The following is a 56,192-nucleotide window of genomic DNA, read 5'->3' as shown; positions in this document are numbered from 1 at the left end:
TGCGGGCCGAGGTGACGCGGATGCCCTGCCGGTCACGCTCGGACTGCAGCTTCTGGAGCACCGGTCCGGCGGCGCGGATCGAATCCAGGCTCTCCCAGTAGGTCACGGCGGCCATCTCGCCGGCGCTCGGGTTGTGGCCCCAGTAACCGAGTTTGAAGCCGGGCTGGCCCTCGAGCAGGCGCAGCGTGTCTCGGGTGCTGGTCCTCAGGTACTCGGCCCCGGCGCTTTCCTCGGTGCTGTGCGAGCGGTAGATGACGACTCGCATCCAGGTCTCGGCCATTGCGGTCTCCTCGGATGAAACGTTCGCGGGCTGGCTGTACATGTCGGGTCAGTTACGCCGGAGCCGTCCCTGGAGCCGGGACAGCGCGTGCCGGGGCCCGGGTGCCTCGGCGGGCTCGTCCGCCCACATGCTGATCGCGGGCACCGCGAACAGGCCGACCTGGTGGACCTCGAGGACGGCGACTGCCGCGCCGGAGGCGTCGCGCATGGCCCGGATCTTCGTCAACGCCGCGTCGGCCGCCTCGATCGCAGCCAGATCGGTCCAGTGGGACACGGCCGAAACCGTGTTGTCCTCGGGGGATTCGGCCCAGTACGCGCCGCCGAACCCGGGCTGCTGCTCCAGGATCGCCACCACCTCGGCCGTGTCCGCCTTGATCGAGTCGATCGCGGCGGCAGTGTCGTCGGTGGGCAACTGGTAGGTGACCACCCGCAGCCAGCTCATTTGGCCTCCACGCCTGGGGAATCTGTTTCGTCACCGTTGCGCAGGCGGCATGACGGTCGCCGTGATCGCGCTCTCAACCACCGGCCCGAAGAGCGGGACTTCCGTCACACGCGGCCCCCTGCCGGCCCGCGCACCCCGGGGGCCGGACGGGTGATTCCCCGTGGCTTTGTTGGGGTTTTGTCCGGGTTCGTCGGGAAATTTATGGCTCGAAGCGGATTGGCTGCCGGTCTTGGACGGGTAGTGATCGGCTTCGGTACCCGGTCGCACAGGTGACCGGTCGGGGGGTCTTCGACCGCGAGGAGGCTTGATGGACGAGACCTTCGTGGTCACCCGCGACAAGTTGGATCCCGGCACGGTGCGCATCGCCGGCCGCGCGCCGCGGGCCCGTCAGGCCGATTTGGCGGAGGCGTTGTCGCGCGAGGCCCGTCGTGGGATTCGTCGGTTGGACCTCACCGGTCTGGACATGCTGAACCCAGCCACTGCGGAGGTTCTGTTGGTCCTCGCCGCCGAGGTCGAGTTGGAACTGCTCGTGCGCGCCGGCGGCTCACTCGCGCGCAAGGTGCGCCAGTTCGGTCTGGACAGCCTCGCCGCGGTGCGAGACCTGCCCGCTGCCTCCGGGTGGGTTGCCGCCTCAGCCTGACCGGCCGCGCCTGCAGGCTGGGCTCCTCGCGAACGTGTGTATCGCGTCACACCACCGGCCGCGTCGGCCGCTGCCGAGCCTGAACTCGAGGCCGACCTCTCGGATCACGACATTCCGCACGGTACGGACCACTTGGCGCCGCGGACTCCCGATTGCGATCCTGGTGGCGAACGCCCGGCGTCGGTGCCGAGTCCCAACGGCCCGGGCAAGCAGGAGGTGCACAAATGCAACAAATCGGACAAACGTTGTGAACGGCAACGTTCTGACCTAACGTTGCGCAGGCTGGTCGTCCCGTCCCGGAACCCGGCTCGTCGCTCCCACCGCGAAACGGATCTTCGATGACCGAGACGACCACCGACCTGATGGTGGACGGTTTCTGCGCCGAGGGCTTCGGCGCAGTACGCGACGAGTTCGAGCGCAACTTCCGCCTGCGGGCAGAGCTCGGTGCCTCGGTGTGTGTGCGGGTGGGTGGGGCGACGGTCGTCGACCTGTGGGGTGGCGTGGCCGACGCGGACGTCGGAAGGCCGTGGGACCGCGACACCGTCAGCGTGATCTTCTCGGCGACCAAGGGTGCCGCCAGCACGTGCATCCACCTGCTCGCCGGCCGTGGCGAGATCGACCTGGAACGCCCCGTGGCGGCGTACTGGCCGGAGTTCGCCCGCAAGGGCAAGGACCAGGTCACCGTCCACGACGTCCTGACGCACCGCTCCGGGGTGCTCGCGATCCGGGCCCCGCTGCCCGCGGGGGCGTTCTTCGACGCCGAGTTGATGGCCGACCTGATCGCGGCCGAGGCACCGTTCTTCCCGCCGGGGCAGCAGCAAGGCTACGCGGCGATGACCTACGGCTACATCCTCGACGCGTTGGTCCGACGCACCGACGGTCGTTCGCTCGGGCGCTACTTCGCCGACGAACTCGCCGGTCCGCTCGGGCTCGACTTCTGGATCGGGGCGCCACCACAGATCGAACCGCGCATCGCGCCGATCCTGCTGCCCGAGATCGACCCAACCACCGCCGCGGAGTTCTTCCTGCTGACCGCCGACCCGGAGTCGATCCCAGGGCTCCAGTTCGGCAACTCGGGCGGCTATCTGACGCCGGGTCAGCACAACTTCAACTCTCGCGAGGCCCATGGCGCTGAGATCCCCAGCGGGGGTGGGATTGCCAACGCGCGGGCTCTGGCCGGACTCTACGAGCCGTTGGCATTCCCCGGGGTCGACCACAACGGGGTCTGCTTCGACTCCGCCGCGGTCGCCTGGATGTCGACCGCGCACTCGGCCGGCTGGGACCACACGTTGCGGCACAACTTCCGCCTCGGCCTGGGATACATGCTTTCCGTGGACAACCGATGGCGACCGGAACGCCGGCAGGACTCGCTGCTGCTGGGCTCGGATGCCTTCGGCCACACGGGATTCGGTGGCTGTGTCGGTTTCGCCGACCCGGCCCACGGGATGTCGTTCGGCTACACCATGAACCGGATGTCCTCGGCCGTCACGATCGGCCGGCGCGGCCAAAGTCTCATCGACGCCGCCTACTACTGCCTCGGGCTCGGCTCTACGGACTCCGGCTCGTGGCGCTAGACGCGACCCGGCGCCGCCGGCACACCTCGCGCTCGGCGCCGGAGTTGCTGGACGGCCTGCTGCTGCCGTCCACCGAGCATGCCCGGACGCCGCAGGTCGCCAGCGTGCTGGCGCAGGCCCGCGACATGATCGCGGCCAACGAGCGGTTGGACATGGCCCGGTTGTCCGCCGAGCTCGGGGTGGACCGCACCACCTTGTTCCGCTGGGTCGGCAACCGCGACCAGTTGCTCCTCGAGGTGATCTGGTCGGTCGTCGAGCCGTTGCTGCTCGAGTGCGTGACTGCCGCCGAGGGGACCGGCTCGGCCTACCTCGCCCGGGTCCTCGGGCTCTGGGTCGAGAAGGCGCACCGGTCGCCGGAGCTGCAGGCGGTGGTCTCCCGCGACCCGGAGCGCGCGCTGCGGTTGCTCGCCACCCGCGACGGCGGCCTGCACGGTCGACTGGTGGAGTCGGTCGAGAAGTTGCTGCGCCAGGAACGCGCCGGCGGCTGTCTGCCGCACCCGGTGGCGCTGGACGAGTTGGCCGAGATCCTCGTGCGCACCGCGAGTTCCTGGGTATGGACCGACCTGATCACCGGCGACCCACCGGACCCGATCGGCCTGCAGGTCGCCGTCGGCCTGCTGCTGCGACCCCAACCGCCGAAGTCATGAGGAGCAAAGTGATCGGACGCACCGTCGCCGCCGTGGCCGCAGTCGCCGCGGCGGGGGCCGGCCTGACCGGCGTCCCGGCGAATGCCGCCGCGGCGAGCATCCAGGTCGGCTACCTGAACCGGTCCGGTGGGACCGAGGACATGCAGGCCTCGCTGATCGACCTGTCCAACGGGAAGACCTACTCGGCGAACTCCGGGGCGGCCACCGCGGTCCCGGCCGGGCGTTACGCGGTCGGTGGCTACATCACCGAGTACCCGACGCTGACGGTGGCCGTGCGCGTCGTCCAGATCTCCGGCCCGACCAAGCTCGTGTTCGACACCGGCAAGGCCGGCAAGGTATCCTTCGACGTCGGCGACTCGAACCTGACGACCAGCGGGCTCGCGGTGGTGCCGTCCGTGACGGTGGGTCACAAACAGCGGGCTTGGATCGCCGACAACGGAATCGTCTGGCCGGGTGAGAGCACCTATGTGCTGGCCGATCCCAGCGCCGCCAAGGCGATTCGGCTCGGCGTGCACGGCGTGCTCACCAAACGCGGCGCCGACCCGAGCCCGGTCCGCTACGACCTCGCGAAGTCGTTCACAGGCATGCCCGGCGACGTCACCGTCAAGGCCAACCCGAAGCAGTTGGCCCGGGTCGACCTCGATGTAGCGACGTTGGACGCCGCGCAGACCTCGAACTTCGGCCTCGAGGCGCTGAACCCCGACGGGAGCCCGATCACCGGCATCGGTGTCGCCGTGCCGGCGCTCGGCAAGCAGACCGATTACCGGACGCCGGGCCTGCAGTGGACCACCCGGCTGACCGAGAACAGCCGCGACGCCACGGAATTCCTTACCGAGAACGCGACTCCGCACGTGTATGCGGCAGGTAAGTCCTACCAGGAGAGCTGGGGCCACGGCGTCTGGTCGCCGCGGCCGAACAGCCCGGCGATCTACCTGTCCGGCAACAACTTGCGCGTCGGCGGGGGCCCGCCGATCTGTGCCTGGGCCGGCAACGGGGTCAAGCTCGACGAGTGCCAGGCCCAGCAGCAGGACTTCAGCTACACCCTCTACAAGGACGGCAAGCAGGTCGGCTCGGGCCAGTCGATCAGCCTGCCGGTCGACACCGTCGCGGCGCACTGGTACACGGTCGAACTGACTGCGAGCCGCCAAGGACACGAGATCGACCTGTCCACGACGGTCGGTGCGAAGTGGTACTTCCAGGCAGGCGGATCGACGAGGACCCACCCGAAACCCAACGTGATCGTGATCGTGCACGGCCAGCCGCAGCCGGGCTCGATCCGCATGCTCCCCGCAGGCCTCAACAACCGGAACCAGGCGGCGAGCAACGCGGCCACCACCGTCGCGCTGTCGGTCGCTGACTTCCCCGACGTCGCGTCGATGACGCTGGAGTGGTCCGGCGACGGCGGTAAGACCTGGCAGAACGTCGCGGTCACCGGCAGCGGCAACAACCGCAGCGCGAAGGTCCCGGCGCTCGGCAAGCCCGGAACGGTGTCGTTGCGGGTCTCCGCGAAGTCCGCGACCGGCGCGACCGTTGCGGAGACCGTGATCAACGCGTACGGAGTGCACTGAGCAACACCCCAATTTGATTAGTCGGCGGACGGTCCGGCCGGACCGACCGCCAGGTCGACGGAGGAAAACGTGACGACTTCGATCCACGACAGCCTCGATCCGGTGTCGGTGCGCGAGGTGGCCGAGACCGCAGGGCGGATCCAGCAGGCGATCGACGCGGTCGTCATCGGCAAGCCGGACTCGGTCCGGCTGGCGCTGACCGTGCTGCTCGCCGAGGGCCACCTGCTGATCGAAGACATCCCCGGCGTCGGCAAGACCCTGCTGTCGAAGGCGTTGGCGAAATCCATCGACTGTTCGTCCAAGCGCATCCAGTTCACCCCGGACCTGCTGCCCTCGGACATAACCGGGGTGTCGATCTGGAACATGCACCTGCGCGAGTTCGAGTTCCAACCGGGCGCGGTGTTCGCCAACGTGGTGATCGGCGACGAGATCAACCGGGCCTCGCCGAAGACGCAGTCGGCCTTGCTGGAGGCCATGGAGGAGTCCCAGGTCACCGTCGACGGCACGACCTACGAACTCGGCGCGCCGTTCATCGTCGTCGCCACGCAGAACCCGGTGGAGATGGAGGGCACGTACTCGCTGCCCGAGGCCCAGCGCGACCGGTTCACCGTCCGGCTGTCGATGGGCTATCCGTCGCAGGCCGCGGAGGTCGCGATGGTGCGCGGGCACGGGCAGGTCTCGCCGTTGGACTCGATGCAACCGGTCGCCGACGCCCGCACGGTGGTGCGGATGATCGAGGCCGTCCGGGAGATCCACGTCTCCGACGACATCGTGCAGTACGTCGTCGACATCACCACCGCCACGCGGACCCATGACGACCTGCAACTCGGCGCCTCGCCGCGAGCGACCCTGCAACTGGTCCGCATGGGCCGTGCCGCCGCCGCGATCGCCGGCCGCGAGTACGTGCTGCCCGACGACATCCAGCGCCTGGCCGACTCCGTGCTGGCTCACCGCCTCATGGTCACCTCGGAGGCGCAGGTGGCGCGCAAGACCGCCTCCAGCGTGCTGGCCGACATTATCCGCAAGGTGCCGTTGCCGGAGATGTCGTGACGGCAGTTCGCGCCCGTCTGGTGCGCCTGACGCGGGAGCTGACCTGGCGCGGCCGGTTCTCGGTCGCGGCGGGATTGGTGGCGATGGTCGTCGGACTGCCGCTGCACCAGATGATCCTGGTCCGGGTCGCGGTCCTCCTGCTGTTCCTGCCGCCGGTCTGCCTGCTGCTGGTGCACCGCACCCGGCACCAGGTCCGTGCCTCGCGGCGGATCGAGCCGGGCCGGGTCTCTGCCGGTGAGCAGGCCACGGTGACGGTAGCGGTGGCGAACAACGGGCTGACCGGGTGCGGGTTGCTGCTGGCGGCCGACACCCTGCCGGTCGGGCTGGCGGGGCGGACCCGGTTCGCAGTGCGTGGCCTGGCGGCCGCGGCCACGGCCGAGGCCCGCTACCAGGTCGACTGCTTGGTGCGGGGCCGCCACCCGGTGGGTCCGTTGACGTTGCGGCTGACCGACCCGTTCGGAATGTCCGGCGTCGACCGCTCGATCTCCGGCACCGACGACCTGGTCGTGATCCCGAAGGTGCATCCCTTGCCGCACCTGCGGTTCGGGGCCGAGGTCGCCGGTACCAGCGACACCCGCAAGACCCATCCGCCGACCGCCGGCGACGACGACCTCGCGGTCCGCGAGTACCGCCGGGGCGACTCGATGCGGCGCATCAACTGGCGGGTCACCGCCCGTCGTGGCGAACTGATGGTGCGTCAGGAGGAGCACCCGCCGCAGACCCGGGCCACCCTGCTGCTCGACAGCCGGGCCGAGGCGCACCGCGGCGAGGGGCTGGACTCCTCGCTGGAGTGGGCGGTCTCGGCAGCCGCCTCGATCGGCGTGCAGCTACTCGCGCGGCGCTTCGCGTTGCGGGCGATCTGCGAGAGCGGCATCGGCCTCGGCGCGCTGGTGCCTGAGGTGTTGCCCCCGGGCCCCGGCGTCGAGCACACCTACCTGGACGGCCTGGCGGTGCTGGAGGCCTCGAAGACTCGGCGGCTGCTGGAACCTGGCCGATTCAGCGGCCTCGGTGGCGACGGTGTGCTGGTGGCGATCGTGGGTGACCTGTCGACCGCGGACGCCGAGGAATTGGCTGCCCGGCGACGGGCGGGCACGGTCGCCATCGCGCTGGTGCTCGATGTCGACACCTGGGGTCGCGGCGGTCGCCGGCGGTCCCGTGGAGGCGGATCGGCCGACCACGAGGCGGTTTTCCGCAACCGAGGTTGGGGAGTGGCCACCGTGCGGGCCGGCGACGACGTCGCCGAGGTCTGGCAGCGGGTCGGCGTCCGCTCGGAGCCGCGGCCGGGTGCGGCATGAGTACGGTCCTGAGCGCGCCGGCCCCGACCGGCACCCACCGGCCCGAACCGGCCCGCCGCCTGGGCGCTGAGCTCCGGCGCTCGCTGATCGGCTTCGTCGCCACCGCGCTCGGCCTGGTCGCGTTGCTCGCGGTCGTGCGTGACGGGCAGTGGTTGGCCCGCTCGCTGTTCCTCGCCGCCGGGCTGTTCGTGGTCGGCTCGGCCGGGCGGGCGCTGCGCCTGCCCCGGCCGGCGGTCGTCGTCGTGCAGGCGATCGCGGCGCTGTTCGCCGTCCTCGCGCTGCAGGTCTCGGACTGGGCACCGCGCGGTTTCCTGCCGGGCGCCTCGGCGCTGCGGCACCTGGGCCACCAGATCGACGACGGCACCGGCGACTTCACAAGCATGGCGACCCCGGACCACGCCACGTTCGGGATCGTCGCGATCGTCCTGATAGCGGCTTCCGTTGCCGCGATCGCCGTCGACACGCTCGCCGTCGGGTACCGCCGCCCCGACCTGGCCGCCTGGGTCATTCCCGTGCTCTACGCCGTCCCGGCCGCCGCGCTGGCGCAGAGTTGGCGCGAGCTGATGTTCCTCCTGCCGGCGCTGGGTTATCTGATGCTGCTGGTCGAGGGCACCGGCGACCGCGCCGCCCGCTGGGGCGATTCGACCATCGTCGAGTCGGGCGGCAACCGCCGGATGACCGCGGTCGCGGGCACCGGCGTGCTCGTTCTGTGCGTGCTGGTCCCGCTCGCGCTGCAGGGCGTCACCGGCAACCTGCTGCGGAACTACGGTGTCGGTCCGGCGCCCGCACCGCTGCAGATCCGCGACCCGCTGTCGGTGATGCGAACCCTGCTCGTGGCGCCGGCCGAGAAGCCGATGTTCCTCCACCACAGCGATTCCCCGTGGCCGGCCGAGGAGTACCTCGAGTCGGCGGTTCTGGACAGTTTCGACGGCTCGGAATGGCGCGGCGGCGTGCGTTCGGTCGGCGATCTGAAGGGCGTCCTGCCGGCTCCGTTCGGGCTGTCCGCGAGCATTCCGGTGACCCCGGTGAACGCCGCGGTGCAGGCCCGTCCCGACATCGACTCGGACTTCCTGCCGATTCCGCGCCCGGCCACCCACGTCGAGGTCAGAGGCGAGTGGAAGCTCGATGCGGCCACCGGCGACATCCTCAGCGGCGACGGGCGCAACCAGATCGCCGAGAAGTCCTGGTCGACCGTCGGACTGGTCGTCGACCCGGATCCGGCACAGCTGACCGGTGCGGAGCCGAAGGACCCGACACTGGCCCGCTTCCTGTTGCTTCCGGGGTTGCCGCCGCAGATCGCCGCGCAGGCCAAGCAGATCACCACCGGCGCGAAGGACGTGCTCGAGGCGGGCATGAGGTTGCAGGAGTTCTTCCGCGACCCGGCCCGGTTCACCTACGACCTGCACCCGCACGGCAGCGGCACCGCCGCGATCACCGCGTTCCTGAGCTCCCACCACGGGTACTCCGAGCAGGCCGCCGCGACCATGGCCGTGATGGCCCGCACTTTGGGGATCCCGGCCCGGTTGGCCGTCGGATTCACATCCGGTAAGCAGGACGGACCGGACGGCTGGACGGTCACCAACTACGACGCCCACACCTGGCCGGAACTTTTCCTGCCCGACGTCGGCTGGACCCGGTTCGAGCCCACCCCGGGCACGGCCGGCAGCCAGCCGCGTCCGTTGCACTGGCTGACGCCGGCGAAGAAGACCCCGCCGTCGAAGGACCACAAGCACAAGAACGACCAGCCGCCCCCGCCGCCGCAGGACCAGCCGCAATCGGCGCCGCCACCGCCCCCGGCACAGTCCGCCGGGGGGAACAACTCGTGCGCGCTGGACCCGACCAACTGCACCCACAAGCTGAATCCGCCGCCGAGCGGGCACCAGTTCCCCTGGTGGATCATGTGGCCGTTCCTCGGGCTGTTCGTGGTCTCGCTGCCGCGGCTGATCCGGTGGTTCATCAGCCGCCGACGCTGGGCGCAGGTGGCCTTCGGGCACTCGCTCGCCTGGCGCGGCAGCCCCGAGGGAGCGGCCGTGATCGCCCGGGTGGCGTGGCTGGAACTGCGCGACGACGCGGTCGATCTCGGGCACGTCTGGCCGACCAACCGCACCCCACGTCAGGCAGGCGACGCCCTGGCCGCCGAGGTGGCGCTGAGTGCCGGGACGCGGGCCGAGTTGGAGGAGCTCGTCGCGTCGGTGGAGCGGGCCCGGTATGCGCCGCGGGCCGGGCAGCGCTTGCAGCACGAGCGGTTGCGGACCGCGGTGCTGCGGGTGCGTCGGGACATCGCGACTGCGGCCTCGAAGCCCGACCGGGCCCGGTACTGGCTGGCGCCCCGGTCGCTGCGCTTCCAGATCCGGCCGATGCGCAGCCGCCTGGCTGCGATGGCCACGTTCCGCCCGCGGCTGCCGAAACCGAGGCTGCGGCGCCGTTCGGCCAACTGACGCCGGCTGAACAGGATCGAAACCGGTGAGGCGCGGGGCCAGGCGAATCCGGCCCCGCGCCTTCCGATTGTGTTCAGTGGTCGACGGCCTCCGTCGACGGCCTTGAGGGGCGCCTCAGCAGAGGACCGTCCCGAGCTGGCCGGTGCAGAACTTGGGGGAGCGTCCGGACGTGCCGCGCTGCCCGCGATCGCCCTTCTCACCGCGGGCGCCGGCGGCCCCGGCAGTCCCCGCAGCCCCCGTGGCGCCCGTGGACCCGGTGGCGCCCGTCGCACCGGTGGCGCCGGTGGCTCCCTTCGCACCCGTGGCCCCGTTCGCGCCGTTGGCGCCGTCGGTGCCGCGGGCTCCGGTGGCTCCGGTGGCACCCGGCAGGCCGGCCAGGTTGAACGACCCGATGCGGTTCCCGGCCTCCTCGGTGAAGCGCAGGCTCCCGTCCGGGCCGGTGACGATGTCCGAGGGGCCGCTGTTCGCGGACAGCCCGTTGTACTCGTTGACATGCCCGGTCATCGGGTCGATGCGCCCGATCTGGTCGGTGCTGGACTCGGTGAACCACAGCGCGTGGTCCGGGCCCAAGGTGATGCCGGTGGGCCGGCTGCCGGACGTCAGGCCCGAGTACTCGGTCACGGTGCCGTCGGACGGGTCGACGCGCCCGATCTGGTTGCCCAGCAGTTCGGTGAACCACAGGGCCCCGTCCGGCCCGGCGGCGATGCCCTGGGGGACGGAAGCGGTGGTGGGCACCGGCATCTCGGTCACCGCGCCGCTGGTCGGGTCGATTCGGCCGATCCGGTTGGCGGAGGCGGCGGGCTCGGTGAACCACAGCGCGCCGTCGGGGCCGGGCGCGATCGAACCGGGCCGGCTGTTGGCCGTGATGCCCGCGGTGTACTCGGTCACCCGTCCGGTGCCCGGATCGAGTCGGCCCACGGCCGGGCGGACGATCGGGTCGGCGTTGTTGTCACCTGCCTCGGTGAACCACAGCGCGTGGTCCGGGCCGAGGGTGATGTCGGTCGGGTGGGCGTGCGCGGTCGGCACCGCGAACGTACGTGCGGTGCCGTTCGGAGCCAGAGCCACCACCGCGTTGTTGTCCGGGTCGGTGATCCAGACGTCGTCGGTCGGCCCGGCGGTGACGTCGAATGGGGCGGTGCCCGCGGGGAGGTCGAACTGCCGGATCGAACCGTCGTCGGCCATCCGGCCGATGCGGGAGTCGCCGTACTCGGTGAACCACAGATTGTGGTCCGGGCCCACCGCGATCCCGATGGGATTGGCGTTGGCGGGCAGTTTGAACTCGGTCACCGTGCTCGCCGCGCCCGCCGCGGGGCTCGTGCCCAGCAGCGTGACCACCGAGCATGTGCCGGCCAGCCCGAACCGACCCAGACGCGCGGCACGTCGACGCAAGCTGCGATTCATCATTCCCCCCGGTTCTGCGGCAGCGGTCACGTTTCGGACATAGCCGGCAAACGTGACTTTCTGTCGCGCAATCCAAACCCGCCGCTCCCGTGTGTCTCGACCTCGTTGCGCCATTCGGGTGGCCGTGGACCGCCGACCGGCTCGTGCCGTCGGTGGTGTGCGGGCGGACCGGACGGGGAAGGGCTCCTGACGTCGAACCGGAACGGGTTCGGCGCGCGCGAGAGAGGGTTGGGAAAATGGGAGACGACGACAAGGTTTCGAACAAGGCGCAGGATCTCGGCGGTCGGGCCAAGGAAGCGGCCGGTTCGCTGACCGGCGACGACCAGATGCGCGAGGAAGGCCGCACCGACCAGGCCAAGGCCGCCATCAAGGACGCCGGTGAACACCTCAAGGACGCGGGGGAGCACCTGCGCGCGGCCGCCGGCAAGGCCGGGGAGCACCTGCGTGAGGCGGCGGAGAAGGCGAAGGACGCCACCAAGCACTGACCGACGCATCGCACGACCCGACGCCGGCGCAGCCATCACGGGAGCAGTACGTCTATCTGACGTAGTGTCAGATTCAGTGGTTGGTGCAGTGGCCGTGCGTCGGGTCGGGCCCGACCTCCGGACCGAACTGGGGGTTCCCGGTGCGGGCGTGGCGAAGAATTGATCTTCTTCGGGGCGACAGGGTTCGCCCAATGGCATTTGATCTTGCTCTGTGGAACTGCCTCGCGCCCTTCTTGTCATCGGCGCGTTGTCCACCGCCGCGATCCTCCCGTTGTCGGTCGGCGACCCGCCGTCCGACGGCCCCGCTGCCCGGGTGACCACCGCGGTCATGCTCGGCGAGGTCGCGAAGCCGGCCTCCCGATACCTGGTGAGCACCCCCACCGCGACGCCCGCGACGCCCGCGACGCCCGCGCCGAACTGCCTCGTGCTGCGCTGCGTCGCGCTGACCTTCGACGACGGCCCCGTCGCGGACACCCAGCGGTTGCTGTCGATGCTGGCGACGGAAGGGGTGCGGGCGACGTTCTTCACCGTCGGCGAGATGGTCACCGAGCATCCGGAGATGGTCCGCGCCGAGGTGGCGGCCGGCGACGAGGTCGGCAACCACAGCTGGTCGCACCCCCAGCTGACCCACCTGTCCGACAGCGCCGTGCGGTCGCAGGTCGAGCGCACCGCGCAGGCCATCGAGGACGCGGGCGCGCCGCGCCCGACCTTGTTCCGACCGCCCTACGGCGACATCGACGCCCGGGTCGGTGCTGATCTGGCCGCGGAGGGCCAACCGGCGATCCTCTGGTCGGTCGACACGCTGGACTGGTTGCACCGCGACCCGAACTCGGTGTACCGGCGGGCCGTGAACGGGGTGCGGCCCGGCTCGGTCGTGCTCATGCACGACATCCACCCGACGACCGTTACCGCGGTCCCGCGGATCATCGCGACGCTGAAGGCGCGGGGCTACACGTTCGTGACGGTCAGCGAGCTGTACGGCGAGGAGTTGAAGCCCGGCGTGGCCTACGAGGGACGCGAGGAGGAGTGGACGGCGGCGCAGCAGCGGCCTGCCGAGGTGGACGGGACGACGGCGGCCCCGACGCAGCCGCCCCAGCCGGACGGCACGCCTGCGCCCACGGACACTCCGGTCCCGGCCGAGACCGTCGAACCCACCGAGACCCCGGTGCCGGACGAGCCCGGGACTACGTCAACCTGACCGGTCGTGCCGGCGGCGCAGCGCCTCGACGTCGGTGACGAGCAGGTTGCGCCCGCTGCCGCGGATCCAGCCCCGGCGGGTGAAGTCGGCCAACGTCTGGTTCACCGTCGGGCGGGAGGCGCCGACCAGCGCCGCCAGGTCCGACTGGGTGAGCGCGGCCTCCAGGCGGATCCCCTCCGGCGTCCGCACCCCATGGGTCTCGGCCATGCGCTCCAGGCACTTCGCCAGCCGGGCAGGCAGGTCCAGCACGACCAGATCCGCCGCCTGCTCGGTCAGCCGGCGCACCAGCTTGCCCTGGTAGGTCAGCAGCGCCCGGGTCGCGGACGGGTCGGCGAGCACGACGTCCAGGGCCGTCGAGAGCACGACGATCAGCCGGCACTCCTCCAGGGTCTCCACGGCCGCGGAGCGGGGCCCGCCGTCCAGGAACGACAACTCCCCGAAGGTGTCGCCGGGCCCGAGCGTGCAGTGGATCACCTCGGCGCCGTCGGCGGAGGTGGTGAGCACCTTCACCGTGCCCGATGCGATGAGGTAGCACGAGTCGCCCGGATCGCCCTGCTGGAAGACGAACTGGCCCTTGCGGAAGGTGCGTTCGATCGCCGCGGCGGCCAGTCGGGTCAACGTCGCGGCTGGGACCCCGGCGAACAACGGCGCGCCGGCCAGCAGTTCGGCCGCGCCGGTGCGTGCCCGTCCGGGAGATTCACCCACGGCGCCAATCCTGTCCGTACCGACGCGCCGGTCAAGTACCCGGGTCCGGGGAAGCTTCAGAAACGTGACCGGCGGTTGATCCACCGCAGCGCCGGGCCGAGCGCGGGGAGGCGGTGCAGTCGCGCGGCCAGCACCGCGTCGCGGACCTGTCCGGCGGCCGCGGCGGGCAGTCGGGTCAACGCGGAACCCCCCTCGGCCTCCCGGGCGCGGCGGTGCAGGTGGGCCGCGCAGTCCAGACAGACTGCGGCCTCGGGCCGCGCGCCGAGGGTGAGCAGGCGGTCCTGCGGCGTGGGTCGCCCGCAGCACCAGCACCCGCCGGTGTGCTCCTCGGCGGTTGTCCGACTGTTCACGCGTTGCCTCCTGAGGGCGTCAGTGGTGATCAAGCATGCTCGGTGCGCCGGCAACGCAGCGTCTGGGCGGGGGTGTCGGCCTCGATGCGGGTTCCGATTTCTGCCGTCGGAGGAAATAGCGGGCGAGGGGTTGGGGCGATGCTCCGCCGGTTGTGGAACGTTTCGGGCCGGTTGTGGAACGTTTCGGCGAGTTCGGACGTTGAACCCTGTACCGGACGGTATTTCGGGTCCGGTCGCGGCGGGGAGAGCGCGAGGTTCGGCGCTGCTTGCTCGACCATAGGCGCCTGGCTCGGACCGCGACACAACCCGAACCCCTCCAGGGTAGGTCCGAGTCAGGCTCGCCGTACCGGGCGGTATACCGACAAGTTGCTCTACCGTCAGGCAACTGACGCACTGTCAGTTCCGCTCGAAGCACGGCGACCTGAGCTTCGTCGTGGCGTGGCGCCGGTTGCCGGCGCTGGACCAGGGCAACTCGATCCTTTCGGCGCCTGGATTTCTTCACTGTCCCGGAATCCGGTCCCATCCAGGTGCTGCCGCCGGTGCGCGGGCGGCCACGTCTTTCCAGCACTTCAAACCCGGAGGTTCCCTACGTGAGCACACCGATCGTCGAGCAGGCGGTGCGGACCGAACCCGAGCCGACGACCCGTCGGCCGCGGGACTTCTCCGCCTGGCGCCGGGTCGATCCGTTCCGGTGGATCTCGCACGGGCGGGAGCACGTCGGGCTGTCGGCGCCGGACGACAGCTGAGGAAATCCGCCGGGACCCTGGTCTGACGACGCGTCAGTAGCCTGGCGACTCAGCCCCGTCGCGCTCGACCAGTCAGCCGGTGCAACGCGGCGACGAGCGTGTCGATCTCCTCGCAGGTGTTGTAGAACGCCAGCGAGGGCCGGACCGTGGCCTCGAGGCCGAAGCGCCGCAGGATCGGCTGGGCGCAGTGGTGGCCGGCCCGGACCGCGATACCTTCGGCGTTCAGTGCCTGCCCGACCTCGTGCGGCTCGTGGCCGGCCAGCACGAACGACAGCACGCTGGCCTTCTGCGCCGCGGTGCCGATCAGCCGCAGCCCGGGAACCTCGGCCAGCCGGGGCGTCGCGTACTCCAGCAGGGCGTGTTCGTAGGCCGCGATGTTCGGCATGCCGATCCGGGAGACGTAGTCCAGCGCGGTGGCCAGCCCGACGGCGTCGGCGATGTTTCCCGTGCCGGCCTCGAAGCGACCGGGCGGGTCGTCGTACTGCGCCCGCTCCAGGGTGACGTCGGTGATCATGTTGCCGCCGCCCTGCCACGGCGGCGTCTCCTCGAGTACGTCGGCGCGTCCGTAGACCACCCCGATGCCCGTCGGCCCGAAGACCTTGTGGCCGGAGAACACGAAGAAGTCCGCGCCGATCTCCGCCATGTCCACCGGCGTGTGCGGGACCGACTGCGCGCCGTCGATCAGGACCCGGGCACCCGCCCGGTGCGCGAGCTCGACGATCCGCTCGACCGGGGTGATGGTCCCGAGCGCGTTGGACACCTGGGTGACGGCGACCATCTTCGTGCGGTCGGAGAGCAGGTCGCTGTAGGCGTCGAGCAGGATCTGCCCCGAGTCGTCGACCGGGATCACCTTGATGACCGCGCCGGTGCGCTGGGCGAGCATCTGCCAGGGGACGATGTTCGCGTGGTGCTCCAGATGGGAGATCACGATCTCGTCGCCGGACTTCACGTGGCGCCCGCCCCACGCCTTGGCGACCAGGTTGATCGCCTCGGTCGACCCTCGGACGAACACGATCTCCTCGGAGGAGGCGGCGCCGAGGAAGTCGGCGACCGTGTCGCGGGCCGACTCGTAGGCGTCGGTGGCGCGGGCGGCCAGTGTGTGCGCGGCCCGGTGGATGTTCGAGTTCTCGTGGGCGTAGAAGTACGCCAGCCGGTCGATGACCGACTGCGGCTTCTGCGTGGTGGCAGCGTTGTCCAACCAGATCAACGGCTTGCCGTTGACGACCTCGGACAGGATCGGGAAGTCGCGGCGCACGCCGTGCACGTCGAAGGCCGGGTGCGGGTCCAGTGGCAGGTCGGGGATGTGCCCGCCGGGCAACGCCTCGTCGAGGAAGTAGAAGCCGGAGGGGAACTCGACCGAACCGGGCAGGCCGGACGGGCTGTCGAGGACCGCCGGGATGCCTGCGACCGCCGGGGCGCGTACCGCCCCGAACCCCGAGGTGGCCGGGGACGCCGGGGTGGCGCCGGCGCCGTGCCCGTCGAGGAAGTAGAACGACGGCTCGACCGAGGGCATCGGCGCACCGGTGGGGAACGCCGGCGCGAGCCCCAGTGCCTCGGTGCCGGGGACAAGTGGCAGGCCGACGCCGCCGGCGGTGGTCGCGTAGGACTGGGGGGCGCTGGTCGGCGGGGGTCCGGCCGGGGTGCTGGTCGGCAGCCCCGGCGTGCCGGGCGACACGACCGAGCCGACCGGCGTGACCTGATTGGCCGTCAGATCGGTTGGTTCACCGGGCATCGCCGACCAGAACGCCGCGGCCCAGCGATTGATCGTGGCCTCGTCCGGCAGGTCGGACGGAACCGCGAAGGGCTCAGCGGTAGGTGGGGGCGTAGTCATGGAACTTGTCCACCTCGACGTCGTCCAGCACCGCTAGCGCGTCCGGTGTCAGGACGGCCAGCGAGCAGTACAGCGAGACCAGGTACGAGGCGATCGCGCTGCGGTCTATGCCCATGAACCGCACGGACAGGCCGGGGCCCTGCTCGCCGGCCAGGCCGGGCTGGAACAGGCCGATCACGCCCTGCCGCGCCTCACTGGTGCGCATCAGCAGCATCTTGGTCTTCCCGTTCTCCAACGGGACCTTGTTGGACGGGATGATCGGCAGCCCGCGCCAGGTGATGAACTGCGAGCCGAACATGCTGACCGTCGCCGGCGGGACCCCCCGACGCGTGCACTCGCGGCCGAACGCGGCCACGGCGTCGGGGTGGGTGAGGAAGAACGCTGGGTGCTTCCAGACCTTGCGGATCAGGTTGTCCAAGTCGTCCGGGGTGGGCGGGCCACCCAGGGTCGGGATCCGCTGCTCCGGGGCCGCGCTGGCCAGCAGTCCGTAGTCGGCGCTGTTGATCAGTTCGCCCTCCTGGTGCTCCTTGACCGTCTCGACGGTCAGGCGCAACTGCTGGGCGATCTGGTCGTGCGGGCTGGAGTAAAGGTCGGAGATCCGGGTGTGGACGTCGACGATGGTCTGCACGGCCCGCAGGCGGTACTCGCGCGGGTCGGTGGAGTACTCGACGTAGGTCTGGGGGAGCGGCGACTCGTCGAAGTTCGAGCAGCTGACCTCGACGTCCTCGGGCCGCAGGACCTGGTTCAGCCGGTAGATGCCTGCCTCGACCGGCACCCAGGACATCACGTGGGTCAACCACCTGGGGGTGATCGTCGACATCTGGGGGACGGACTTGGTGGCATTCGCCAGAGTCCGTGCGGCGGCATCCCCCAACGACACCGAACGCGATCCGACGGTCACAGCCCCTCCAACGTCGCTGGTGCGGGTTTCGTCGATCACTCAACCACAGCGACCACCTGGCCCGCCACGACCCTGGTAGGTGTTTGGACCCGGGACGGTTCAGCGCGATTCTGACTACGGATCAGATTTTGCGCCAGTCCGTCACCCGCGTGGTTACCGGGCCGGTTTCGTCAGCACGAACGAGTCGACCGCGGCCAGCTGGCCGCCGGCGCCGAGCAGGCCGTAGTAGGTGACGTCGATCGTAGTCGTGCCAGGGCGCGCCGACCCGTCGACGGTGAACGCGGCGAAGCCGTAGGGGTGGGCCGCGTCGCGCATCGACGACCAGTCGGCGTTCTCCCAGACGTAGGTGGCCTCGCGCTTCCCGGTGGAGCCCCGGGACGCGGCCACCTCGGTGATGACCCGGCATCGCCGATCGGGGGTCAGCAGCGCGTTCGAGGCGGCCGAGTTGCCGCCTCCGCCGAGCACCATGTGCACGGTGCCCTTGGTCGTATCCACCAGTCGACTGTCGTGGCCTTGGGGGATCGGGGTCGCGGTGAGGTTCGACTCGGCACCGCGGATGGGGTGCGAGCGCTCGTAGTGGTGCTCGTGCCCGCACAGCACCAGGTCGACCCCGTAGTGGTCGAACAGCGGCAGCCAGGACTGCCGAACGCCGAGGTCGGCCCCGTTGAAGTGGTCCGCGGTGCTGATCGCGACCTGGTGCATGCACACCACGATCCAGTCGATCGAGTCGTCGGCCCGGGTGCGCGACAGTTCGTGCTCCAACCAGGTCTGCTGGGCGCCGCCGCTGTACCCGCGGACGTAGGTGTTCCCGCCGTCCTGCAGGCACACGTCGTCGTTCTGCAGGTGCACGAACCGCACGTTGCCGACGGTGTAGGCGTACCAGAGCCCACGCAGTTCGCCGGTGGCGCCGGAGTTGGGCACCGGGAAGTAGGTCTGGAATGCCGAGTACCCGATCGGGCCGTTGCCGGCCTCGTTCTCGTGGTTGCCGGCCGACGGCATCCACGGCCGGTGCCGTGCCGAGCGGCTGATGTTGGCCAGGAAGCCGGACCACGTGCGCAGGCGGTCGTTGGCCAGCCCGGCGTAGGACAGGTCGCCGTTGATCAGGTTGAACAACGGCGCGACGCGCTCGATGCCGTCGACGAGGTCGAAGGAGTTCTCGGTGCCCAGCCCGTCGTTGCCCCAGCCGCTTCCGGTGTGAGATGTCAGGAACGGCGCGCCCATGTCGCCGAAGCTGGTGAACGTGAACGGCGCCCGGCCGTCCGGCGCGGTGCGGATCGTCCCGAGTTCGGGCACCGCGCCGTCGTGCAGCGCGGCGTAGACGTAGATCGAGTCCGGGTCCAGGCCGCGGATACGCGCCGAGTGCACCGCCACGGGGCGGTCGGAGTGGCCGTCGACGTAGCGGGTGGACTCGGCCTCGACGGCGTCGCCGAAGCCGTCCTCCGCGGTACCGAACTGCACCTGCGGGCGCCGGACCGGTTCCGGGGTCGTCCAGGACACGACGACCTCGGTCGCGGGATCGTCGCCGAAGGTCAGGTGCAGGCCGTGCACGGGCGGCGCGCCGAGACCCGAGGGCCGGCGCCACAGCTCGGGTGTCAGCGGTACGGCCCGCTTGCGGAGCTGGGCCGGTGGGACCGAGGCCGCGCGAACCGCGGTCGGAGCGGCCACTGAGGCCGTCTCGATCGCGATGGTCCCGGCCAGCAGGATCCCACCGTTGGCGGCCAGCGCGCGCATCAGGGCGCGGCGGGACATCGACTTCGGGTCGCGACGGCGGTGGGACGGGCTCAAGGTTCCTCCGGAGCCGACAGGGCTTATCGGCGCACGATGCCGGCTCCTGATGTCCACTTCGGGAAGTTCGGCCGAAAGGGTGTGAGAGTTCACCAACCGCTAATCGGCCCGCCGACGGTTGTCGACGGGCCGATCGGAACTTCGATGCTCAGCGTGGTTTCAGATGTGGCTCCGGGGCGCTGACCGGGTGCGCCACCGGCGGCTCCGCCGGGTCCGCCACGGCCGGTCCGGAGACCAACGTGATCGAGCCGGCCTGCAGGTCCAGCGTCCGGGTTTGCTGCGGCGCCGGCCGGACCGGGACGTGGTGATCGTGCCCGGGCAGGACCGGGCGGTGCCGGAAGTGGATGAAACCGGTCGGCCAGCCCGCTCCGTGGTAGAGCCGCCGCCAGTCGAAGCCGTTGCCGCTCCAACTGTCCTCGCTGATGGTCAGGCTGCCGTCGCGGTTGATGTTCTCCACCCAGGCCACGTGCCCGTCCCGGCCGCGATGCGCCCACCAGGCGACGGAACCCGCAGTCGGCCGGTGGTCGGTGATCGAGCGATACACGACGCCCCAGCGATAGGCGTTCAGGTTGCCGGGCCGGTGGCCGTGCTCACGCGGCCGGTGATTCGGCATCCCGGCCCGGACCAGCTTGTACGCCACGAAGTTCGTGCAGTTGGCCCCGGCGTACATCTTCCAGAACGAACGGCCGCGGTGGCGCCGGTAGCCGGCGTCCGTGTAGCCGTCCGATCGGCAGCTGTTGTACCCGTGGCAGAGCCGGTGCTCCGCCTCGTGCGTCGGATGCCGCACGGGTTCGAACTTCTCCGCCGGCACCGGCTGTGCCGTCGGCGCCATCAGACCGACCGTCGTCAACAGACCGGTCAGCAGTCCAGCCGCCATCACCACGATTCCCACCCCCGTGGAAGCCCCCACCCCGACGCGGGTCAGTTCATCGGTCGCCGTGGCACGGGCCGGCCACGCCACACCGGGGCAGTGGCGGATTCACTCGTTCGGGGACATCGGGACAGCTGTGTCAGGTCTCGACGAGCGTGGCCTCCTCCACCGCGGCCTCGGTCTGCATGCGCCGGTAGTTCTCGGCCACCTGCGCGGTCGGCAGTGCCGAACGCACCGCCCACCCGAAGATCGCCAGGCTGAAGACGGCGACCACCACCATGTCCAGGTAGAACGGCAGAACGCCGTGCCCCTGGACGTAGTCCGGTCCCAGCGCGGCCAACCCGATGATCCCGATCACCCAGACCGGCAGCCAGGCGACCGCCCCGGCGTGCAAGGGCTCCCGGGTCCCGGGCGGCTGCCGGAGTCGGCCGATCATCAACAGTGCGGCGCCGAGCAGCATCGCGATCCCGACTCGCCAGTCGGTGTCGAAGCCGCTCCAGTAGACGATCAGCGAGGCGAGCACGAAGGCGAGCGGCGTCCACACCTCCGCGGCCGGGACGCGGTAGCTGCGCGCGGTCTCGGGCAGCTTGCGGCGCAACGTCAGCACGGCGACCGGCGCCAGGGCGTACATGAAGAACGTCGCCGAGGTCGTGTAGTTGACCAGCTTCGCCCAGGAGCCGAACGGCAGCAGCATCAGGCAGCCCACGACGGCGGCCAGCATGACGCCGACCCAGGGCACCCGGCGTGAGTTCACCCGGGACAGCGACTCCGGGCCCCCGGTCCGGCCGAGCGCGTAGGTCAGCCGGGAGGTCGTCGAGATGTAGACCAGCGCGGTGCCGCCGGGGGAGACGATCGCGTCGAGTTGGAGGACCGTCGCCAGCCACGTCAGCCCCAGCACGGTCGCCAGGTCGTAGAACGGCCCGAGGTTGTTCGAGGCCAGACCGGCCCAGCCCGCCGAGGCGATCTTGCCCGGGTCGGTGGCCCCGATGAAGCAGATCTGCAGCGCCAGATACAGCAGAGAGCCGCCGACGATCGCCACGATCACCGCGCGCGGCAGGTCGCGGGCCGGGCGCCGGGCTTCGCCGCCGAGCTGCACGGCCTGCTCGAACCCCTGGTAGGAGAACAGCACGCCGCCGGACAGCGCCAGCAGGACGCCCTTGAGACCGAACGGTGCGAACCCGCCGCCACCGTGCACGCCGTGCAGGTGGAAGTTCGCGGTGTGGAAGGCCTTGGTTGTGACCACGATGATCGTCAGCACCGGGATCGCGATCTTCCACAGCACGATCAGGTTGTTGCCCTCGGCCAGCAGTCGGACGCCGACCAGATTGATCAGCGTGAACGTGATCACGAACGCGACCGCGACCGCCGTTCCCTTTCCGGTCAGCACGTGCTGACCGGCCTCGTCGTGGACGAGGTTCGGCCACCAGTTCGCGCTCAGGTAGTTCAACGAGGCGACGGTCTCGACCGGCGCCAGCGTCACGGCCTGGAGCCAGGAGACCCAGCCGGCGAAGAAGCCGCCGAGCAGGCCGTAGGTCAGGTAGGTGTAGCGGGCGGTGCCACCGGACAACGGGTATGCGGCGCCGAGTTCGGCGTAGGTCAGTGCGAGCACCAGGCAGACCCCGGCCCCGAGCACCCAGCTCAGCAGCACCGCCGGCCCGGCCAGGGCGGCGGCATTCTGCGCGCCGAACAACCAGCCCGAGCCGATCACCGAGCCCACGGAGACGAGCGTGAGGCCGGTGAGCCCCACCTCGCGCCGTAGTCCCCGCTCGGCCCGGATCGGGACGGCCCGTCCTGCGGTGGCGTCGACCATCAGCACCTCCGCAGCCTGAGTCGTCCAACCGACGACTGTCAGACTCCCCGCAAGTGAGGGCAGCTATGCCTCTTCGAGCCGGTCAGCCCCGTCTGCTGCAGTCGACGCCAGTCGGGTCGACCGCGTCGCACTGCGGGGCGGCGCTGTCGTCCGAGTTCTCGTCGGGGCCGTCGTTCCACACGACCGAGCCGTGGTCCTCGGGCTGGGCGGGGCGCTCGTCGGACCCGCGGTCGAGGATGCGGACGGAGGCGTGGTTGCCGTGCCGGACAAGCTCGAAGTCGATCCAGGTCAGGTTGTCGCCGCGGTCGGACTCGAGCAGCAAGCCGTCGCCGTTGGCCATGCCCAGCAGCCGGTAGCGACCGGCCGGCACGTTGCTGATGTCGATGGACTGCCCGGGGATCTTCCAGCGATAGACGTCGCCCCAGCCGACCGACAGTCCCATCCGGAAATGCGTGGCCCGGCGGTCGCCGTGCGCGCAGCCTTGGTCGTTCGGGAACTCCGGCTTGTCCGGGGTCTCCGGTAGCGCGCGGTGGAAGCTGTTGTCGAAGAAGCAGAAGCCGATCTTGTGGTTGGCGCCGATCAGCTGGTTGTCGGACAGGCGCAGCAACTGGTACTTGGCCACCCCGGGGACGTGCCAGTGGTTGTGCCCGTCGCCGCCCCACATCGGCTGCAGCGGCAACCCGATGGCGCGCAGGACCGAGCCGGCCGGGCTGAGGATCTCCTGGGCGACGGTCCAGGCCTTGCCGACCGCGTCGCGGTGCGCGGCGACCACCAACAGGCCGTGGCCGATGTTGACCACAGTGCTGGTGAACCGCAGTTCGGTGTTGCCGTCGGGTCGGTTGATCACCTTCAGGTCCCGGGTCTGGGCCATCGCCAGGTCGGGCAGCGGCAGGCCGGCCAACGGGTCGGCCGGCGGGGCGGCCGGGGTGCCGGTGTTCGGGGGGCTCCCGTTCGGGGCGCTCGCGTTCGGGGGTGCCTGGCCCGGGGGTGCCTGGTACTGGGGCGGCTGGTCGGGGTTCACGGGTGGGTTCTGCTCGGGCGAATTCGGGGCGGATTGGCCCTGCTCGGTTGCCGCACCCGCCGTCGGGCCGACCGGCTGCGTCGGGTTGGAATTGCTCGGCGGCGGGGCGTAGGAGCTGCCGGCCGCCGTTGCCGCGGCAACCGGCCCGACCAGCAACGCCGTGCCCAGCGCAAGCGACCCCACCGTGCCGCGGGAAAGGCGGATCGACACTTTTCCCCCACCATCTTCGAACAGCGCCCGTCGGGTGCAGTTCTAGTCGGGGAGCGGTGCGGAAAAGGAGCGAATCCGAAAATTGTCACCCGCCCGGAGCACCTGTCATGAATTAGTCCGGCGAGACGTCGACAATGCGCAAGTGCGCCCGGGAATGCTCCGGTTCGTGGTGATTCGCCCGGCGCGGAAGTGCCGCTGCGCGGGCGTTTCCTGACGGGTCGAATCCATTCCGTCGACGCCGGCCGGCTGAGTCGATCAGCCGGCGGCGCCCCGGCGGGTCGCCCGGATCTTCCGGCCCCGAGCGCATTGACTGCTTCCTGACGGGTAGTCAGGCGTGCGGAAGGGAGCCGACATGGGCGCACGGAAGGTCGTCCAGGCGCAGCACGCGCCGGTCCAACCGTGAACGCGGACGCCCCGCGGGATCCGGTTGCCTCCACCGACCGTTGCACGGCGGAGTTCGTGGACGGCGTCCTGGTGGTCCAGGGCGAGGTCGACGCCGAGACCGCCCCGGACCTTGTCCGGACACTGTGCGAACTCACCGTGGGGCCCGGGCCCCGCCGCATCGACCTGTCCGGTGTGCGGTTCATCGACAGCCGGGGAATCGAGGCGCTGTTCGCTCTCGCCTCCGACGACCTCGAGATCATCGTCGGCGCCGGATCGCTGGTCGAGCGGGTTCTGCACACGGTCGGACTGGACCTCGTCGCGAAGCTGCGCCCGCGCACCGCGCCGTGACACGTCCGGGATCGTTGTGCGGCCCGGGTGGCCGGCGCACGATGGATGTGGTCGGAGGTGGGGTCGGGTGCGGGTGTCGTGGGTCGGGGCGTCGACCGCGGTGATCGGGCTGAGCGCCGGTGCCGTGGTGCCGACCGCCGCGGACGCCGCAGCGCCGCCGCCGGCGACCGGCATGGCGCGCTGCTCCACGGGTTCGCTGTGCACCTGGGCGTTGCCGGGGTTCGCCGGGGCGATGACCCGATTTGTGGACGACGGCAACTGGGCGGGCCAGTGCAGCCCGATGCGCGAACCGGTGAAGTCGGTGGCGAACCTGACCTCGGCCGCCCCCTGGCGGATGACCATCTTCCTGTTCCACGGCACCCGGGCCCGGCCCTGCGAGGCCCACGGCCTCTACGCCCAGAGCGTCCCGGGAGCAACCGACCCGAACGTGAGGGGCGGCCCGGTCACCGGCGTCCGCATCTACTCCGACCCCGGCGGCTCCTGACCCGCTGACGGCGCCACACCGACGCGACGCGGGGGGAGACATGGCTGTGCTGGGCAAACTGTTGCGGAATCGGCGCGCCGGCGAAGGGGGCTCGGCCTGGAACCTGCCGAACCTGGGCACGGCCGACACGTTCGACGTGCACAGCCCGGACTTCGAGCCCAGCGGCGCAATCCCGTTGGTCTGCGCCGCCCGACGGGTCGGCGGCAGCGAGCTGTCGCCCGCACTGACCTGGCCGGCCCCGCCGGCCGGCACGGTGCAACTGCTGCTGGTCGTCGAGGACGTCGACGTGCCGCTCCGGGTGCCGGTCGTGCACTGCCTGGCGCTGCTGCATCCCGCGGTAACCCAGCTCGACCGCGGTGCGCTGGCCGCGACCGGGGCCTCGGACGGGGTGCGGATCCTGCGCTCGAGCATCAGCCGTGGCTACCTGGGCCCGGCGCCGATCAAGGGGCACGGCCCGCACCGGTACGTGTTCCAGGTGTTCGCGCTGGCCCGCGCCGTCCCGGACGGGGTGCGCGGGCGCGCCGTCGACACCGCCCGACCACGCGACGTCCTGCGTGCCGCGGGCGAGGTGCTCGCCCGCGGCCGGCTCCACGGTTGTTACGAACGCACCTGACGTCTCTGCCCACCGGCCCTTGGGCCGGATCAGCTCTGCTCGACCACCATGAGGGTGTGGCCGCTCGGGTCGCGGAACCAGAACATCGGCGGGACCGGCTCGCCCATCCGGGCCACGTGCTCGTCCACGTCCACCCCGAGCTTCTGCATGGCCACGTGGGTCGCGTCGATGTCCTGGGTGGTGATCGTGATACCGGACTGGACGCCGACGATCGCGGCGTCGCCGGGCGGCGGCGCCAGTGCGACCCCGGTCTGCCCGACCGGCAGGTAGACCTCGACCCAGCGGTAGCCGTTGCCGAACGCCATGTCCGTGCGCTTCTCGAACCCCAGCGACTCGTAGAACGCGATCGCCTTGTCCTGCTCCTGGGTGGGCAGGCAGACCAGGCTGATCCCGCGCAGGCCGACGTCGTTGCTCATCCTGGTGCCTCCAGATCGACGGAACATCTCGCCGCAGACCCTAACGTGGGGAAGGTTCGCGCCTGGCAGGTATCAGGCGGGAGCACGCCGGCCGTGCGGCACCGATCGGCTCGCGTCCTTCTGATCAGCCACGACGCCGCCGTTCCTGCGCCAGGTCGCGTTGCCGGGCAGTTGTTTCACATTCCGATCGGGAGGTAGACGTCACTCGCCGGGCTGTCCGGACATCGCGTGTCGCCGCTAGGAGGCGCCCGTGCAGACTGGGAAGCCTGGCCCCGCTGTTCCGCCCCCGAGCACCCCTGGTTGGGGGCTGACGGCTGGATTCCTCGGCGCGATGACCGCGGCAGGAATGACCGTGGTCCTGTTCGTGGCTGCCCTGGCGGTCACCTACCTGGTGGCGCGCGAGCAGCACGACGATCTCCCGGCGGTTGGCCGGACGGTGATGTCCGGCACCCCGACCGTCGATGTCCTCCGTGCGACGGTGCTCTCGTCGACGCTCTTCGGAGCGTTCTTCTGCGGCGGGTACGTGGCCGCGCGGCTGAGCTCGCGCGACGGGCGGCGCCAGGGATTCCTCGTCTGGGTCTGGACATTGCCGGTGCCGCTCGGCATGGTCACCGTCGCGATGTCCGGCGACGGCCTGGTCCGACGAGTGGTGTCCGCCGCGGCCTCCGGCACCTCGACCACGCTGCTCTTCGGGTCGCTGATCGCGCTGGCTCTGCTCGGCGCGCTGGCAGGCGGGGACACCGGACAACGGGCCCGGGCGATGCCCGCCGCGCCCGACCCGGCGCCGGCTGCGGCGCCCGACCCGGCCCGGGCCTGGGTCGACGCGGCCCCGGTGGCCGCGGCCGTCGCCAACCCCGTGCGGTGAGCACCGATCCGCAGGACCAGTATCGGCGCCTGCTCGCGGCCGCGGCCGTCGTGCTGGTCGTCCCGGTCGCGATCGGGCTGCACTCGCTTACCTCGGTCGGTCGGACCGCGCTGGCCGGCTGGACAGCGCAGGACGCGCTGCAGGTAGAGCCATCCGCGCGCTCGGTCGTGCTGGCGCGTGACGGCTCGGTGCTGGCCGAGTTCTACCGGCAGGACCGCATTCCGGTCCCGCTCGAGGCGGTCTCGCCGGCCGCGCGCGACGCGGTGATCGCCACCGAGGACGCTCACTTCTACTCCCACGGCGCGTTCGACCCGGTCGGCATGCTGCGCGCGGTGGCGACGAACCTGGCGGCCGGCGATATCCGGCAGGGCGCCTCCACGCTCACCCAGCAGTACGTCAAGCAGGCCGCGTTGCTGTCGGCCGCGGACGACGACGGCCGCCGCGCGGCGACCGAGACCACGCTGTCCCGCAAGATTCGCGAGCTCGGCCGGGCGTTCGCCGTCGAGAAGGAGATGAGCAAGGACGAGATCCTCGACCGATACCTGAACATCGTGTACTTCGGTAACAGCGCCTACGGCATCGAGGCCGCGGCGCGGCGATATTTCTCGGTCGCCGCAAGAGATCTGACGGTGCCTCAGGCAGCGCTGCTGGCCGGCGTGCTGCGGAGCCCCCGGGGGTACGACCCGATCGCCGCTCCCGACGCCGCTCGGGACCGGCGCAACGTGGTGCTCGGCCGAATGGCGCGGGCCGGTCGGCTGGACCCAGCCACCGCGGCCCAGTACGCGGCCCAGCCGCTGAACCTGAACCCGAGCGCGCCCCGGGTCGGTTGTCAGGCGGCCGCACATCCGTTCTTCTGCGACTACGTCCTGGCCGAGATCCGAACGCTGCCCACGCTCGGAGCCACACCGGCCGCCCGCGTCGAGAAGTTGCTCGACGGTGGCCTGACCGTGCGCACCACGCTGGACCCGACGATCCAGGGCGCCGCCGAGAAGGCCGTGCAGGCAACCGTCGGCCCGGCCGCGGATTACGGAGCCGCGATCGTCCTGACCGAACCAGGCACCGGCGCGGTCCGGGCGCTCGCGCAGTCCCGCGACTACGGCACGGCCTCCGGGCAGACGACCGTCAACTGGGCGCTGGACGCGGCGCAGGGCGGCAGCCACGGGTTCCAAGCAGGTTCGACCTTCAAGACGTTCGTGATGGCCGCTGCGGTCGAGAACGGCATCGACCCGGGAACGGTGATCGATGCCCCGGCCCGCGTCGATGTCGACGGGTTCCATAGATGTGACCGCGGCACGGCATTCCCGTCCTGGTCGGTCGGCAACCACAATTCGGCGGGCTACGGGCCGATCGACATGCGGGAGGCCGCCGCGCGGTCGGTGAACACCTACTTCGCGCAGTTGGAGCAACGCACCGGGGTTTGCGCGGCTCCCGCGTTGGCGGAGCGGATGGGGCTGCGCCGGGCCGACGGTGCGCCGTTGAGCCGGGTGCCGGCGTTCACGCTCGGCGTTGACGAGGTCTCGCCGCTGCGGATGGCCGAGGCCTACGCGACGCTCGCTGCGGGCGGGACGCACTGTCCCTCGCACGGGATCGAGTCGATCGACGGACCGGGCGGGAAGTCGCTGTACAGCCCGCCGGGTTGCGCGAGCGTGCTGTCCGCGCAGACCGCCGCAACCGTGACCGATGTGCTGCGCGGGGTCATCGACGGGCCGGACCCGGCCCGCACCGGCAGCGCCGAGACCCTGGGCGCGACCGCGGCCGCAGGCAAGACCGGCACGACCGACGACGAGACCGCCGTCTGGTTCGCCGGCTACACCGACCACCTGGCCGCCGCGGTCTGGGCCGGCCACCCGGACGGGTCCCGACCGATGCGCAACATCACCGTGGGGGACCAGGTCCTCGCGGTGGCCACCGGTGGGGCGGTGCCGGGCCGGATCTGGACCGACGCCATGGTCGGCGCCCTGGATCTGCCGACCGACCCGACGCGACGTGCGTCCGACGCGGCCGCCCGCGTGGCCGCGACGCAGCCGATCGCCGCGCCGACGGTGAGCGCGGAGCCGAATGTGCCGCAGGAGACGGAAAAGTCGCGCCGGTCCCGCCACTGGGACGACTTCGACAACGGGTCGGACAACCCTTGGTTCGGATTCGGTGGCTGATCTGACGCGGCCTCAGAACTGCGTGGTGGAAGCTACTCTGACCGCGAGCAGGGCCGTGTCGTCGCTGCCGGGGCTGTCGGCCAGCAGGGTGTCGCACAGTTCCGGCAGCGGTCGGTCGGCGAGTTGTCCGGCCCGGCTGCACAGTTGCGTGATGCTGCGGTTCAGGTCGATCCCGCGGCGCTCGACCAGGCCGTCGGTGTAGAGCAGCAGCGTGGAGTCGGGACGGTCCAGGTCGACCTGTGTGCTGCGGTGGTCGAAGGGCGGCAGTGAGGCGACCAGCGCGACCCCGGTGGGTTGCCCCAGCCGGCGCCCGGAGCCGTCCGGCTCGACGAGCAGGGGTTGCGGATGCCCGGCCGAAGCCCAACGCATCGTCCAACCGGTACTGCCGCGGTGCAGTCGGGCGAACAGCACAGTCGCCATGGCTGCGATGTGCAGGCACCGGTTCGCGTCGGCCAGTCGGTCCAGCACGGTGCACGGGTCGAGGTCCTCGTCCATCGCCAGTGCCCGCAGCACCGCGCGCAGTTGGCCCATGGCCGCCGCGGCGGTGATGTCGTGGCCGACCACGTCGCCGACCGCCACCGCAAGTCGGCCCGGGGCGGTCTCGAACGCGTCGTACCAGTCCCCGCCGACCTCGTCGCTGCCCGCCGGTTGGTAGCGGCCGCACAGTTGGAGCCCGGGGACCTCCGGCGGGGCGGACAGCAGGCTGCGCTGCAGGACCAGCGCGGTGCGCCGGGTGCGCTGGTACCTCAGGCCGTGGCCGAAAGCGACCGCCGCGTACCCGGCTATCTCCTCGATGATCCGTAGGTCCGCCTCGTCCCAGGCCGGGCGCCGGTCGCACATGCCGAACGACGCGACCGCGACGACCAGGCCGTCGACGAGCACCGGCGCCAGCACCAGGTGGTTCAGCCCGGTCTTGAACGTGCCCGCCGATCCGGTCCGGTCGGCCCACTCCGGCACCGTCGGCGTCGGCAGCGGGTGGGTGAGCAGCCGCCCGGACCGGATGGTCTCGGTGATCGGATCCTCGCCCCACCAGGCGATCCCGTTCTGCAGCGGAAGTGGCTCGACCCCCTCGGTGATCACCGAGGCGACCCGGTCGGTGATCACCGGAAGTTCCGGGACGCTGCCCGCTGCCACCGGCCGGTGCAGCACGTGCACGCTGGAGAAGTCCGCCAGTTCCGGCACCACGGCCCGGGCCAACCCCTGCAGTTCCTCGGTGGGGTCCAGGCGCCGGTTGATCGCGGCCTGCGCCGCGGAGGACAATCGGTGCCGCCGGGCCGCCTGGTGCAACCGTCGAGTCCGCAGGGCCCGGCCGAGTGCCTGGGCAGCCAGGTCGGCGACGGTGGTGAGGAACAGCCGTTCCCCGCCGCTGAACTCGCGCGGTGCCCAGTGGCCGACCGACAGGATCGCGATCAGTTCGGCCTCGACGAACAACGGCAGGCGGGCCAACGCCTCGATGCGCGCACTGTCGTACTGCTCGGCCGCCTCGGGCCCGAACCGGCGCCGGTTGTCCTCGGCCGAGGTCAGGAAGACCGCGTTCCCGGTGGCCGCGACCTCGGCCATCGCGCTGGGCAGGTCCAGTCGCACATCGGTGAACCGTTCCCGGTAGCCGATCGGCGTCCCGGCGACCCGGATCGCCCGTGCGACGTTGAGCCCGCGGCCCACCTCGCGCAGCGAGAACGTCTGACAGGCCACGGCCCGCTGCACGTGGGCGGACAGCGCCGCCGTGACGTCGTCCACGGTAACCGTGGCGCCGAGCGCCGCCGCCAAGGCGGCGAGGTCCTGCGCCCGGCTCGCGGCCGCCGCCGAGCGGGCCTTGGCGATCTCCTGGGCGATGCTCAGCCGGACCCGTTGCAGGCCCTGTCCGAGCAGGTCCCCGGCGGCGGTCAGGAACTCCTGGTCGCCGGCCGCGGGGGGCCGCGGGTCGGGGAAGTGCAGGCCCAGCACGCCGACGAAGGTCCGGCGCTCGTCGACCGTCAGCGGCACCAGCACGACCGTCGCATCGGACGGGCACAGCGCGGCCAGGGCCGGCAGCCGGTGCGCGACCTCCGACCGACTCGCCGCCCAGAGCACGTCGCGGGCGGCGACCGTACCCAGAATCTCCCGCAGCGCAGGGGAATCCGGCTCGTGCAGCTCGAAGCGGACCTGGGTACAGCCGCCGAGCGCCGTCGCCCGGAGCAGGCCGTCGGCTCCCGGCTCCAGGCGCCCGGCCCAAGCGGCGGGGCAGCCCAGCGCGGCGCCGATCTCGGCCGTCGCCCGGTCCAGCAGCGCCTGCTCCGGGCCCCCGGGTCGACGACAGCGTCCCGATCAGCTCGTACAGGGCGGCCAGCCGCTCCGGCGCCGTCGAAGAGCCGGTGCCGGACACCTCACCATCGCCCGGAGGCCGGGCAGCGCAGCGGTTCAGGGCCGTCCTCCCGTCGGTCGCGCGGTGCGGCCATGATCGCGCACCGGGTCAACGGGCCGGCGCAGCGGCCGGGCTCATGATCGCGGCCTGCAGAGCGGTTGGGTCGAACGCCACCGACTGGGACAGCTCGTGCCCGTCGAGGATCAGCTCCGGGGTGCCGGTGTTACCGTCCCGACTGGCTTGGTTGTCGACCTCGCGGGCCCAGGCGGCGTAGGTCTGATGCCGCACCGCGTCGACGTACCGGCTGTCGGTGAGGCCCACGGAGGCGCCGAGCGAGATGAGGTCGGCGATCGTGAAGCCGCCGGTGCGCTCGGCCGGTTGGTGGGCGAACAGCGCGGCGCGCAGGGCGGCGAACTTCCCCTCGTCCTGGGCTGCGCCCAGTGCCGCGTCGGCACGCACGCTCTCCGGGCCCAGGAAGCTGCGCATCCGGTACTCGACCCGCACCGCTCCGGCTTCCACCGCCGCGGCCAGGGTCTGCCCGCTGGTTCGCTCGAACTGCCCGCAGATCGGGCACTGCGGGTCCTCGTAGGCGACGATCGTGTGCGGCGCGGACGGCGAACCGACGACGATCCCGCCCGCCGCGGTGACCCCGGCTGGAACAGCGGTGGGTGCTCCGGGGGCGCCGGCCGCCCCGACGGCCACCCCGGTGAACCCAGCCGCCAGCACGGTACCCGCGGCGGCGATCGCCACGATGCGCTGCGACCGGCGATAGGCAGCCACCGCGGCCTGGTGCCGGACGGCCGCGGCGCGGGCCTGCCGGTCGGTGGCTTCGTGCGGGGCGAGCGGCGGCCGGGGCCCGACGGCCAGGTGCGACCGGCCGAACCAGGCCAGCGCCGCTGCCGTAGCGGTCAGGGCGAGGTCGCGCCCGATCTCGCCGGCGTAGTGCGGATTCTCGGTCGGGCCGCCGGAGCCGAAGCAACCGCAGTCGATCCGCAGCCCGCGGGCTGCGGCCGAGACGATCGCGCCAGTGAACACCGCCAGCAGTCCGGCGGTCAGGGCGGCGGTCAATCGAAGTGCGAGGCCGAGCGCGAGCAGGACCGCGAGCGCGAGTTCCATCCAGGGCAGCCCGCGACCGAAGGTGGTCGCCAAGGCTTCCGGGAGCAGGCGGTAGGCGCGTACCGACCGGACGGTGCCGTCCGGGTCGGTGATCTTGCTGAGCGCGGCCCAGCCGAATACGGCGGCCAGGGTGAGGCGCCCTGCGGTTGCGGCCCGTTCGCCGAGCTGCCGGGGCTGGTTGGTGGTGCTGGACGTGCGGCGTTCAAGGGTTCGGGGCACAGCTGTCTCCGGTTGGTCGAGGGGACGGCCGCACGGGCCAGGCCCCTCGGATCAGCCGGGGATCAGCCTGCGGCGCGGACGGCGAAAGCGATCCGCGCGGGCGGGCCCCGCCGAGCGACCGTCGCCACGACCCGGATGCGTGTGCGGATGCGGCCGGTGTGCGAGCCGGGGCGCGGGCTGCGTACCTGGGCCGCGGGCTGGATTACGGCGGTGAGCAAGCGCAGCGCGACGCAGACCCGGCGTGCGCTCGCGCCGAGCGAGGCGCCGATCAGGGCGAGCGCATGGCCGAGCAGGTCCAGCCCGGTCCGTCCGGCGCGCAGCCCGATCGCGAGCAGCAGGCAGACCAGCAATTGCGCGGCCGCCAAGGCCCAGCCGGCTTGCGCCGTCAGCGCCCCGATCGGGCCGCGTCGGGTCTGTGCTGCCGACGGGCAGCACACGAGTGCGGCCGGGCCGGACGGCTGCCCGGTGCCGAGGACTGTCAACGCGTGGCTGCCGAACTGGGCGGCGGCCAGTACGAGGCCCAGCGGCAGGACGCGAGTTGTGCGGGCGGCCAACGGCCACAGCGTCATGCTCAACAGGAGGCCGCCGAGCAGCGTCGCGGTGGCCGAGACCTGGCCCTGGCTGCCGGCCCGAAGCGACAGCTGTGCCAGCGCGCCGCCGCATCCGCCGACGCCGGCGAGCACCGCGCCGGTCCGCCACTGCCAACGTCCCACGGCGCGCAGGATCACACACCCGGCTGTGGCCTGGCTGTGGGTTCGCCCCCTCGGCGCACTCTCATACGGAGCGTCATCCCCGAGGGCCGAAATCTCACGTCCCACGTATGAGAGTCAGCGCTCCACGTATGAGAGTCAGCGCTGCGATCATCGATGATCGCAGCGTCGCCGGCGGCTCAGGGCAGAGGCGAATCGTTATCCGATTCGGGTTTGGCGTCCGGTTCGGCCGGAAAGCACTGCCTCACCGGTCGGTTCAAGTTCGCTTTCGGGCACCTACGCGGACCGGTTCGAGGGTGCCGAAGGGAAGGGAACAGGATGACTTTGCGACAGGGCAGGACTGCAGCGGGCCGGTTGGCCGCTGTGTGCGTGCTGACGGCCGGCGCCTTCGGCCTGAGTACCACGGCGGCGGGTGCCGCGACGGCACCCGGCCACGCCGCGGCGTCCGTCGTGCCGGCGAAGCCGGCGCCCCGCGGGCCGCACGGCGGTGGCGGTGGGCACTGGCGCGGTGGCGGCGGGCACTGGCGCGGTGGCGGCTACGGCTACCGCGGTGGCGGCTACTACGGCGGCGGCGACTACTACGACGGCGGCTGCGACCCGTACTACTACGGCTACTACGACACGGACAACCCCACCTGCGACTGACGGGGATCCGGCTCGCACCAGTTTCGAAGCGCAGGCACCGGCCGCCGCCGGTGCCTGCACTTGTCCTCGTCCCAGGGCTGACGCGGCGTCAGCTCGAAGCTCAGCAGTCGGTCGTGCAGCCCTTGTCGCCGACCTGCCGATGCCGGGCCGCGACGGCGGTTGCGGGGGAGCGGTCGCGGTGCGCGCGCCAGGCGTCCAGATACGGCCACGGGTACACCTCGCCGCGGCGGACCCACCACCGTCCCGGGACCGTGGGCCAGGAGATGCCGAAATGCAGGTGCGACGATCCGCCGCGGGCATCACCGGACCGCCCGACCGCACCGAGCGGTTGCCCGGCCTTCACCGCCGTGCCGGGTCGGATGCCTGGGGCGAGGGCGGACAAGTGGGATCCGTAGTAACGCACGCCGTCGGCCCCGACGATCGAGACCGAACGACCGCCCCGGTCCGCGCCCTTGTTGCTCCGCGAGTTCCAGTCGTCGGCCGCGGAGATCTCGTCGACGGTCCCGGCGACCGGGGCGAGGAACGTGCAGCCGACCGGGGCGAACATGTCGGTGGCCGGATAGTCGTGATGGACGTGCCCGTACGAGACGTGCCCACTGCAGCGCAACGGGAACTCGTAGTGGGTCGCCGAGCCGACGGGCACGGCGGCATCGGCCGCGGGCATCGCGACCAGCGACGTCATGGCAGCGATCAGCGGCCCGAACAGGGTTGGCAACAGCACCCGGTCAAGGTACGTGACGACCCGGCGCCGACGAATCAGTCGACCGGGTAGACCAACGGGAAGACCACGCTGCGGGCGTGCCAGTCGCTGAACTTCCCGACCTTGCCACCGCCGGCGATGTCCTGGCTGTCGCCGCCGTCGTCGCACTGGTCGTTGCCGAACACCGTGACGCCGTACTTGGTGTTGTCGATCACCGACCCGATGTGGTGATGCATGCACGGGGCGTCGTCCAGGCGCGTGGACTTCGCGGACCAGTGCTGCGGAATGGTCAGGACCGCGGGCTCGCCCTGGTAGTTGGCCTCGGGGAACAGGCACAACGCGTGCGCCGGGCAGTTACCCGCGGCGGCCGCGTGCGACGACCCGACGGCGAACGGCGACACGGCGGCGGCGCAGGTCAGCGCTACCAGGATCAGCGGCGTGCGGTACTTCATCCGGTCCTCCTCGGGCCCCACGATCGGGTTTGCCGACACCCAAGATCAATGGTGCCCGGTTGCGGCCGTGCGCATCCACGGTGGAGGGCCGAACCGGTGGTGCCTCAGCGGCCGAAGGCCGGGATCACCGAGCTGCCGAGGAGCTCGAGGTGGGCCAGGTCGGCAAGGTCGAGCACCTGGAGGTGGACCCGGGTCATGCCCGTGGCCTCGTGCCAAGTCCCAAGCCGGTCGACGATCTGCGCGGGCGACCCGGCCAGGCCGTTGAGCTTCAGGTCCTCGACGTCACGGCCGATCGCCGCGGCCCGCCGGGTGACCTCGGCGTCGCCGCGACCGGCGCACACCACCAGCGCGACCGACCGACGCATGGATCCCGGGTCGCGGCCGGCCGCTCGGCACGCCTCGCCGACGCGGGCGAACTGGGCGCGGGCGGCCGCCATCGGCTGGAAGGCCACGTTGAACTCGGCGGCGAAGCGCGCGGCCAGTTCCGGGGTACGCCGGGCACCCATGCCGCCGATCACGACCGGCGGCCCGGGGCGCTGTGCGGGCTTGGGCAGGCCGGGGGAGTCCAGAACCTCGTAATGCTTGCCGGAGAAGCTGAATCCGCCGCCGGTGGCCCACAGTCCGGTGATGACCTCCAGCTGCTCGGCGAGCCGGTCGAAACGCTCGCCGAGGTCTCCGAACGGCAGACCGTAGGCCTGATGCTCCCGCTGGTACCAACCGGCGCCCAGGCCGAAGTCGACCCGTCCGCCGGACATCGCGTCCACCTGAGCGACCGCGATCGCCAGCGGGCCGGGGTACCGGAAGGTAGCAGCGCTGACCAACGTCCCCAGCCGCACGCGCTTGGTCTGGAGCGCCAGCCCGGCCAGCGTGATCCAGGCGTCCGTCGGACCGGGACGACCGTCGCGGTCGCCCATCACCAGGTAGTGGTCGGAGCGGAAGAACGCCTCGAACCCGGAATCCTCGGCAGCGCGGGCGACCGCCAGCAGGTCGTCGTAACTCGCGCCCTGCTGCGGTTCGGTGAACACGGTGAAGTCGAGAGCAGTCACCCGAGAAACCCTACGTGGCAGCGAATCCGCGGGATTCGTGCCGGATCGGCTGGACACGCGTGACGTGATCAATTCCGGGTAGACGGACGCGAGTCAGCTCCACTGGTGACCCCGTTTGGGGGAGCCGGAAGTGGGCAGTGAGACACATCACATCCAGTCAGCCCCCGCCACACGCGCACGGCCGGATTTCCCGCACTCGGTCGATCGCGTAGCCGCAACTGCCCAGGAGCTCTGTAGGAGGGCCTGAGCCTGCGACGGCCAACGAAGGCGCCGCCACGCCGACTGTCCGAGTGAATCCCCGCAAGTCCCAGCGGAGTCGCACATGACCAGCTCAATCCTCGCGCCGGTCGAATCGGCGGTCGAGAACCAACCATCCGTCGCAGTGCCGTGCGCCGGGAAGCCGACGCCCGACCGGGCGAACGAGATCCGCAGGCCCCGATTGCAGGTGGTGGGCGGCAGATCGGCGCCGACCGGGCGATCCCGGCGCGTCGGTCGGGACGCCACCCGTGAGACGTTCGGACCCGCGCACGACGTCCCGATCAGCGTCGAGCAGAGCGTGGACATGATCCGCACCTCGATCTTGTTCTCCGCACTGGACGACGAGGCGGCCGCCGACCTGCGCCGGTGCATGGCTGAGGGTCGACTGCGCCGCGGCCAGGTGCTGTTCCGCCAGGGCGAAGTCGGCGACCGGCTCTACGTCATCGCCGACGGCAAGGTCAAACTCGGCCGCGTGGCATCGGACGGACGCGAGAGCTTGCTGTCGTTGCTCGGTCCCGGTGACATGTTCGGTGAGTTGTCCCTGTTCGACCCAGGCCCCCGGACGGCCACTGCAGCCGCCGTCACCGACGCACAGGTCTGCGCCCTGGAACGGCGGGCGCTCGAACCGTTGCTGGGGCAGCGCCCGGACCTCGCGCTGTGCCTGCTCGGTCGGCTCTCACGGCGCGTGCGCCGCTCGGCCGAAGCGCAGACCGATCTGGTCTTCCACGACACCCCCGGTCGGGTGGCCAAGACCCTGTTGGATCTGTCGGCCCGCTTCGGAACGCCCTGCGACGTCGGCCTGCACCTGCGGCACGACCTGACGCAGGAGGAGTTGGCGCAACTGGTCGGTGCGTCCCGGGAGACCGTCAACAAGGTTCTGGCCGACTTCTCGGACCGGGGCTGGATCCGGACGGCGGCTCGTGCCGTGGTCCTGGTCGACATCGAACGCCTCCACCAACGCGCCCGCTGACCCGACGTCAGTTCCCCGCCCGGAAGCGTCCGGCCCGGTCTCTTGACCGGGCCGGGCGCCTCTGTGCGCACGGCCCGGGCGATGCTCCGTTCTGTCCTATTTCTCGCGATGTGCACCCGCGCCGGCGAATCTGCTGGTACACGTGATTCGGCAGGAGGTAGGACCGATTCGCGTTCCGTCCGGGGCGCGCCGATGACGGCCGATCGGCCCCGATCCGAACATCGCATGGGAAGATCCCCCGACACCGACGTGCGGGCGCGATGCCGGGGGGCAGACGCCGCGACGGGGTCAGGCCGATCGGTGCGAGTTGGGGGCAGGCTGATGGGTCGGTGGCGGCTGGTGACCGTGGGCGCGTTGACGGCTGCGCTCGCCTTCACCTACGCACTGCCGGTCGCCCGGGCCGACGACGGCCCGCCGGACCCGATCGGGATCGGCCCGCTGCCGCTTCCCCCCCTGCCCCCGATCCCGGGGCTGCCGCCGCTGCCGTTCTTCCCGCCGCCGCCGGGCCCGCCGCCGCCTCCGCCGCCCTCGGGCTGCAGCACGGCCGCGCGTCCGTTCGTGCCGGACACGGTCGACCTGACGGGAATCGCGGACGACGTCCAGGTGGTCGCCGTGGGCCGCGACTCCCAGAACCGACCCGGGGCCCCGCCGATCAGCCACGCCGGCAAGTACATGATGGCGTTCGATCTCGGAAGCGGCGTCAAACCGGGGGACCCGCACGGGAACTCACTGTTCAACGCCCACACCTGGCCGGACGGCAGCGCGCTGGGCAACGAGATGCTGGACCGACTGCATTCCGGCGACCACATCGTGGTCCACGGCAGTGGTGGTCGGATCTGTTACCGGGTGACCGACCGGGTCGAGGTGCCTGCCGAGGCGGTCAGCAACGGCCGGAGCCGATATTTCGAGACCGCGGGGCCGCCGCAGATCGCGATCGCGGTGTGCTCCGGTCGTCGCATCGGGCCGGGCCACTGGACCAAGCGGACCCTGTGGTTCGCCGCCCCGGTGCGTTGATTCTGACGCTACGTCAGTTCAAGTCGGGGATACCATCGTGCACGTGAGTCCAAACATCTACGAAGACCCGACGCTGACCCTCGACACGGACGGGATCACGCTGCGGCGCTACTACTTCCCGTGGGCCGGATCCAAACGGATCCCGTACTCCGCGATCCGCGGGGTCGAGTGCCGGTCGATGTCGTGGCGCAGCGGCAAGGGCCGGATCTGGGGCACCAGCCATCCGAGCTACTGGTTCCCGCTCGACGTCAAGCGCACCGGTAAGGAAATGATGCTCGTGATCGACGTCGGGCATCGCGTCAAGCCGTGCGTCAGCCCGGACCAGACCGACCGTGTCGTGGAGCTGCTGAGCGAGCGCGTGCCGGTGACGACCCCCTGAGGGCGCTGCACTGACCCAGGAACGCAGTGGGCGGCCCGGTCACTGGTATCCAGAACTGGAAGTAAGGCTTCCCAGCACTTCTGATTGAGTGTCAGATAGGGGGAGTCGTCGCGGTGTGACGAAGGCCGCGAGAACCCGTACCGAAGGGGCAGGTCGTTGATGCGGACCGTACTGGTGACCGGGGCGAGCAGTGGGTTCGGGTCCGCGATCGCGGAGCGCTACATCGCCGACGGCGACCGGGTCGTGGCGCTGGCCCGAAGAGCCGATCGCCTGAAGGAGTTGGCCGAACGGTTGGGTCCCCGGGTGCACACCGTGGTGCTCGACGTCCGGGACTCCGCGGCGGTGGCCGAGGCGATCGCCGGGCTGCCCGGCGAGTTCGCCGAACCCGACGTGCTGGTCAACAACGCCGGGCTGGCTGAGGGGCTGGAACCGGCCCAGGCCGCGGACCTCGCCGACTGGGACAGGATGGTCGACACGAACTGCAAAGGCCTGACCTACATGACCCGGGCGGTGCTGCCGGGGATGGTGCAGCGTGGGCGCGGGCACGTGGTCAACCTCGGATCGGTCGCGGGCACTTACCCGTATCCCGGCGGCAACGTCTACGGCGCCACCAAGGCATTCGTCCGGCAGTTCAGCCTCAACCTGCGCTCGGACCTGCACGGCACCGGCGTGCGGGTCAGCTGCATCGAACCGGGGTTGGCCGGTGGCACCGAGTTCTCACTGGTCCGGTTCCATGGCGACGCCGAGCGTGCCGACGCCGTCTACGACCGGACGCAGGCACTGACCGCCACCGACGTCGCTGAGGCAGTCGCCTGGGCCACCAACGTGCCGGCGCACGTCAATGTCAACGTGATCGAACTGATGCCGGTGGTCCAGAGCTTCGCCGGCTTCCAGGTCGCGCGCACCTGAGCAGCGCCGGGCCGGCACCGAGCCCGGCCCGGCAAATCTGCCCGTACGCTCCGGGTGATGAGCGACGCGTTCTACGAGCCGCTGGGGGACGGGCGCTACCGCGCCGGCGAGCACACCGTCGGGCCCTGGGACCCGGATTCCCAGCACGGCGGGCCGCCCTCGGCACTGTTGGCCCGGGCCATCGAACAGGAGCCGGGCGCCGGCCCGGTAACGATCGTGCGGGTCTGTCTGGACATCCTCGGCCCGATCCCGGTCACTGAGGTGGCGGTGCGGACCCGGGTGCTGCGCCCGGGGCGTCGGATCGAACTGGTCGAGGCCGAGATGACCGCGGCCGGTCGGCCGGCGTTGCGGGCGCAGGCTTGGCGCGTGCGTCGAGCGGACGTGGATCTGCCGCCGGCGGTCGCCGGACCGGACGACACGGTGCCGCCGTTCCCGTCGACCGCGAAGGACTTCGCCGACTGGTCCGGCGGTTATCTGCGGGCGATCGAGTGGCGCTGGGTGCAGGAACCCCGACCGGAAATCGGTGCGGGCACGGTGTGGGGGCGGATGCGGTTCCCGTTGGTGCCCGACGAGGAACCGACGGGTCTGCAACGGGTCCTCGCCGTGGCCGACTCCGGCAGCGGGGTCTCGCACCGGCTCGACCCGCGCGAGTGGCTGTTCGTCAACACCGAACTGACCGTGCACCTGGCCGCGGTCCCGCGCGGGCAGTGGATCTGCCTGGACGCCCGGACCCGGCTCGACGAGTTGGGGTTCGGCCTGGCCACATCCCGGTTGTTCGATCGGGACCGGGTGGTCGGGCAGGGCGCGCAGAGCCTGTTCGTGGCGCGGCGCTGAGAGAGCGTGCGTCGGTTGGCGACGAGGGTCGGGGGAAGGGCTGCGGCGTGCGGTACGTGATCATCGGCGCCGGCGCGGTCGGGGGGACGATCGCGGCGCGGCTGCACCTGGCCGGCAGTCGGGTGGCCGTGGTGGCTCGCGGCGAGCACGGGGCGGTGATCGCCCGCGACGGCCTGGCGTACGCCGACCCCACCGGAGCATGCGTGGTCCGGTTGACGGTGCACCCGCAGGCGGCGCAGGTCGACTGGGCGCCGGGCGACGTCGCCGTGCTGGCCACCAAGTCCCAGGACAGCGCTGCGATCATCGATGATCTGGCTGCGAACGCGCCATCGGTCCCGGTGTTCTGCGCCCAGAACGGCGTGGCCAACGAACGGGTGGCCGCGGCACGCTTCGCCGACGTCTACGGCATCTGCGTGATGCTGCCCGCCGAGCATTTGCGCGCCGGAGCGGTGACGGCCTACTCCGGACCCGTGCCGGGCATCCTCGACCTGGGTCGCTGTCCCGAAGGCACCGACGAGTTGGCCGTTGCGGTGGTTGCGGACCTGCGCGCCGCCGGGTTCAGTTCGCAGCCCGAGTCGGCGATCATGCGCTGGAAGTTCCGCAAGCTGATCATGAACCTGGCCAACGCCGGTCAGGCGATCTGCGGCCCGGACGACCCCGACCTGCCCGCGCTCGCCGCCCGCGCGGCCGCCGAGGGCGAGGCCACTCTGACGGCCGCGGGGATCGCCGTGGCCACTCGCGCCGAGGACGCGGTCCGGCGCGCCGAATTGATCACCCCGCGCCTCGTGGCCGGCGTCGAACGGGGCGGCGGCTCCACCTGGCAGAGCCTGACCAGGGGCACAGCGGTGGAGACCCCGTTCCTGAACGGCGAGATCGTCGCTCTCGGCCGTGCGCACGGTGTCCCGACTCCGGTCAATCAACTACTGCTCGACGTGGTCGCGGACCTGGCCGACCGGGGCGAGCGGCCCGGCGGGGTGAGTGCCGCGGAACTGCTCACCCGCCTGGACGCGGCACCGCCCGCCGAAGCCTGACGCCCCGTCAGTGTCCGGCCTGCGCGCGCCACGCGCCGGGGCGGCGGGGCGTGTTCCACGCGAGGGTCGTCACGGCGACCAGGATCGCCTCGGCCAGTACCAGCGCGGCGGTGATCCCGACGTGCACCTCGAGTTCGGCGCCCGCGGTCGCGCCGACGAGCATCGTCACCACCGCGGCGACCCGGGTGGGGAAGGCCGGGGTGCGCCCGTCGGCGGCGATGCCGGTCAACGTGAGCGTGAGCACCGTGGTCGTCAGGTCCGGGACGCCGAGCCCACGCACAGCGCCGTTCTGGATGCCGCAGGCCGCGGCCAGCAGGGCAACCGCGATGTCGCGCGGACCGGCCGACAACGGGCGGTGCGCCGCCGCGACCAGAATCGTGGCCACGGTGACGAGGACCAGTTCGGCGGTTGCGGCCACCGCGATCAGTCGGGCCCGGTCGGCACGAAGACGGCCCACCAGACGCCCGCCGGTGCCGGCGCCTGCGAGGAACCCGGCCAGCGCGATCAACGTCGCCGCCAAGGAGATCCCTAGCGCGCCGGCTACGGCGAAGCCCACGAACACCACGTTGCCGGTCATGTTGGCCACGAAGACCCGGCCGAGGCCGAGGATGCTGACGGCGTCGACCACTCCGCTGAACACGGTGAGGCCGAGCAGCAAGGCCGGCAACGGGCCGTGTCTGCGGTCCGGGCTCAGGCGGGCCATGGCGGCGAGACTACGATGCGCCCGGACCGTAGGTCGGGCAGCTGGGAACGCGGTCAGCCGAGGACTTCCCCGCCGTCGACGTGCAGGGTCTGACCGGTCAGGAAGGTGTTCGTGAGCGCGAACAGGACCGCGCTGGTCACGTCCTCGACGGTGCCGATCCGCCGGACCGGGTTGCGCTGCGTGATCTCGGCGAAGTAGCGATCCCTGCCGTCCGGCCCGAGGGCGTCCCAGGCTCCGGTGTCGATGACCCCGGGGGACACGGCATTCACCCGAATAGGGCCCAGTTCCAGCGCCAGCGACCGGGTCAGAACCTCGGCGGCGCCGTTGGTGATCGCGACCCCCAGGGTGCCGACCGCGATCTTGCTCGCCGCGACCCCGGAGAAGAGCACCAAGGACCCGCCCGGGTTGATCCGGGACGCGAAGTGCCTGGCCAGCAGGAGTGGGCCGACGACCTTGGTGTCGAACGACCGCAGGAGGGCGTCGCGGTCCAGATCGGGCAGCCGACCGCGGGCTCGGGCCGAGGCCGTCGAGACGACGTGGTCCACCCGCCCGACGCGTTCGGCCAGCGCCGCGATCGAGTCCTCGTCCGTGAGGTCGACCGATTCGGCGCTGATCCCGGGGTCGTCGGCGTAAGCGGCAGTCAGACCCGCGCAGTCACGGCCTGCCACGATCACCGTGGCACCCGCGGCCCGCGCGGCGAGCACCACGGCCTGCGCGATGCCGCCCGCGCGGCCGACGACGAGGACCCGCTGCCCCTGCAGGACGGAGTTGGTGGTCATGCCCGGTCTCCTTCTGTTGTCTAACCGTCAATAACGAATATAACGGTTAGAATCGCTATTGACCAGGGTGGCCCTGGGCGCCGCTCGTCCGACTGCCGCGAACGCCGGTTCGCGAATCGTCCGCTACATCTGACGGCCAGTCAGTTCGGATCGGCGCCAGGTTCATCGGCGGCCGGATTCGGCGCGAGGAGAACAGCGCGCCGGTGATTGTCGGGCCGCAGTGCGGGAGGTAGATTCCGCTCATAACCCGGTGCGGTCCAGAAAAGGCGCCGCCGACCCCGGGTTCCGCAGCTCGATCTGCGCGCGTCCGGTTCGACGTGGCCTCCGGGCGGGCGCGACCACCTGGCCCTGCTGTTGGCGACCGCTCACCGTGACTGGAAGAAGGACGGGGCAATGATCACGCGTAGGAAGACCCGCGACACCGAGACGGTGTCGATCACCTTCTCGGCCAACCAGACCGACCCAAGCACCGGCGCGGTCAGCGTGGTCGGCGACTTCAACGGCTGGGACCCGGCCGCGAATCCCTTGCTCAGCAGGGCAGGCGGGCCGCCGAAGGCCACCGTGCGACTGCGGGCGGGGCAGGTGTACCGCTTTCGCTACGTGACCGACGGCGGCCACTGGTTCGACGACGAGCGCGCCCACGGCTACGAACCGAACGGCTTCGGCGGCAACAACTGCCTTCTCGACCTGGCCGAGGCCGCGCGATAACGGTCGCCGGTACCGGCCGTGCGGGAGAATTGACCTGACGGACCCCGGTCCGCCGTCGATCTTTATGCAACGGAACATAGGCATGGGGCTCCAGTAGTCGTATCCCCGGAGGCCCCCGATGCTTGTCGAATCGACCGATCCGTCCCGGCCAACCGTCGGACGTCGGGCGGCACTGCGCACCGGCCTGCTCGCCGTGGCCGGCCTGACCGGGCTCGGCGCCTGCGGCAGCGGTGAGGCGGGAGCCTCGGCCGCAACGGCAACGGCGACCTCGACCGGTGGACCCGGTGCCACCGCCCACACCTCGACACGCTTGGCGATCCCGACCGGCCTGTCGTTCGCGGCGAGCGTGAGTCGTTTCGAGCAGGCGATCCCGCCACTGCCCGCCGCACAGCTGGCGGCGACGTTGCACACCAAGACGTTCGCGGACGTGAAAGCACTGCTGGCCGCGGCATCGCCGGTCTCGCTGTTCATCTTCTACGAACTGGACGCGACTGCGTTCATGAAGGCGGCCGGGCATTCCGCGGCGGCCAAGACCTATCTGGTCGGCAATCCGCTGATCGCCGAGACCATGTACGGGAACGACGCCGGCGTGATGCTTTACGCGCCGCTGCGCACGACGATCCGCACCGACCACGCGGGTGCCACCCACCTGCTGATCGACCGACCGAGCGACCTGTTCGGCAGCTTCGGCGACTCGCAGGTGGCGGCCGTCGGCCGGACGTTGGACTCCAAGATCGCCGACCTGCTGCTCCACCTGCAGTTTCCCGTCCCGCCGGAGCTGACCGCCTGATCCCGCACGGTCCGAGCACCGCTTGGATTTGCCTTGTGCATTGCGAAATCGGCCATTCGTTCATGATCGGCCGTGTGCTCTACTTCCTGCGTAGGAGCCGCACCCGGCCGTCGGGGCGCGCGGTGCGGGCTTGCGGAGGGAGTAGCGGTGGTCGGCATCAGCAGGCGTCGGTTGCTCAAGACGGCCGGGCTGGTCGCGAGCGCCGCCTTCGCCGCGGAATTCCTGCCGGCCAACGTGAACCGGGCGCTGGCGGCAGGTCCCGCGCGGGCCCCGCGGCTCAGCGACATCGAGCATGTGGTCATCCACATGCAGGAGAACCGGTCGTTCGACCACTACTTCGGAACGCTTGCGGGGGTGCGCGGATTCAACGACCCGGACGCGCTCACATTGAGCACGGGCCGTTCGGTGTTCCACCAACCGGACCCGAACCACCCGGACGGGTACCTGTTGCCGTTCCACCTGGACAGCTCGACGACCAACGCCCAGGCCAACCCGTCCCTGAGTCACTCCTGGGAGGCGCTGCACGCCTCGTGGAACGACGGCGCGATGGACAACTTCGTGCCCGCCCACCGCGACACCGACGGCAAGAACGGCCCGTTCACCATGGGCTACTTCGAACGCGCGGACATCCCGTTCCACTTCGCCCTGGCGGAGAACTTCACGATCTGCGACAACTACCACTCCTCGGTACTAGGCCCGACGTGGCCGAACCGGCTGTACCTGTGGAGCGCGAGCATCGACCCGGACGGCGAGCACGGCGGGCCGATCACCAAGAACTCCGCGGTCACGCCGTACGGCTGGCGCACCTACCCGGAGGCGCTGACCGAGGCCGGGGTGAGTTGGAAGGTCTACCAGGAGGAGGACAACTTCCACTGCAACCTGCTGGAGCGCTTCGAGGTCTTCCAGAACGCTGCGGTGGACTCCGACTTGTACCGCAACGCGATGCGTATCGGCCCGGTCGGGCAGTTCGAGTACGACGCGATGAACGACCGACTGCCCGCAGTGTCCTGGATCGTGCCGACCAGCTACCAGTCCGAGCACCCCAACTGGACGCCGGCGGCCGGCGCGGACTTCGTGGCCAGCAAGATCAACGCGATCGCGGCCAACCCCGACGTGTGGGCCAAGACCGTGTTCATCCTCAACTACGACGAGAACGACGGCTTCTTCGACCACGTCCGCCCCCCGACGCCGCCGCCCGGTACGCCGGGGGAGTTCATCGACGGCGAACCGATCGGGGCCGGGTTCCGGGTGCCGTGCATCATCGTCTCGCCGTGGACCACCGGCGGGTGGATCGCGAGCGAACGGTTCGACCACACCTCGACGCTGCAGTTCCTGGAGGCGTTGACTGGCGTCCCGGTGCCGAACCTGACCGACTGGCGCCGCTCCACCTTCGGTGATCTGACCTCGATCTTCGGCGCGACCGGCCGCGAGTTCCCCGGCCTGCCGGCCACGCAGCATCGACTCGCCCAGGTGCTCCGCACCGTCAGCACGCTGCCGCCGCCGCAGATCCCCGGTGCCGACCAGATCCGGCCCGAGCAGGAGGACGATTCCGGGAGCGGCGGCGACACAGGCGCGGGCGACACCGACGACGACTCGGACGGCTGAGCGCCGGTCGGGACGCCGGGTCAGGCGCCGACGGCCGCCGCGGGGATCGGCTCCGGCGCGGACACCGGCGGCTCAGACATCGATACCACCGGAGCAGCCGACCGGACCGGGATCAGGCCCAGTGCCAGCAGCAGTTCGCGCGCGTCCGCGACGTCGTTCGCGCGGGCGCAGATGGTCCTGCGGGCGGCCTGCCGGACCTCCTCGGTGAGGGGCCGGTAGGCCCCGCCCATTGCCGGATCCGCGTCCTCCCCGGCGCCGCCGGCCGGGGTCTGCTGCAGTTCGGTGAGTGGATTCATGGCATGGATATCTCCACCCGCAGGCCTCGCCAAACCTGGCCGGCCCAGCGGGACACAGGGGGGCGCCGGTTTCCTTCCCGTTCGTCCGGGTAGAAGATATATTGAATTACCGACCGGTCGGTAAGAGTTGATCTTGGCCGACGAGTGCGGTCCCTGGTTCGGAAGGAAGTGGACGACGATGAATGTGCCACGGAATCGAACAGTGCTCGGTCGGCTGGCTGTGGCCGGTCTGTTGACCGGTGCCATGACATTGGCCGGCGCCGGTGTCGCGAGTGCGGCGACGACCGCGCCGTCAGCGGTGACGGCCCCGGCGTACCACGGCCCGGGTGGTGGCGGCAGTGGCGGTTGGACCGGCCGCGGCGGCAGCAGTGGGTCCTACGGCGGCGCCGCCGGGCGCAACACCGGTGGGACCGGCACGGGGCGGTCCACCGGCGGCTCGGGCACTGGGCGCTGGACCGGCGGGGGATACTCCGGCGGCGTCCATCACTCGCGCGGCGGCGGTGGATACCGGCGCGGCGGCAACTACGGCGGTGGTTACTACGGCGGCGACTACGGCGGTTACTACACCGACGGGTGCGACCCCTACTACTACGGCTACTACGACCTGGACAACCCCACCTGCGAGTGACGCCGGATCGGCCGGTTGGCTGGGCGGCCGGCAGTCGGGACCCCCGACTGCCGGCCGTCGTGCGTCCGGCCGCCCGACCGAACTTGACGCTGGGTCAGTTGTCCGCCTGCGCGGCCGATTCGGAGCCAACGCTCGGGTCAGCCGCCAGGATGGCGCCGGCGACCAGACGGGCACCCGCGGCCGAGAGGTGGTCCCCGTCCGGGTCGAGCAACCCGGTCACGTCCGGGTGCGAGGCGAAAGCGGCCCGCGTCGAGACGTAGACGGCCCCGGTCTGCTCGGCGACGCTGCGGATCGCGTTGTCGGTCGCGATCGTGGCCTCCTCGGCCGCGGTGCGCCGCGCGGCGCTGTACTCGCGCTGGGCCACGGCGCCGGCCTTGAAGTCGTTCCAGTAGTCGCACAGCACGACCCGCACCCCGGGCGGGGCCAGCCGGCGGATCTCGGTGACCACGGCGCTGAGGTTGGCCTCCAACTGGTTCGCCACGGGTCGGAACGCCGAGGTGCCGGCTCCGGCCGCCACCGCGTCGAACGCGCGCGTGAAGTCGTTGGCCCCGGCGAACACAACCACGGTGTCCGCGGAGCTGACCACGTCGCGGGTCGGACCGTTGTGCTGCAGGTCCCAGAGCACATCGGCGCTCGACCAACCCGGGTCCGCCGCGTTGTGGGCGTCGATCGCGTCGCCGGTGCGGTCGCGCACGGCACCGGCGTACGTGGCGAGGACCCCGTCGCACCGGCACTGGGTGAGAACCGAGTCGCCTAGGCCGACCAGGTGCCAGGTGCGCGGCGCCGCGGCTACCGGGGACGTCGCGGATGCATCTGCGGGTTCGGGGTCGGCCGGATCGGGCGGTCCGGCGGGCTCCGGCGCGGGTGGTTCGTCGGCCACCGACTCGGTGTGGGCGACCGAGGTGCTTGCGCTGCGTTGCACCACCTGCGTCGGCCGCGCGCTCTCGGCCCCGCCCACCGACGTCAGCAGGCTCAGCAGCGCAACCAAACCGATACGCAGTCCAACGCGTTCAGACCACATCTGGCGCCCCCGCCTCGAATCCCCGCCTGCGCCCCCGTGCCGGCGGTTCGGCTTCCACCTTGACTACGGCCGGGCGCGACCCGCCAGCGACGGCGGTGGATCTTGGAGGGGATTCGACCTGTTCGTTGCACAGCGCCGGAAAACGGCGGCGGGTTCGCCTGGGTTCACCGGATCGGGGGCCCGTCCTTGGCTGTTGGCTGACCTTTGCGCGCAGGAGGGCGTGGGAGCGAGAGCGGACCTCTGGGGGCGACGATGCTGTCGACCGCAAGCAGGATCTGCTCGGCCAATGCATCGGGCGACAACGGGCCTTCCGGGTCGTACCAGCGATGCAGTGATGTGATCATCGTGATGATCAGGTTCGCCGCGACGCCGTGGTCGAGGGCGCCCGCCGGAGCGCATTCGGCGAGCAGGAGGCGGAACTCCTCGGTGATCCGGTGGGCCCACGTGCGGTACCGCTTGCGGGTGGCCGCCGGGAGCTCGGCCTCCTCGTTGAGCACGATCGCGTAGAACGTGCGCAGTTCGACTGCGGCGGCGACGTGGGCACGCAGCGTGCTGTGCAGTCGCTCGATCGGTTCCACCGCGAGGTCGCGTTGGACCTGGACCCGCCGGTCCAGATCCTTGATCACTCCGTCGACCACCTGACTCAGCAGCCATTGTTTGCTCTTGGCGTACTGGTAGACGGTGGGCTTGGCGATACCCGCAGCCTTGGCGATGTCGTCGATGGTCGTGTTCCGGTAACCGTTGGTCCGGAACACCGACGCCGCCGCGAGGACCACCGCCGCCGAGTCTGTCGCCTTCGCCCTGACCATGGCCCGCCAATCTGAACTTGCGCGTTCAGTCTAGTTTGTACCGATGGGCGCCGACTCGTTGCCGCGCAGGCGGATCAGCCAACGCGAGCGACGGGAGACCGCCGAGCGCAAGCTCCTGGAGGCGACGGTCGCGATCCTCACCGATCGTGGCTACGCCGCCACCACCACGCTGGAGGTGCAGAAGCAGTCCGGGCTCTCCCGCGGTGTGCTGCTGCACTACTACAGCTCGCGCAGCGAACTCATTGCGGCTGCGGTACGGCACCTCTACGCAACCCGCATCGACGACGTCCGCGTCCACGCGGCACAACTGGAGACGGAAAAGGGCGAGGACTGGGTCACGCTGCTCTGGCAGGTTTTCTCCGGACCGCTCGGCCGAGCGTCGCTGGAACTCCTGGCCGTGGCCCGTCACGACGCGGAGATGACGGACTACCTCGTCCCGTTGGAGCGCGAGTTCGGGCGGGCCAACCTTGCGCTGTGCCGCACGCTGCTCGGGGAGGAACGGGCCGCGCACCCCCGGTTCCGCGAGTTCTGTGTGGTGCTGGTGACCTCGATGCTCGGCGCCGCCGCCCGGACCGTCGTTGCCGGCAGCGCGGAGGAGGAACGGCTGCTGCGGACCTGGCGGCGGTTGCCGACATCTACCTCGGGCCCGAGGCCTGAGCCGACGATCAGGAACTCCCGGTCAGCCGGCGCCGCGGGTCGCGTGCCACCAACGCGCGCAGGATGCGGGCCACGACGCCCACGCGTCGACGCGAGTACGGGTACCACAGCACCTCGTTGCGCAACGTCCGTACGCGCGGCCGGGTGATGGCCTGCTGGCGGTGTGACGACGACCCGACCGCGCTTGCCGACCAGGGAGAGCGCCTGGGCGACGTACTCGGACTCGGCCACGTCGGTGGCGATCACGCAGGCGTCGGCCAACTGACCCCGCGCCAGTTCCGCGACGACCAGCCAGGCCTCGTCGGGGTCGGCGAAGGCGTGCGTCGCCCCGAATTCCAGGGCCTTCTCCCGTTTGAAGGCCACCGGGTCGATCGCGAAGACGTAGCGACAACCGGCCGCCCGAGCGCCCTGCACCGCGTTGATGCCGATGCCGCCGATGCCCATGATCACCGCGGCGTCGCCCGCCTTGAGCGCCGCGGTGCGCACGGAGGGCCTGCGGGCGCTGCTCGTACTGCGCTCGTGGCATGAGCAACCTGTGGGACCTGGGCGGGGCGATCATGCTCGGCCCGCAGCTCGACGGCACCTACCGGCTGCGCGGGCGCGGCGAGGAGATCGGCCAGGCCTGCATGCTCGGCACCTTCAGCGAGTACGCGGTGGTGCCGGTCGCCAGCACCGTCAAGGTCGAACCGGACCTGCCCCTGGACAAGGCGGCGCTCGTCGGCTGCGGCGTCACCACCGGGTACGGCTCCCATGGATGAACTAGTCAGTGCTGACTTGTTTCAGCCTAGGGCTGCCCCGAGGATGAGTCAACGGTTTCACCAAAACGAATTGACTGGTTAGTTTTTATTGAATCCGAGTCCTTCGCTTCGGCGATTCCCCCGCGGTCGGCCTGGCGTCGGGCCTCGGCGATGAGGAACTGATGCGGGCCGCCTGGTCATGACCGACTGGGCGATCGACAAGTCCGCCCTCTGGAAGCTTCCGCGTTCGCCGGACTACCCGACCTGGATCGACCGGATCAACCAGGGCCGCGTCTGGGTGAGCCTGCCCACGGTTCTCGGGGTCGCGGTGTCCAGCCGCGACGTCGCGGACTGGCCCCGGCTGCGCGATGCGGTGCTGGCCCCGCTGCTGACGCTGAACGCCACACCGCGATCGGAGCGTCGCGCCGTCGAGATCATGGCGGCGCTGATCGCCGCGCGGCTGCACCGCAGCGTGCCCCTGCCCGACATCCTGATCGCCTCGTTGGCCGTCGAACATCGGTTGTCGGTGCTGCACGACGACCATGACTTCGACCGGATCCGCTCCGTGTACGGGGATCGACCGGATGTCGAGCGGCTGCGCCTGCCGGGCTGAACCCGAGGGGGCAGGGACTCAGCCCAGGCCGCGACCGAGTCGGCGGACGAGTATGGGTTGCCCGGGACCGGAGAGCTCGGGCCCTGCAGTGGGTCTGCCGGCGAGCGCCATGAGGAGCGCCTCGCCCGGCCCACGCACTTCCGGACCGCGCCCGGATTTCCAGACCAGGTCGGTGGCGACCAGTCGCAATCCGCGAGCGCGCCGGAACGCCCCGATGGGCGGCGCGATCAGTGCGAACGGGAGCGCGGCTCGGAGCCGTTCGGGCGGGATGACGCGTGCCATACCCAGCGGTCGCCGGATGTCTTGGTGATGAATGAGGCCGTCGACCAGCGCGATCCTCGCGCCGAAGGCCGCCGGAAGTCCCCGTGGAGACAGGTTTGTGTTCAACAGCGCGACCAGCTGCTCGGGTTCGTAGGTGCTGTAGTCGGCTACCCCGACCGCATTGGCGCGGTCCGGCAGCAACCGCGCCTTGGCGAAGCGGGTGATCAGGCCGCGCGTGTCCAGCTCGTCGTAGCTGAGCAGGTGAGCGACCACCTCGCGCACGGACCAGTCGCTGCACAAGGTGGGGTGATCCCACTGCCGGGGTCGCAGCGTGGACAGCAGCGCCGCAAGATCTGCACGCTCCTGACGCGCAAGGAGTTTGGTGTCCGTCGCCGGCCTCCGTTGCCCAGAAGGGCCCACCCAGCCCTCGCGTCTCCGAGCGTCCATTTTCCTGTTTCGTCAAGCATGCGCCGGAGCGGCACCGTCCCGCCCGACCAAGATCAACGTGAACGTCACGCAGGGGGTGTCGTGCCGAATTTTGGGCCCGTCCGGCGTGACCCAAAGGTCGCTGAGCTGCGCAAATGCGTGGAGCGGGTGACCGGGATCGAACCGGCATGGCCAGCTTGGAAGGCTGGGGCTCTGCCATTGAGCTACACCCGCGTGGAGCGTGCTCAGCCTATAGGTAGAGCACCGCGCGGGGTTTGTGGCACAACGGGACCAACACCTCTTCGCCCACGGCCTCGAGCTCCGGCTCGAACGAGGGTTCCTGGGCCTGACTCCGGGTCAGTTCCCACATCAGGCTCAGTCCGATGGCGACCACGACCACCGCGACGCACCCGCTGAACAACTCACCGCCGGAGCGCAGGCCCATCTGGTTGACGGCCACCCCGGCACCGATGACCGGCACCGCCAATCCGATGTACATGACCGCGAAGAACGCCGAGTTCGTCTCGCCGCGACGCTCCGGCGGGCACCTGGTGTTGATGGTGGCGATGCCCTGCCCGATCGCCAGCCCGGTACCGGTGCCCGCCGTGATCCCGGCCAGCACCAGCACCTCGACCGAGCCGGTGGCGAGGCTGGCCGCGTTTAGCAGGCAGGACACGAACAGCCCGACACAGGCCAGCAGCATGCCGGTCGAGACCGTCAAGGACCGGCCCACGACCTGGCCCACCGCCACGGTGCCGAACACCGTTGAGGCGATGACCCCGGCCAGCAACAGGTCGTGGACCCCGACCAGGTGCACCAGGAAGGCCCCGACAACCACGTTGATCAGACCTCCGACCGCGAAGCCGGCACCCCCGGCGGACGAGGACTGCCAGAACGGGGCGCGCACCTCGGCGGGCACCGCGAGCCCGCGCGGCCGTAGCGACACCTCCGGCCGGCGGCGGCCGGGGGGCACGGCGAACCAGGTCCCGACCGCCGCCACCGCGAGCAGGACCAGATGCGCGACGTAGACGAGGTGGGTCGGCGAACTGAGGTGCTGTGCGAACACACCACCCAGGACCGGGCCGGACGCCAGCCCGCCGGCGTTGGCCACCAGCGCGGTCGTCGAAGCTGGTCCGCGCAGGCCGGCCGGTGCCAGGTCGACCATCGCCGCGGTGGCCGTGCCCGCCACCAGGCCGGTGGCCAGGCCGGACACCAACCGGGCCGCGAAGACCATCGTGAGGCTGTGCGCGACCAGGTACCCGACGTCGGAGACGGTCGAGGCGGCCACCGACGCGAGCAGTACGGGGCGGCGCCCGATGGCATCGGACACGCCGCCCAGGCCGAGCAGGCCGACGAGCACGCCGATGACGTAGATCGAGAAGATCACCGTGATCATCAGGGTGCCGAACCCGTACTGACGTGCCCACAGCCCGTAAAGCGCCGTGGGCACCGTCGCGCCGGTCATGACCAGGTACATGGTCAGGGCGACGAGCAGGGGGCGCGGCCCGAGCCGCGTCAAGGTGCTCACCGGCGGGCGACCGTTCGCCGGTGCGGGCGGGTGAGTGGCGGGCACTGTGCCATTGATTCGCTCGCAAGCTCGCTCATGCGGACAGGTCCACCATCGCGATCACGCGTTCCGGCCGCACCCGCACCAGGACCTCACCGGGCACCCCGTTGCGTTCGGCCATCTCCGCGGCCCGGTCCGCGCCCAGGTAGCGCCCGCCCAGCCGCCCGGCCCAGGCGCGCACCTCCGCCAGATCATCGATGATCGCAGCGTTGCCGTGCAGGGTCACGAAGCTGAACGGCGGCCGCTCGTCGTCCCAGCACAGGCAGACCCGGGGGTCGCGGGCGATCGCCCGGCCCTTCACGGTGTCCTTCCCGGTGAGCAGCACGACCGCGACACCGTCCGGGGTCTCCTCCAGGTCGACCCAGACGGGGACCACGAGCGGCGAACCGTCGGCGCGGACGACCGCGAGCTTGGCGGTGCGCGGCGGGTCGGCGCTGACGAACTTCTGCCACCAACCGTCCGGTGCACTTGTGTAGCCCACGGATCCCCCGCCTCCCGCTCGACGCTTTCAGAGGCCAACCATTCGGCGGCCTGCGGTCTTCCCGACCCAGCCCACTACACTTACCGCCCGACGCGACGGGGCGTAGCGCAGTGGCTAGCGCGCCTGCTTTGGGGGCAGGAGATCGGGAGTTCGAGTCTCCCCGCCCCGACTGGTGCCGAGCAACAAAGTTTCGCGCTGCGCCGGGTCAACCCGGTACGTTCCAAGCGAATCCACGTCAAAGAGCAGGAGAAACACGCCGTGAAGAGTGCCGTCGAGACCCTGAACCCGACCCGGGTCCGGCTCACGGTGGAGGTCCCCTTCGCCGAACTGAAGCCAAGCCTCGACGCGGCGTACAAGAAGATCGGCGGCCAGGTGAACGTGCCCGGCTTCCGCAAGGGCAAGGTGCCCCCGCAGATCATCGACAAGCGGTTCGGGCGCGCCGCCGTGCTCGACGAGGCTGTCAACGAGGCGATCCCGCACTTCTACGGCCAGGCCGTCACCGACGCCAAGATCCAGGTCCTCGGGAAGCCCAGCGTCGACGTCACCGAGTTCGCCGACGGCGCCGAGTTGAAGTTCACCATCGAGGTCGACGTGCGACCGGAGTTCGAGGTGCCGGAGTACAAGGGCATCGAGGTCACCGTCGACACCGCTGAGGTGAGCGACGAGGACATCGACACGCAGCTGGAGTCGCTGCGCGCCCGGTTCGCGACGCTGACGGGCGTCGACCGACCGGCGCAGGCCGAGGACCACCTCTCGATCGACCTGTCCGGTCGGACCAAGGACGGCGAGGAGATCGAGGACGCCCAGGCGAACGGCTTGTCCTACGTCATCGGCTCCGGCTCGCTGGTCCAGGGTCTCGACGAGGCGATCGAGGGCATGTCTGCCGGGGAGTCCAAGACGTTCTCCTCGACGCTGGTCGCCGGGCCGCGCAAGGACGAGGAGGTCGACATCGCGGTCACCGTCCAGACCGTCAAGCAGCGCGAGTTGCCCGAGGTCGACGACGAGTTCGCCCAGACCGCCTCGCCGTTCGACACCGTCGAGGAACTGCGCGCGGACATGCGCACCAAGATGGCCACCCAGAAGAAGCTGATGCAGGGCGGCGCGGCGCGCGACAAGGTCATCGAGGCGCTGCTGGAGAAGGTCGAGATCCCGCTGCCGGAGTCGTTCCTGCACGAGGAGGTGCACTTCCGGACCGACTCGATCGCCCGCCAGCTCGCCCAGGGCGGCCTGACCCTGGAGGACTACCTGCGCCACGAGGGGCAGAGCGCCGAGGAGTTCCACGAGGAGATCGAGAAGCAGTCCGCGCACGGCATGCGGGCGCAGTTCCTGCTCGACGCGATCGCGCGGGCCGAGAACGTGTCGGTCGGCCAGGAGGAGCTCACCCGCCACCTGATCCAGCGCGCGTCCGGCACCGGGATGACCCCCGACCAGTTCGCGCAGCAGATCGTCGCCGCCGGCCAGGCCAACATGCTGGTCGCCGAGGTCGTGCGCAGCAAGGCGCTGGCGATCGTGCTCAAGGACGCCAAGGTCACCGACTCCGCCGGCGCCGAGATCGACCTGGCCGCGCTGCGCCCGGAGGGCGCGGAGGAGATCGAGGACCTGGTCCGGGCCGAGATGGAGGCCCTGCACGAGGCCGGGATCGACCCCGCGCAACCGGTCACCACGGTGGGCGAGCATGCGGCCGCGATGGCCGACCCGGCCAGCGCGGAGATCCCGCAGGCCCCGTCCGGGGACTGACCCGACCCCGTACGGAGCGGGGCCTTTCGGGTCGCTCCGGGCGTTCGAACCTGCGCCGTGAGCGAACAGGGGCATCCGGCCCCGCCTTCGGTCAGTCGCCCACGTTAAGGTCGAGTCAGCCGCGAGTGATCGTCCTTGCGTAACCACAAGCCCCGAGCCGGTGAGGTTTCAGTGATCCAGTCCCGTGACAGTGCCGAGGGCGGTGGGTTGGGAGAGCGCGTCTACGAGCGCCTGCTGCGTGAGCGCATCATCTTCCTCGGCACCGAGGTCCGCGACGACATGGCCAACAACATCTGCGCGCAGATCCTGCTGCTGGCCGCGGAGGACCCGGAGAAGGACATCTGGCTGTACATCAACTCCCCGGGCGGTTCCGTCTCGGCCGGGTTGGCGATCTACGACACCATGCAGTTCGTCAGGAACGACGTGGCGACGGTCGCGATGGGGTTGGCTGCCTCGATGGGTCAGTTCCTGCTCTGCGCGGGCGCTCCCGGCAAGCGGTACGCGCTGCCCAACGCCCGGATCATGATGCACCAGCCCTCGGGCGGGCTGGGCGGTACGGCCTCGGACATCAAGATCCAGGCTGAGCAGATGCTGTTCACCAAGAAGCGGTTGGCCGAGCAGATCGCCGAGCACACCGGCCAGTCGGTCGAGCAGATCTCGAACGACTCCGACCGCGACCGCTGGTTCACGGCCGAGGAGGCCCGCGACTACGGGTTCGTCGACCACGTCGTGAACAACGCGCGTCAGGTGCCGGGATCCGGGGGGACTTCATGAACGACCGTCAGCTCCACCTGCCGGAGTCCCGCTACGTGCTGCCGCGCTTCGTCGAGCGCACCAGCCAGGGCTACCGCGAGTACGACCCGTACGCGAAGTTGTTCGAGGAGCGGATCATCTTCCTGGGCGTCCAGGTCGACGACGCCTCGGCGAACGATGTGATGGCGCAGCTGTTGACGCTGGAGTCCATGGACCCGGACCGCGACATCCAAATCTACATAAACTCCCCGGGCGGATCGTTCACGGCGTTGACGGCGATCTACGACACCATCCAGTTCGTGAAACCCGACGTGCAGACGATCTGCATGGGCCAGGCTGCTTCCGCGGCCGCGGTGCTGCTCGCCTCGGGTACCCCGGGCAAGCGGCTGGCGCTGCCCAATGCGCGGATCCTGATCCACCAGCCCGCCATCGAGGGCAGCGGCGGCCAGGCATCCGACGTGGAGATCATCGCCAACGAAGTGTTGCG

The 56,192-nt window shown here is 70.9% G+C and carries 59 protein-coding genes and 2 tRNA genes (1 of these 61 running past the window's edge); 34 read left to right on the top strand and 27 right to left on the bottom strand.

What is annotated here, in order from left to right; all coding sequences use genetic code 11:
* A protein-coding gene (locus VHU88_06690; GenBank protein ID HEX3611357.1) for a hypothetical protein crosses the window boundary here: on the bottom strand, window positions 1-280 show its 5' portion. 38 nt of this gene lie to the left of the window's left edge; the window shows 280 of its 318 coding nt (coding positions 1-280); its start codon is at window positions 278-280; its stop codon lies beyond the left edge, outside the window.
* Between the two features lie 48 nt (window positions 281-328).
* Window positions 329-721, bottom strand: a complete 393-nt coding sequence (locus tag VHU88_06685; GenBank protein ID HEX3611356.1) for a hypothetical protein — start codon at window positions 719-721, stop codon at window positions 329-331.
* Window positions 722-1,028: 307 nt separating this feature from the next.
* Here VHU88_06685 and VHU88_06680 point away from each other — a divergent pair, with 307 nt between their 5' ends.
* The 7 genes from VHU88_06680 (at window position 1,029) to VHU88_06650 (ending at window position 9,933) form a co-directional block, all read left to right on the top strand.
* On the top strand, window positions 1,029-1,361 hold the full coding sequence (locus tag VHU88_06680; GenBank protein ID HEX3611355.1) for a hypothetical protein: 333 nt from the start codon (window positions 1,029-1,031) through the stop codon (window positions 1,359-1,361).
* A 338-nt stretch (window positions 1,362-1,699) separates the two neighbouring features.
* Window positions 1,700-2,935, top strand: a complete 1,236-nt coding sequence (locus VHU88_06675; protein ID HEX3611354.1) for a serine hydrolase domain-containing protein — start codon at window positions 1,700-1,702, stop codon at window positions 2,933-2,935.
* A complete protein-coding gene (locus VHU88_06670) occupies window positions 2,926-3,582 on the top strand; it encodes a QsdR family transcriptional regulator (GenBank protein HEX3611353.1) in 657 nt (218 codons plus the stop codon). The genes VHU88_06675 and VHU88_06670 overlap by 10 nt, the downstream gene beginning before the upstream one ends.
* An 8-nt stretch (window positions 3,583-3,590) precedes the next feature.
* Entirely contained in the window at window positions 3,591-5,150 is a 1,560-nt protein-coding gene (locus VHU88_06665; protein ID HEX3611352.1) for a hypothetical protein, read from the top strand.
* A gap of 69 nt (window positions 5,151-5,219) precedes the next feature.
* Window positions 5,220-6,200, top strand: coding sequence for a MoxR family ATPase (locus tag VHU88_06660; protein ID HEX3611351.1), 981 nt, complete (start codon window positions 5,220-5,222; stop codon window positions 6,198-6,200).
* On the top strand, window positions 6,197-7,495 hold the full coding sequence (locus tag VHU88_06655; protein HEX3611350.1) for a DUF58 domain-containing protein: 1,299 nt from the start codon (window positions 6,197-6,199) through the stop codon (window positions 7,493-7,495). Before VHU88_06660 ends, VHU88_06655 begins: the two co-directional genes overlap by 4 nt.
* Window positions 7,492-9,933 carry a DUF3488 and transglutaminase-like domain-containing protein gene (locus VHU88_06650; GenBank protein HEX3611349.1) on the top strand — a complete coding sequence of 814 codons (2,442 nt, stop codon included), beginning with the start codon at window positions 7,492-7,494 and terminating at the stop codon, window positions 9,931-9,933. Before VHU88_06655 ends, VHU88_06650 begins: the two co-directional genes overlap by 4 nt.
* A gap of 114 nt (window positions 9,934-10,047) precedes the next feature.
* On the opposite strand, the gene VHU88_06645 is transcribed toward VHU88_06650, so the two are convergent.
* Window positions 10,048-11,334, bottom strand: a complete 1,287-nt coding sequence (locus tag VHU88_06645) for a hypothetical protein (protein ID HEX3611348.1) — start codon at window positions 11,332-11,334, stop codon at window positions 10,048-10,050.
* Window positions 11,335-11,570: 236 nt separating this feature from the next.
* Between VHU88_06645 and VHU88_06640 the strand changes: the two genes are divergently transcribed.
* Window positions 11,571-11,819 carry a CsbD family protein gene (locus tag VHU88_06640; protein HEX3611347.1) on the top strand — a complete coding sequence of 83 codons (249 nt, stop codon included), beginning with the start codon at window positions 11,571-11,573 and terminating at the stop codon, window positions 11,817-11,819.
* 211 nt (window positions 11,820-12,030) lie between these two features.
* Window positions 12,031-13,017 (top strand): polysaccharide deacetylase family protein, encoded by a 987-nt coding sequence (locus VHU88_06635; protein ID HEX3611346.1) that lies wholly within the window; start codon window positions 12,031-12,033, stop codon window positions 13,015-13,017.
* On the opposite strand, the gene VHU88_06630 is transcribed toward VHU88_06635, so the two are convergent.
* Both VHU88_06630 and VHU88_06625 read right to left on the bottom strand, forming a co-directional pair.
* Entirely contained in the window at window positions 13,009-13,722 is a 714-nt protein-coding gene (locus VHU88_06630) for a Crp/Fnr family transcriptional regulator (GenBank protein ID HEX3611345.1), read from the bottom strand. The two genes, VHU88_06635 and VHU88_06630, sit on opposite strands and share 9 nt — an antisense overlap.
* A gap of 56 nt (window positions 13,723-13,778) precedes the next feature.
* A complete protein-coding gene (locus tag VHU88_06625; protein ID HEX3611344.1) occupies window positions 13,779-14,072 on the bottom strand; it encodes a hypothetical protein in 294 nt (97 codons plus the stop codon).
* Window positions 14,073-14,662: 590 nt separating this feature from the next.
* Between VHU88_06625 and VHU88_06620 the strand changes: the two genes are divergently transcribed.
* Window positions 14,663-14,818 (top strand): hypothetical protein, encoded by a 156-nt coding sequence (locus VHU88_06620; protein HEX3611343.1) that lies wholly within the window; start codon window positions 14,663-14,665, stop codon window positions 14,816-14,818.
* Window positions 14,819-14,867: 49 nt separating this feature from the next.
* On the opposite strand, the gene VHU88_06615 is transcribed toward VHU88_06620, so the two are convergent.
* The 6 genes from VHU88_06615 to VHU88_06590 form a co-directional block, all read right to left on the bottom strand.
* Complete coding sequence (locus VHU88_06615; protein ID HEX3611342.1) at window positions 14,868-16,649, bottom strand: family 2A encapsulin nanocompartment cargo protein cysteine desulfurase; 1,782 nt, start codon at window positions 16,647-16,649, stop codon at window positions 14,868-14,870.
* Window positions 16,624-17,550 carry a family 2A encapsulin nanocompartment shell protein gene (locus VHU88_06610; GenBank protein HEX3611341.1) on the bottom strand — a complete coding sequence of 309 codons (927 nt, stop codon included), beginning with the start codon at window positions 17,548-17,550 and terminating at the stop codon, window positions 16,624-16,626. Before VHU88_06610 ends, VHU88_06615 begins: the two co-directional genes overlap by 26 nt.
* 153 nt (window positions 17,551-17,703) lie before the next feature.
* On the bottom strand, window positions 17,704-19,335 hold the full coding sequence (locus tag VHU88_06605; protein ID HEX3611340.1) for a metallophosphoesterase family protein: 1,632 nt from the start codon (window positions 19,333-19,335) through the stop codon (window positions 17,704-17,706).
* Window positions 19,336-19,483: 148 nt separating this feature from the next.
* Window positions 19,484-20,245, bottom strand: coding sequence for a CHAP domain-containing protein (locus VHU88_06600; protein ID HEX3611339.1), 762 nt, complete (start codon window positions 20,243-20,245; stop codon window positions 19,484-19,486).
* A 100-nt stretch (window positions 20,246-20,345) separates the two neighbouring features.
* Window positions 20,346-22,016, bottom strand: coding sequence for an APC family permease (locus tag VHU88_06595; GenBank protein ID HEX3611338.1), 1,671 nt, complete (start codon window positions 22,014-22,016; stop codon window positions 20,346-20,348).
* Window positions 22,017-22,098: 82 nt separating this feature from the next.
* Window positions 22,099-23,247 (bottom strand): lysyl oxidase family protein, encoded by a 1,149-nt coding sequence (locus VHU88_06590; GenBank protein HEX3611337.1) that lies wholly within the window; start codon window positions 23,245-23,247, stop codon window positions 22,099-22,101.
* Window positions 23,248-23,646: 399 nt separating this feature from the next.
* Here VHU88_06590 and VHU88_06585 point away from each other — a divergent pair, with 399 nt between their 5' ends.
* From VHU88_06585 to VHU88_06575, 3 genes are all read left to right on the top strand, one after another.
* Window positions 23,647-23,979: an STAS domain-containing protein gene (locus VHU88_06585; protein ID HEX3611336.1), complete on the top strand. Its 333-nt coding sequence runs from the start codon at window positions 23,647-23,649 to the stop codon at window positions 23,977-23,979.
* A gap of 67 nt (window positions 23,980-24,046) precedes the next feature.
* Complete coding sequence (locus VHU88_06580; GenBank protein ID HEX3611335.1) at window positions 24,047-24,463, top strand: peptidase inhibitor family I36 protein; 417 nt, start codon at window positions 24,047-24,049, stop codon at window positions 24,461-24,463.
* A 40-nt stretch (window positions 24,464-24,503) separates the two neighbouring features.
* The gene (locus VHU88_06575; protein ID HEX3611334.1) at window positions 24,504-25,076 is read left to right on the top strand and encodes a YbhB/YbcL family Raf kinase inhibitor-like protein; all 573 of its coding nucleotides are present in this window, start codon (window positions 24,504-24,506) and stop codon (window positions 25,074-25,076) included.
* 29 nt (window positions 25,077-25,105) lie between these two features.
* Here the strand turns inward: VHU88_06575 and VHU88_06570 are convergent, their stop codons facing one another.
* The gene (locus tag VHU88_06570; GenBank protein ID HEX3611333.1) at window positions 25,106-25,492 is read right to left on the bottom strand and encodes a VOC family protein; all 387 of its coding nucleotides are present in this window, start codon (window positions 25,490-25,492) and stop codon (window positions 25,106-25,108) included.
* A gap of 331 nt (window positions 25,493-25,823) precedes the next feature.
* On the opposite strand from VHU88_06570, the gene VHU88_06565 reads away from it, so the two are divergent.
* Together VHU88_06565 and VHU88_06560 are read left to right on the top strand one after the other, a co-directional pair.
* On the top strand, window positions 25,824-26,357 hold the full coding sequence (locus VHU88_06565) for a hypothetical protein (protein HEX3611332.1): 534 nt from the start codon (window positions 25,824-25,826) through the stop codon (window positions 26,355-26,357).
* Window positions 26,354-28,510 (top strand): transglycosylase domain-containing protein, encoded by a 2,157-nt coding sequence (locus VHU88_06560; protein HEX3611331.1) that lies wholly within the window; start codon window positions 26,354-26,356, stop codon window positions 28,508-28,510. The genes VHU88_06565 and VHU88_06560 overlap by 4 nt, the downstream gene beginning before the upstream one ends.
* 12 nt (window positions 28,511-28,522) lie before the next feature.
* On the opposite strand, the gene VHU88_06555 is transcribed toward VHU88_06560, so the two are convergent.
* The 3 genes from VHU88_06555 to VHU88_06545 all read right to left on the bottom strand — a co-directional run bounded on the left by VHU88_06555 (window position 28,523) and on the right by VHU88_06545 (window position 32,899).
* Window positions 28,523-30,580 carry a SpoIIE family protein phosphatase gene (locus tag VHU88_06555; GenBank protein HEX3611330.1) on the bottom strand — a complete coding sequence of 686 codons (2,058 nt, stop codon included), beginning with the start codon at window positions 30,578-30,580 and terminating at the stop codon, window positions 28,523-28,525.
* A 379-nt stretch (window positions 30,581-30,959) separates the two neighbouring features.
* Window positions 30,960-32,186: a MauE/DoxX family redox-associated membrane protein gene (locus tag VHU88_06550; protein ID HEX3611329.1), complete on the bottom strand. Its 1,227-nt coding sequence runs from the start codon at window positions 32,184-32,186 to the stop codon at window positions 30,960-30,962.
* A 62-nt stretch (window positions 32,187-32,248) separates the two neighbouring features.
* Window positions 32,249-32,899: a hypothetical protein gene (locus VHU88_06545; GenBank protein HEX3611328.1), complete on the bottom strand. Its 651-nt coding sequence runs from the start codon at window positions 32,897-32,899 to the stop codon at window positions 32,249-32,251.
* A 315-nt stretch (window positions 32,900-33,214) separates the two neighbouring features.
* On the opposite strand from VHU88_06545, the gene VHU88_06540 reads away from it, so the two are divergent.
* Entirely contained in the window at window positions 33,215-33,541 is a 327-nt protein-coding gene (locus VHU88_06540; GenBank protein ID HEX3611327.1) for a hypothetical protein, read from the top strand.
* A 100-nt stretch (window positions 33,542-33,641) separates the two neighbouring features.
* Here the strand turns inward: VHU88_06540 and VHU88_06535 are convergent, their stop codons facing one another.
* From VHU88_06535 to VHU88_06525, 3 genes are all read right to left on the bottom strand, one after another.
* Window positions 33,642-34,262: a M23 family metallopeptidase gene (locus tag VHU88_06535; GenBank protein ID HEX3611326.1), complete on the bottom strand. Its 621-nt coding sequence runs from the start codon at window positions 34,260-34,262 to the stop codon at window positions 33,642-33,644.
* A gap of 35 nt (window positions 34,263-34,297) precedes the next feature.
* On the bottom strand, window positions 34,298-34,693 hold the full coding sequence (locus VHU88_06530; protein HEX3611325.1) for a peptidase inhibitor family I36 protein: 396 nt from the start codon (window positions 34,691-34,693) through the stop codon (window positions 34,298-34,300).
* A gap of 104 nt (window positions 34,694-34,797) precedes the next feature.
* Complete coding sequence (locus VHU88_06525; protein HEX3611324.1) at window positions 34,798-35,739, bottom strand: LLM class F420-dependent oxidoreductase; 942 nt, start codon at window positions 35,737-35,739, stop codon at window positions 34,798-34,800.
* Window positions 35,740-36,301: 562 nt separating this feature from the next.
* Between VHU88_06525 and VHU88_06520 the strand changes: the two genes are divergently transcribed.
* From VHU88_06520 to VHU88_06495, 6 genes are all read left to right on the top strand, one after another.
* A complete protein-coding gene (locus tag VHU88_06520; protein HEX3611323.1) occupies window positions 36,302-36,967 on the top strand; it encodes a Crp/Fnr family transcriptional regulator in 666 nt (221 codons plus the stop codon).
* A gap of 321 nt (window positions 36,968-37,288) precedes the next feature.
* A complete protein-coding gene (locus VHU88_06515) occupies window positions 37,289-37,981 on the top strand; it encodes a class F sortase (GenBank protein ID HEX3611322.1) in 693 nt (230 codons plus the stop codon).
* A 43-nt stretch (window positions 37,982-38,024) separates the two neighbouring features.
* Window positions 38,025-38,360: a hypothetical protein gene (locus tag VHU88_06510; protein ID HEX3611321.1), complete on the top strand. Its 336-nt coding sequence runs from the start codon at window positions 38,025-38,027 to the stop codon at window positions 38,358-38,360.
* A 159-nt stretch (window positions 38,361-38,519) separates the two neighbouring features.
* The gene (locus VHU88_06505) at window positions 38,520-39,269 is read left to right on the top strand and encodes an SDR family NAD(P)-dependent oxidoreductase (GenBank protein HEX3611320.1); all 750 of its coding nucleotides are present in this window, start codon (window positions 38,520-38,522) and stop codon (window positions 39,267-39,269) included.
* Window positions 39,270-39,326: 57 nt separating this feature from the next.
* The gene (locus VHU88_06500) at window positions 39,327-40,103 is read left to right on the top strand and encodes a thioesterase family protein (GenBank protein HEX3611319.1); all 777 of its coding nucleotides are present in this window, start codon (window positions 39,327-39,329) and stop codon (window positions 40,101-40,103) included.
* Between the two features lie 47 nt (window positions 40,104-40,150).
* The gene (locus VHU88_06495; protein ID HEX3611318.1) at window positions 40,151-41,134 is read left to right on the top strand and encodes a 2-dehydropantoate 2-reductase N-terminal domain-containing protein; all 984 of its coding nucleotides are present in this window, start codon (window positions 40,151-40,153) and stop codon (window positions 41,132-41,134) included.
* A 7-nt stretch (window positions 41,135-41,141) separates the two neighbouring features.
* Here VHU88_06495 and VHU88_06490 read toward each other — a convergent pair whose 3' ends face one another.
* Both VHU88_06490 and VHU88_06485 read right to left on the bottom strand, forming a co-directional pair.
* Window positions 41,142-41,837, bottom strand: coding sequence for a YoaK family protein (locus VHU88_06490; protein HEX3611317.1), 696 nt, complete (start codon window positions 41,835-41,837; stop codon window positions 41,142-41,144).
* Between the two features lie 53 nt (window positions 41,838-41,890).
* A complete protein-coding gene (locus VHU88_06485) occupies window positions 41,891-42,616 on the bottom strand; it encodes an SDR family oxidoreductase (GenBank protein ID HEX3611316.1) in 726 nt (241 codons plus the stop codon).
* A gap of 393 nt (window positions 42,617-43,009) precedes the next feature.
* On the opposite strand from VHU88_06485, the gene VHU88_06480 reads away from it, so the two are divergent.
* From VHU88_06480 to VHU88_06470, 3 genes are all read left to right on the top strand, one after another.
* On the top strand, window positions 43,010-43,324 hold the full coding sequence (locus tag VHU88_06480) for an isoamylase early set domain-containing protein (protein HEX3611315.1): 315 nt from the start codon (window positions 43,010-43,012) through the stop codon (window positions 43,322-43,324).
* Window positions 43,325-43,442: 118 nt separating this feature from the next.
* Entirely contained in the window at window positions 43,443-44,114 is a 672-nt protein-coding gene (locus VHU88_06475) for a DUF302 domain-containing protein (protein HEX3611314.1), read from the top strand.
* Between the two features lie 147 nt (window positions 44,115-44,261).
* Window positions 44,262-45,719 (top strand): alkaline phosphatase family protein, encoded by a 1,458-nt coding sequence (locus VHU88_06470; protein HEX3611313.1) that lies wholly within the window; start codon window positions 44,262-44,264, stop codon window positions 45,717-45,719.
* A 20-nt stretch (window positions 45,720-45,739) separates the two neighbouring features.
* Here the strand turns inward: VHU88_06470 and VHU88_06465 are convergent, their stop codons facing one another.
* Window positions 45,740-46,015: a hypothetical protein gene (locus tag VHU88_06465; GenBank protein ID HEX3611312.1), complete on the bottom strand. Its 276-nt coding sequence runs from the start codon at window positions 46,013-46,015 to the stop codon at window positions 45,740-45,742.
* A gap of 178 nt (window positions 46,016-46,193) precedes the next feature.
* On the opposite strand from VHU88_06465, the gene VHU88_06460 reads away from it, so the two are divergent.
* Entirely contained in the window at window positions 46,194-46,643 is a 450-nt protein-coding gene (locus VHU88_06460) for a hypothetical protein (protein HEX3611311.1), read from the top strand.
* A gap of 94 nt (window positions 46,644-46,737) precedes the next feature.
* Here the strand turns inward: VHU88_06460 and VHU88_06455 are convergent, their stop codons facing one another.
* Window positions 46,738-47,664 (bottom strand): SGNH/GDSL hydrolase family protein, encoded by a 927-nt coding sequence (locus VHU88_06455; protein ID HEX3611310.1) that lies wholly within the window; start codon window positions 47,662-47,664, stop codon window positions 46,738-46,740.
* 164 nt (window positions 47,665-47,828) lie between these two features.
* A complete protein-coding gene (locus tag VHU88_06450) occupies window positions 47,829-48,473 on the bottom strand; it encodes a TetR/AcrR family transcriptional regulator (protein HEX3611309.1) in 645 nt (214 codons plus the stop codon).
* Between the two features lie 43 nt (window positions 48,474-48,516).
* On the opposite strand from VHU88_06450, the gene VHU88_06445 reads away from it, so the two are divergent.
* From VHU88_06445 to VHU88_06430, 4 genes are all read left to right on the top strand, one after another.
* Entirely contained in the window at window positions 48,517-49,278 is a 762-nt protein-coding gene (locus VHU88_06445) for a TetR/AcrR family transcriptional regulator (protein HEX3611308.1), read from the top strand.
* Window positions 49,248-49,658, top strand: a complete 411-nt coding sequence (locus VHU88_06440) for a hypothetical protein (GenBank protein ID HEX3611307.1) — start codon at window positions 49,248-49,250, stop codon at window positions 49,656-49,658. Before VHU88_06445 ends, VHU88_06440 begins: the two co-directional genes overlap by 31 nt.
* On the top strand, window positions 49,655-49,888 hold the full coding sequence (locus tag VHU88_06435; GenBank protein ID HEX3611306.1) for a hypothetical protein: 234 nt from the start codon (window positions 49,655-49,657) through the stop codon (window positions 49,886-49,888). The genes VHU88_06440 and VHU88_06435 overlap by 4 nt, the downstream gene beginning before the upstream one ends.
* Window positions 49,889-50,066: 178 nt before the next feature.
* Window positions 50,067-50,480: a PIN domain-containing protein gene (locus VHU88_06430; GenBank protein HEX3611305.1), complete on the top strand. Its 414-nt coding sequence runs from the start codon at window positions 50,067-50,069 to the stop codon at window positions 50,478-50,480.
* An 18-nt stretch (window positions 50,481-50,498) separates the two neighbouring features.
* Here VHU88_06430 and VHU88_06425 read toward each other — a convergent pair whose 3' ends face one another.
* The 4 genes from VHU88_06425 to VHU88_06410 form a co-directional block, all read right to left on the bottom strand.
* The gene (locus tag VHU88_06425) at window positions 50,499-51,188 is read right to left on the bottom strand and encodes a maleylpyruvate isomerase family mycothiol-dependent enzyme (protein ID HEX3611304.1); all 690 of its coding nucleotides are present in this window, start codon (window positions 51,186-51,188) and stop codon (window positions 50,499-50,501) included.
* 139 nt (window positions 51,189-51,327) lie between these two features.
* A tRNA-Gly gene (locus VHU88_06420) sits at window positions 51,328-51,401 on the bottom strand.
* A 16-nt stretch (window positions 51,402-51,417) separates the two neighbouring features.
* The gene (locus VHU88_06415) at window positions 51,418-52,695 is read right to left on the bottom strand and encodes an MFS transporter (GenBank protein ID HEX3611303.1); all 1,278 of its coding nucleotides are present in this window, start codon (window positions 52,693-52,695) and stop codon (window positions 51,418-51,420) included.
* A gap of 73 nt (window positions 52,696-52,768) precedes the next feature.
* On the bottom strand, window positions 52,769-53,215 hold the full coding sequence (locus VHU88_06410; protein ID HEX3611302.1) for a PPOX class F420-dependent oxidoreductase: 447 nt from the start codon (window positions 53,213-53,215) through the stop codon (window positions 52,769-52,771).
* A gap of 96 nt (window positions 53,216-53,311) precedes the next feature.
* Between VHU88_06410 and VHU88_06405 the strand changes: the two genes are divergently transcribed.
* The 4 genes from VHU88_06405 to VHU88_06390 form a co-directional block, all read left to right on the top strand.
* Window positions 53,312-53,384, top strand: a tRNA-Pro gene (locus tag VHU88_06405).
* An 89-nt stretch (window positions 53,385-53,473) separates the two neighbouring features.
* Complete coding sequence (tig, locus tag VHU88_06400) at window positions 53,474-54,952, top strand: trigger factor (protein HEX3611301.1); 1,479 nt, start codon at window positions 53,474-53,476, stop codon at window positions 54,950-54,952.
* Window positions 54,953-55,087: 135 nt separating this feature from the next.
* On the top strand, window positions 55,088-55,726 hold the full coding sequence (locus VHU88_06395) for an ATP-dependent Clp protease proteolytic subunit (protein HEX3611300.1): 639 nt from the start codon (window positions 55,088-55,090) through the stop codon (window positions 55,724-55,726).
* On the top strand, window positions 55,723-56,192 hold a 470-nt coding region (locus VHU88_06390), incomplete at its 3' end, for an ATP-dependent Clp protease proteolytic subunit (protein HEX3611299.1). The genes VHU88_06395 and VHU88_06390, both read left to right, overlap by 4 nt.

The sequence above is a fragment of the Sporichthyaceae bacterium genome, from assembly GCA_036269075.1.
In the GTDB taxonomy this organism is placed as follows: Bacteria; Actinomycetota; Actinomycetes; order Sporichthyales; family Sporichthyaceae; genus DASQPJ01.
The sequence above is the reverse complement of the archived record's forward strand: the minus strand, read 5'-3'. Positions and strand labels throughout refer to the sequence as shown.

Coding starts and splice junctions, on each gene's coding strand:
- VHU88_06685 (HEX3611356.1), bottom strand. CDS start 721: ATGAGCTGGCTGCGGGTGGTCACCTACCAGTTGCCCACCGACGACACT.
- VHU88_06680 (HEX3611355.1), top strand. CDS start 1,029: ATGGACGAGACCTTCGTGGTCACCCGCGACAAGTTGGATCCCGGCACG.
- VHU88_06675 (HEX3611354.1), top strand. CDS start 1,700: ATGACCGAGACGACCACCGACCTGATGGTGGACGGTTTCTGCGCCGAG.
- VHU88_06650 (HEX3611349.1), top strand. CDS start 7,492: ATGAGTACGGTCCTGAGCGCGCCGGCCCCGACCGGCACCCACCGGCCC.
- VHU88_06645 (HEX3611348.1), bottom strand. CDS start 11,334: ATGAATCGCAGCTTGCGTCGACGTGCCGCGCGTCTGGGTCGGTTCGGG.
- VHU88_06640 (HEX3611347.1), top strand. CDS start 11,571: ATGGGAGACGACGACAAGGTTTCGAACAAGGCGCAGGATCTCGGCGGT.
- VHU88_06615 (HEX3611342.1), bottom strand. CDS start 16,649: ATGACTACGCCCCCACCTACCGCTGAGCCCTTCGCGGTTCCGTCCGAC.
- VHU88_06595 (HEX3611338.1), bottom strand. CDS start 22,016: ATGGTCGACGCCACCGCAGGACGGGCCGTCCCGATCCGGGCCGAGCGG.
- VHU88_06575 (HEX3611334.1), top strand. CDS start 24,504: ATGGCTGTGCTGGGCAAACTGTTGCGGAATCGGCGCGCCGGCGAAGGG.
- VHU88_06570 (HEX3611333.1), bottom strand. CDS start 25,492: ATGAGCAACGACGTCGGCCTGCGCGGGATCAGCCTGGTCTGCCTGCCC.
- VHU88_06565 (HEX3611332.1), top strand. CDS start 25,824: ATGACCGCGGCAGGAATGACCGTGGTCCTGTTCGTGGCTGCCCTGGCG.
- VHU88_06540 (HEX3611327.1), top strand. CDS start 33,215: ATGACTTTGCGACAGGGCAGGACTGCAGCGGGCCGGTTGGCCGCTGTG.
- VHU88_06530 (HEX3611325.1), bottom strand. CDS start 34,693: ATGAAGTACCGCACGCCGCTGATCCTGGTAGCGCTGACCTGCGCCGCC.
- VHU88_06520 (HEX3611323.1), top strand. CDS start 36,302: ATGATCCGCACCTCGATCTTGTTCTCCGCACTGGACGACGAGGCGGCC.
- VHU88_06515 (HEX3611322.1), top strand. CDS start 37,289: ATGGGTCGGTGGCGGCTGGTGACCGTGGGCGCGTTGACGGCTGCGCTC.
- VHU88_06505 (HEX3611320.1), top strand. CDS start 38,520: ATGCGGACCGTACTGGTGACCGGGGCGAGCAGTGGGTTCGGGTCCGCG.
- VHU88_06500 (HEX3611319.1), top strand. CDS start 39,327: ATGAGCGACGCGTTCTACGAGCCGCTGGGGGACGGGCGCTACCGCGCC.
- VHU88_06490 (HEX3611317.1), bottom strand. CDS start 41,837: ATGGCCCGCCTGAGCCCGGACCGCAGACACGGCCCGTTGCCGGCCTTG.
- VHU88_06485 (HEX3611316.1), bottom strand. CDS start 42,616: ATGACCACCAACTCCGTCCTGCAGGGGCAGCGGGTCCTCGTCGTCGGC.
- VHU88_06480 (HEX3611315.1), top strand. CDS start 43,010: ATGATCACGCGTAGGAAGACCCGCGACACCGAGACGGTGTCGATCACC.
- VHU88_06475 (HEX3611314.1), top strand. CDS start 43,443: ATGCTTGTCGAATCGACCGATCCGTCCCGGCCAACCGTCGGACGTCGG.
- VHU88_06465 (HEX3611312.1), bottom strand. CDS start 46,015: ATGAATCCACTCACCGAACTGCAGCAGACCCCGGCCGGCGGCGCCGGG.
- VHU88_06460 (HEX3611311.1), top strand. CDS start 46,194: ATGAATGTGCCACGGAATCGAACAGTGCTCGGTCGGCTGGCTGTGGCC.
- VHU88_06455 (HEX3611310.1), bottom strand. CDS start 47,664: ATGTGGTCTGAACGCGTTGGACTGCGTATCGGTTTGGTTGCGCTGCTG.
- VHU88_06450 (HEX3611309.1), bottom strand. CDS start 48,473: ATGGTCAGGGCGAAGGCGACAGACTCGGCGGCGGTGGTCCTCGCGGCG.
- VHU88_06445 (HEX3611308.1), top strand. CDS start 48,517: ATGGGCGCCGACTCGTTGCCGCGCAGGCGGATCAGCCAACGCGAGCGA.
- VHU88_06435 (HEX3611306.1), top strand. CDS start 49,655: ATGAGCAACCTGTGGGACCTGGGCGGGGCGATCATGCTCGGCCCGCAG.
- VHU88_06430 (HEX3611305.1), top strand. CDS start 50,067: ATGACCGACTGGGCGATCGACAAGTCCGCCCTCTGGAAGCTTCCGCGT.
- VHU88_06425 (HEX3611304.1), bottom strand. CDS start 51,188: ATGGACGCTCGGAGACGCGAGGGCTGGGTGGGCCCTTCTGGGCAACGG.